54 protein-coding genes and 3 pseudogenes are annotated in these 52,840 nt (G+C 62.3%); 28 read left to right on the top strand and 29 right to left on the bottom strand.

Annotated features, from left to right (window positions below; translation table 11 throughout):
• Window positions 1-18: 18 nt before the first annotated feature.
• The 3 genes and pseudogenes from GS429_RS17745 to GS429_RS17735 all read right to left on the bottom strand — a co-directional run.
• Window positions 19-375 (bottom strand): annotated as a pseudogene (locus GS429_RS17745) (transposase); the annotation flags it as partial.
• Window positions 376-884: 509 nt separating this feature from the next.
• Window positions 885-3,137 carry an AAA family ATPase gene (locus GS429_RS17740; RefSeq protein WP_160066679.1) on the bottom strand — a complete coding sequence of 751 codons (2,253 nt, stop codon included), beginning with the start codon at window positions 3,135-3,137 and terminating at the stop codon, window positions 885-887.
• A gap of 84 nt (window positions 3,138-3,221) precedes the next feature.
• Window positions 3,222-3,854: a helix-turn-helix domain-containing protein gene (locus GS429_RS17735; RefSeq protein WP_160066678.1), complete on the bottom strand. Its 633-nt coding sequence runs from the start codon at window positions 3,852-3,854 to the stop codon at window positions 3,222-3,224.
• Window positions 3,855-3,940: 86 nt separating this feature from the next.
• Here GS429_RS17735 and GS429_RS17730 point away from each other — a divergent pair, with 86 nt between their 5' ends.
• Both GS429_RS17730 and GS429_RS22435 read left to right on the top strand, forming a co-directional pair.
• Complete coding sequence (locus GS429_RS17730) at window positions 3,941-4,843, top strand: ribonucleotide-diphosphate reductase subunit beta (protein ID WP_235920851.1); 903 nt, start codon at window positions 3,941-3,943, stop codon at window positions 4,841-4,843.
• Between the two features lie 155 nt (window positions 4,844-4,998).
• Complete coding sequence (locus GS429_RS22435; protein WP_268892311.1) at window positions 4,999-5,133, top strand: DUF7128 family protein; 135 nt, start codon at window positions 4,999-5,001, stop codon at window positions 5,131-5,133.
• A gap of 37 nt (window positions 5,134-5,170) precedes the next feature.
• Here GS429_RS22435 and GS429_RS17725 read toward each other — a convergent pair whose 3' ends face one another.
• Both GS429_RS17725 and GS429_RS17720 read right to left on the bottom strand, forming a co-directional pair.
• The gene (locus GS429_RS17725; RefSeq protein ID WP_160066677.1) at window positions 5,171-5,416 is read right to left on the bottom strand and encodes a DUF7508 domain-containing protein; all 246 of its coding nucleotides are present in this window, start codon (window positions 5,414-5,416) and stop codon (window positions 5,171-5,173) included.
• Window positions 5,417-5,420: 4 nt separating this feature from the next.
• The gene (locus tag GS429_RS17720) at window positions 5,421-5,996 is read right to left on the bottom strand and encodes a DUF5796 family protein (protein WP_160066676.1); all 576 of its coding nucleotides are present in this window, start codon (window positions 5,994-5,996) and stop codon (window positions 5,421-5,423) included.
• A 180-nt stretch (window positions 5,997-6,176) separates the two neighbouring features.
• On the opposite strand from GS429_RS17720, the gene GS429_RS17715 reads away from it, so the two are divergent.
• The 6 genes and pseudogenes from GS429_RS17715 to GS429_RS22720 all read left to right on the top strand — a co-directional run bounded on the left by GS429_RS17715 (window position 6,177) and on the right by GS429_RS22720 (window position 9,035).
• On the top strand, window positions 6,177-7,049 hold the full coding sequence (locus GS429_RS17715; protein ID WP_160066675.1) for a shikimate kinase: 873 nt from the start codon (window positions 6,177-6,179) through the stop codon (window positions 7,047-7,049).
• Window positions 7,046-7,372, top strand: a complete 327-nt coding sequence (locus GS429_RS17710) for a chorismate mutase (RefSeq protein WP_160066674.1) — start codon at window positions 7,046-7,048, stop codon at window positions 7,370-7,372. The genes GS429_RS17715 and GS429_RS17710 overlap by 4 nt, the downstream gene beginning before the upstream one ends.
• A 103-nt stretch (window positions 7,373-7,475) precedes the next feature.
• Window positions 7,476-7,760, top strand: a complete 285-nt coding sequence (locus GS429_RS17705; RefSeq protein ID WP_160066673.1) for a ribbon-helix-helix domain-containing protein — start codon at window positions 7,476-7,478, stop codon at window positions 7,758-7,760.
• The gene (locus tag GS429_RS17700; protein WP_160066672.1) at window positions 7,753-8,037 is read left to right on the top strand and encodes a type II toxin-antitoxin system RelE family toxin; all 285 of its coding nucleotides are present in this window, start codon (window positions 7,753-7,755) and stop codon (window positions 8,035-8,037) included. The genes GS429_RS17705 and GS429_RS17700 overlap by 8 nt, the downstream gene beginning before the upstream one ends.
• A gap of 346 nt (window positions 8,038-8,383) precedes the next feature.
• The gene (locus tag GS429_RS17695; protein WP_160066671.1) at window positions 8,384-8,614 is read left to right on the top strand and encodes a hypothetical protein; all 231 of its coding nucleotides are present in this window, start codon (window positions 8,384-8,386) and stop codon (window positions 8,612-8,614) included.
• Window positions 8,615-8,623: 9 nt separating this feature from the next.
• Window positions 8,624-9,035, top strand: a pseudogene (locus GS429_RS22720) (PIN domain-containing protein).
• A 797-nt stretch (window positions 9,036-9,832) separates the two neighbouring features.
• Here GS429_RS22720 and GS429_RS17685 read toward each other — a convergent pair.
• The 3 genes and pseudogenes from GS429_RS17685 to GS429_RS22715 form a co-directional block, all read right to left on the bottom strand.
• Complete coding sequence (locus GS429_RS17685) at window positions 9,833-10,186, bottom strand: type II toxin-antitoxin system PemK/MazF family toxin (protein WP_160066670.1); 354 nt, start codon at window positions 10,184-10,186, stop codon at window positions 9,833-9,835.
• A complete protein-coding gene (locus GS429_RS17680) occupies window positions 10,183-10,422 on the bottom strand; it encodes a hypothetical protein (RefSeq protein WP_160066669.1) in 240 nt (79 codons plus the stop codon). The genes GS429_RS17685 and GS429_RS17680 overlap by 4 nt, the downstream gene beginning before the upstream one ends.
• Before the next feature lie 116 nt (window positions 10,423-10,538).
• Window positions 10,539-10,616, bottom strand: a pseudogene (locus GS429_RS22715) (type II toxin-antitoxin system PemK/MazF family toxin); the annotation flags it as partial.
• Between the two features lie 83 nt (window positions 10,617-10,699).
• Between GS429_RS22715 and GS429_RS17675 the strand changes: the two are divergent.
• Window positions 10,700-11,182 carry a hypothetical protein gene (locus GS429_RS17675; RefSeq protein ID WP_201294046.1) on the top strand — a complete coding sequence of 161 codons (483 nt, stop codon included), beginning with the start codon at window positions 10,700-10,702 and terminating at the stop codon, window positions 11,180-11,182.
• Window positions 11,183-11,235: 53 nt separating this feature from the next.
• Here GS429_RS17675 and GS429_RS17670 read toward each other — a convergent pair whose 3' ends face one another.
• Window positions 11,236-12,705: an NAD-dependent epimerase/dehydratase family protein gene (locus tag GS429_RS17670; protein WP_201294045.1), complete on the bottom strand. Its 1,470-nt coding sequence runs from the start codon at window positions 12,703-12,705 to the stop codon at window positions 11,236-11,238.
• A 180-nt stretch (window positions 12,706-12,885) separates the two neighbouring features.
• The gene (locus GS429_RS17665; RefSeq protein ID WP_160066668.1) at window positions 12,886-14,061 is read right to left on the bottom strand and encodes a DegT/DnrJ/EryC1/StrS family aminotransferase; all 1,176 of its coding nucleotides are present in this window, start codon (window positions 14,059-14,061) and stop codon (window positions 12,886-12,888) included.
• A gap of 155 nt (window positions 14,062-14,216) precedes the next feature.
• On the opposite strand from GS429_RS17665, the gene GS429_RS17660 reads away from it, so the two are divergent.
• Window positions 14,217-14,618 carry a universal stress protein gene (locus GS429_RS17660; RefSeq protein ID WP_160066667.1) on the top strand — a complete coding sequence of 134 codons (402 nt, stop codon included), beginning with the start codon at window positions 14,217-14,219 and terminating at the stop codon, window positions 14,616-14,618.
• A 132-nt stretch (window positions 14,619-14,750) separates the two neighbouring features.
• Here GS429_RS17660 and GS429_RS17655 read toward each other — a convergent pair whose 3' ends face one another.
• The 4 genes from GS429_RS17655 to GS429_RS17640 all read right to left on the bottom strand — a co-directional run bounded on the left by GS429_RS17655 (window position 14,751) and on the right by GS429_RS17640 (window position 17,516).
• Entirely contained in the window at window positions 14,751-15,137 is a 387-nt protein-coding gene (locus tag GS429_RS17655) for a universal stress protein UspA (protein ID WP_160066666.1), read from the bottom strand.
• A 468-nt stretch (window positions 15,138-15,605) separates the two neighbouring features.
• Window positions 15,606-15,917: a DUF7521 family protein gene (locus GS429_RS17650; protein ID WP_160066665.1), complete on the bottom strand. Its 312-nt coding sequence runs from the start codon at window positions 15,915-15,917 to the stop codon at window positions 15,606-15,608.
• A complete protein-coding gene (locus GS429_RS17645; RefSeq protein WP_328821463.1) occupies window positions 15,914-16,261 on the bottom strand; it encodes a winged helix-turn-helix domain-containing protein in 348 nt (115 codons plus the stop codon). The genes GS429_RS17650 and GS429_RS17645 overlap by 4 nt, the downstream gene beginning before the upstream one ends.
• Before the next feature lie 547 nt (window positions 16,262-16,808).
• The gene (locus GS429_RS17640) at window positions 16,809-17,516 is read right to left on the bottom strand and encodes an alpha/beta hydrolase family protein (protein WP_160066664.1); all 708 of its coding nucleotides are present in this window, start codon (window positions 17,514-17,516) and stop codon (window positions 16,809-16,811) included.
• 97 nt (window positions 17,517-17,613) lie between these two features.
• On the opposite strand from GS429_RS17640, the gene GS429_RS21975 reads away from it, so the two are divergent.
• A complete protein-coding gene (locus GS429_RS21975) occupies window positions 17,614-17,778 on the top strand; it encodes a hypothetical protein (RefSeq protein ID WP_201294044.1) in 165 nt (54 codons plus the stop codon).
• Window positions 17,779-17,872: 94 nt separating this feature from the next.
• Window positions 17,873-18,139, top strand: a complete 267-nt coding sequence (locus GS429_RS17635; RefSeq protein WP_160066663.1) for a hypothetical protein — start codon at window positions 17,873-17,875, stop codon at window positions 18,137-18,139.
• Window positions 18,140-18,197: 58 nt separating this feature from the next.
• On the opposite strand, the gene GS429_RS17630 is transcribed toward GS429_RS17635, so the two are convergent.
• Both GS429_RS17630 and GS429_RS17625 read right to left on the bottom strand, forming a co-directional pair.
• The gene (locus GS429_RS17630) at window positions 18,198-19,364 is read right to left on the bottom strand and encodes a tyrosine-type recombinase/integrase (RefSeq protein ID WP_160066662.1); all 1,167 of its coding nucleotides are present in this window, start codon (window positions 19,362-19,364) and stop codon (window positions 18,198-18,200) included.
• Window positions 19,365-19,657: 293 nt separating this feature from the next.
• Window positions 19,658-20,491, bottom strand: a complete 834-nt coding sequence (locus tag GS429_RS17625; RefSeq protein ID WP_160066661.1) for a DUF4097 family beta strand repeat-containing protein — start codon at window positions 20,489-20,491, stop codon at window positions 19,658-19,660.
• 388 nt (window positions 20,492-20,879) lie between these two features.
• Between GS429_RS17625 and GS429_RS17620 the strand changes: the two genes are divergently transcribed.
• Window positions 20,880-22,034, top strand: a complete 1,155-nt coding sequence (locus GS429_RS17620; RefSeq protein WP_328821462.1) for a tyrosine-type recombinase/integrase — start codon at window positions 20,880-20,882, stop codon at window positions 22,032-22,034.
• 209 nt (window positions 22,035-22,243) lie between these two features.
• Here the strand turns inward: GS429_RS17620 and GS429_RS17615 are convergent, their stop codons facing one another.
• From GS429_RS17615 to GS429_RS17575, 9 genes are all read right to left on the bottom strand, one after another.
• A complete protein-coding gene (locus tag GS429_RS17615) occupies window positions 22,244-24,100 on the bottom strand; it encodes a Na(+)/H(+) antiporter subunit D (RefSeq protein ID WP_160066660.1) in 1,857 nt (618 codons plus the stop codon).
• Window positions 24,097-26,100 carry a proton-conducting transporter transmembrane domain-containing protein gene (locus tag GS429_RS17610; RefSeq protein ID WP_160066659.1) on the bottom strand — a complete coding sequence of 668 codons (2,004 nt, stop codon included), beginning with the start codon at window positions 26,098-26,100 and terminating at the stop codon, window positions 24,097-24,099. Before GS429_RS17610 ends, GS429_RS17615 begins: the two co-directional genes overlap by 4 nt.
• Window positions 26,097-27,695 carry a proton-conducting transporter transmembrane domain-containing protein gene (locus tag GS429_RS17605; RefSeq protein WP_160066658.1) on the bottom strand — a complete coding sequence of 533 codons (1,599 nt, stop codon included), beginning with the start codon at window positions 27,693-27,695 and terminating at the stop codon, window positions 26,097-26,099. The genes GS429_RS17610 and GS429_RS17605 overlap by 4 nt, the downstream gene beginning before the upstream one ends.
• Window positions 27,688-28,071, bottom strand: coding sequence for a cation:proton antiporter subunit C (locus GS429_RS17600; protein ID WP_160066657.1), 384 nt, complete (start codon window positions 28,069-28,071; stop codon window positions 27,688-27,690). Before GS429_RS17600 ends, GS429_RS17605 begins: the two co-directional genes overlap by 8 nt.
• Window positions 28,064-28,567, bottom strand: coding sequence for an MnhB domain-containing protein (locus GS429_RS17595; protein WP_160066656.1), 504 nt, complete (start codon window positions 28,565-28,567; stop codon window positions 28,064-28,066). The genes GS429_RS17600 and GS429_RS17595 overlap by 8 nt, the downstream gene beginning before the upstream one ends.
• The gene (locus tag GS429_RS17590; protein ID WP_160066655.1) at window positions 28,567-29,115 is read right to left on the bottom strand and encodes a DUF4040 domain-containing protein; all 549 of its coding nucleotides are present in this window, start codon (window positions 29,113-29,115) and stop codon (window positions 28,567-28,569) included. The genes GS429_RS17595 and GS429_RS17590 overlap by 1 nt, the downstream gene beginning before the upstream one ends.
• A complete protein-coding gene (gene mnhG, locus GS429_RS17585; protein WP_160066682.1) occupies window positions 29,112-29,447 on the bottom strand; it encodes a monovalent cation/H(+) antiporter subunit G in 336 nt (111 codons plus the stop codon). Before mnhG ends, GS429_RS17590 begins: the two co-directional genes overlap by 4 nt.
• 14 nt (window positions 29,448-29,461) lie before the next feature.
• The gene (locus GS429_RS17580) at window positions 29,462-29,677 is read right to left on the bottom strand and encodes a cation:proton antiporter (protein WP_425438209.1); all 216 of its coding nucleotides are present in this window, start codon (window positions 29,675-29,677) and stop codon (window positions 29,462-29,464) included.
• A gap of 68 nt (window positions 29,678-29,745) precedes the next feature.
• A complete protein-coding gene (locus GS429_RS17575) occupies window positions 29,746-30,783 on the bottom strand; it encodes a monovalent cation/H+ antiporter subunit E (protein WP_328821460.1) in 1,038 nt (345 codons plus the stop codon).
• 245 nt (window positions 30,784-31,028) lie between these two features.
• On the opposite strand from GS429_RS17575, the gene GS429_RS17570 reads away from it, so the two are divergent.
• The 7 genes from GS429_RS17570 to GS429_RS17540 all read left to right on the top strand — a co-directional run bounded on the left by GS429_RS17570 (window position 31,029) and on the right by GS429_RS17540 (window position 37,396).
• Complete coding sequence (locus GS429_RS17570; RefSeq protein ID WP_160066654.1) at window positions 31,029-31,217, top strand: CbtB domain-containing protein; 189 nt, start codon at window positions 31,029-31,031, stop codon at window positions 31,215-31,217.
• 3 nt (window positions 31,218-31,220) lie between these two features.
• On the top strand, window positions 31,221-32,003 hold the full coding sequence (locus tag GS429_RS17565; protein ID WP_160066653.1) for a CbtA family protein: 783 nt from the start codon (window positions 31,221-31,223) through the stop codon (window positions 32,001-32,003).
• 7 nt (window positions 32,004-32,010) lie between these two features.
• The gene (locus GS429_RS17560; protein WP_160066652.1) at window positions 32,011-32,379 is read left to right on the top strand and encodes a (2Fe-2S) ferredoxin domain-containing protein; all 369 of its coding nucleotides are present in this window, start codon (window positions 32,011-32,013) and stop codon (window positions 32,377-32,379) included.
• 47 nt (window positions 32,380-32,426) lie between these two features.
• Complete coding sequence (locus GS429_RS17555; protein WP_160066651.1) at window positions 32,427-33,632, top strand: acyl-CoA dehydrogenase family protein; 1,206 nt, start codon at window positions 32,427-32,429, stop codon at window positions 33,630-33,632.
• A 24-nt stretch (window positions 33,633-33,656) separates the two neighbouring features.
• The gene (locus GS429_RS17550) at window positions 33,657-34,253 is read left to right on the top strand and encodes a MaoC family dehydratase (RefSeq protein ID WP_160066650.1); all 597 of its coding nucleotides are present in this window, start codon (window positions 33,657-33,659) and stop codon (window positions 34,251-34,253) included.
• Window positions 34,254-34,930: 677 nt separating this feature from the next.
• Entirely contained in the window at window positions 34,931-36,112 is a 1,182-nt protein-coding gene (locus GS429_RS17545) for a thiolase family protein (RefSeq protein ID WP_160066649.1), read from the top strand.
• Between the two features lie 210 nt (window positions 36,113-36,322).
• The gene (locus GS429_RS17540) at window positions 36,323-37,396 is read left to right on the top strand and encodes a quinone-dependent dihydroorotate dehydrogenase (protein WP_160066648.1); all 1,074 of its coding nucleotides are present in this window, start codon (window positions 36,323-36,325) and stop codon (window positions 37,394-37,396) included.
• 155 nt (window positions 37,397-37,551) lie between these two features.
• Here the strand turns inward: GS429_RS17540 and GS429_RS17535 are convergent, their stop codons facing one another.
• Window positions 37,552-37,782, bottom strand: coding sequence for a hypothetical protein (locus GS429_RS17535; RefSeq protein ID WP_160066647.1), 231 nt, complete (start codon window positions 37,780-37,782; stop codon window positions 37,552-37,554).
• A 439-nt stretch (window positions 37,783-38,221) separates the two neighbouring features.
• Here GS429_RS17535 and GS429_RS17530 point away from each other — a divergent pair, with 439 nt between their 5' ends.
• Genes GS429_RS17530 through GS429_RS17520 form a run of 3 tightly spaced genes read left to right on the top strand, consistent with a single transcriptional unit; the run spans window position 38,222 to window position 40,250 of the window.
• The gene (locus tag GS429_RS17530) at window positions 38,222-38,827 is read left to right on the top strand and encodes a DUF7344 domain-containing protein (RefSeq protein ID WP_160066646.1); all 606 of its coding nucleotides are present in this window, start codon (window positions 38,222-38,224) and stop codon (window positions 38,825-38,827) included.
• On the top strand, window positions 38,818-39,573 hold the full coding sequence (locus GS429_RS17525; protein ID WP_160066645.1) for a signal peptidase I: 756 nt from the start codon (window positions 38,818-38,820) through the stop codon (window positions 39,571-39,573). Before GS429_RS17530 ends, GS429_RS17525 begins: the two co-directional genes overlap by 10 nt.
• Window positions 39,570-40,250 (top strand): hypothetical protein, encoded by a 681-nt coding sequence (locus GS429_RS17520; RefSeq protein ID WP_160066644.1) that lies wholly within the window; start codon window positions 39,570-39,572, stop codon window positions 40,248-40,250. Before GS429_RS17525 ends, GS429_RS17520 begins: the two co-directional genes overlap by 4 nt.
• Before the next feature lie 369 nt (window positions 40,251-40,619).
• Here the strand turns inward: GS429_RS17520 and GS429_RS17515 are convergent, their stop codons facing one another.
• Together GS429_RS17515 and allB are read right to left on the bottom strand one after the other, a co-directional pair.
• Window positions 40,620-41,987 (bottom strand): TasA family protein, encoded by a 1,368-nt coding sequence (locus GS429_RS17515; protein ID WP_160066643.1) that lies wholly within the window; start codon window positions 41,985-41,987, stop codon window positions 40,620-40,622.
• A 351-nt stretch (window positions 41,988-42,338) separates the two neighbouring features.
• Complete coding sequence (gene allB, locus GS429_RS17510; protein WP_160066642.1) at window positions 42,339-43,712, bottom strand: allantoinase AllB; 1,374 nt, start codon at window positions 43,710-43,712, stop codon at window positions 42,339-42,341.
• 184 nt (window positions 43,713-43,896) lie between these two features.
• On the opposite strand from allB, the gene GS429_RS17505 reads away from it, so the two are divergent.
• A complete protein-coding gene (locus tag GS429_RS17505) occupies window positions 43,897-44,886 on the top strand; it encodes an NAD-dependent epimerase/dehydratase family protein (RefSeq protein ID WP_160066641.1) in 990 nt (329 codons plus the stop codon).
• 316 nt (window positions 44,887-45,202) lie between these two features.
• On the opposite strand, the gene GS429_RS17500 is transcribed toward GS429_RS17505, so the two are convergent.
• Entirely contained in the window at window positions 45,203-46,510 is a 1,308-nt protein-coding gene (locus tag GS429_RS17500; RefSeq protein ID WP_160066640.1) for a hypothetical protein, read from the bottom strand.
• Window positions 46,511-47,023: 513 nt separating this feature from the next.
• On the opposite strand from GS429_RS17500, the gene GS429_RS17495 reads away from it, so the two are divergent.
• The 4 genes from GS429_RS17495 (at window position 47,024) to GS429_RS17480 (ending at window position 52,779) form a co-directional block, all read left to right on the top strand.
• On the top strand, window positions 47,024-48,814 hold the full coding sequence (locus tag GS429_RS17495) for a hypothetical protein (protein WP_160066639.1): 1,791 nt from the start codon (window positions 47,024-47,026) through the stop codon (window positions 48,812-48,814).
• 76 nt (window positions 48,815-48,890) lie between these two features.
• Window positions 48,891-50,150, top strand: a complete 1,260-nt coding sequence (gene mct, locus GS429_RS17490; RefSeq protein ID WP_160066638.1) for a succinyl-CoA:mesaconate CoA-transferase — start codon at window positions 48,891-48,893, stop codon at window positions 50,148-50,150.
• Between the two features lie 123 nt (window positions 50,151-50,273).
• On the top strand, window positions 50,274-51,500 hold the full coding sequence (locus GS429_RS17485) for a GNAT family N-acetyltransferase (RefSeq protein ID WP_160066637.1): 1,227 nt from the start codon (window positions 50,274-50,276) through the stop codon (window positions 51,498-51,500).
• Window positions 51,501-51,834: 334 nt separating this feature from the next.
• Window positions 51,835-52,779, top strand: a complete 945-nt coding sequence (locus tag GS429_RS17480; RefSeq protein ID WP_160066636.1) for a hypothetical protein — start codon at window positions 51,835-51,837, stop codon at window positions 52,777-52,779.
• Window positions 52,780-52,840 lie beyond the last annotated feature (61 nt).

The following is a 52,840-nucleotide window of genomic DNA, read 5'->3' as shown; positions in this document are numbered from 1 at the left end:
ACGGCGTCCATTTCCCGGTTAATCTGACGGAAGATAACCGTGAGAGCGTCTGAGACTGTCGTCATTCGGCGGCAAAACAAGGCACTTCATCATCTGATTTTGTTCACGCCGAAGTTGGAACACTCTGAGATACGGTGCTAGCTTGCCTTTCGAAACACCTCGATGTTGCGAGAGCCACGGACGCACCAGCAACCTGTCGCTCTCGCAGGTATTGACGTGTACATCTCCATCAGCGTACTCACCATCGCCGTGGACAACGTATTTGCGGGCGAATTCGTCGTCCTTCTCAAGTGGGTCGTACGCGCGATATCCGTCGGTATACACCGTTAGTGGCTCCTCTTCGTGATCTGCAGGCAGGAACCGAACCATCGATTCTCCTGATGTTTCGATCCATCACATCCGCTCGCAAACTCTCGTGAAAAGTGGGGGGGGTGAGGAAGATTGTGTTTCGGCAGCTACGACGGCACGCTAAGATCTCGACCTGCCTCAGCAGGACATCAGTTGCCCCACCAGAGAAATATTTCATTCCCATTCATTAACATATAATAAGTAGATTGCGAAGTCAGGTTCTCGCAGCGGTCAGCGGACTCGCTGCCGTTGACGGGTACGTGGCTGGGCGGTTTCACGGCGGTGATCGGCAGGGGGTCCCAGACCACGAACGGCGGGTCGTGCCGGTTGCATACACTGCATGGGCCAGGAAACGCTACTGATAGGGATCAGCAGACTAGTTCATAGTTTCTCTCGTCGTGCGATTTTCCCAGCAGGTTGCTTTTCTCGTGAAGACCTCCGAAGATTCACGCTGATCCCTATGAGATCAGCCCTCAGGTCGACCTCGAACCGCTGGATTAGTCTTCGAGTCGCTCAATCCCTAGCCAGACCCACACTCACCGCGTCGGCTTCCCGTTCTCCCGCGCCGCCTCGAGATGCCGCCGTTCGATCACGACCTCACCGGCCCGCTCGTTGGCCTCCTCGGCGTCGTACTTGCCGGCCAGCTCCCGAATCGCCTTCATCGAAGCCGTTCGCACGAGCGCCTCGAGATCGGCCCCGGTGTATCCCTCCAACTCGCCCGCCAACTCGTCGATATCGATCGCCTCGGACAGCGGCTTCCCGCGCGTGTGAACCTCGAGGATCTTCTCCCGAGCTTTCCGGTCCGGTTCACCAACCAAAACGTGCGTGTCCAGCCGTCCCGGACGGAGCAACGCGGGATCGATCTGGTCTTTCCGGTTCGTCGCCGCGAGGACCACCAGATTCGGATTCTCCCGCATTCCGTCGAGTTCCGTCAGGAGCTGCGAGACGACGCGTTCGGTGACCTCGTGGCTGTCGCCGCGGGCGGCGGTGATCGCGTCGATTTCGTCGAAGAAGACGATCGACGGCGCGGACTGGCGGGCCCGTTCGAACACCTCTCGGATCGCCTTCTCGCTCTCGCCGACGTAGCGGTCGACGATTTCGGGGCCGTCGACGCGGACGAAGTTCACGTCGGTTTCGCCCGCCAGCGCGCGGGCGAGCAGCGTTTTCCCGGTTCCGGGTGGCCCGTGGAGCAAGACCCCGGACGGTGGGCTGGTGTTGGTCTCCTCGAAGAGCCGATCGTAGGTCAGCGGCCACTCGACGGATTCTCGAAGGATCTGTTTGGCGTCCTCGAGGCCGCCGACGTCCGAAAAGTCCGTGTTGGGCGATTCGGCGACGTACTCGCGCATTGCCGAGGGTTCGACGGAGGCGAGGGCCTCGTCGAAGTGTCGCTTGCGGACCGTCGGACTCCGGTTCCACTCCTCGCGATCCTCCGTATCGGTCGGCCGACCGCGAATCGCAGCCATCGCGGCCTCGCTCGTCACGGAGTCGAGGTCCGCGCCAACGAAGCCGTGAGTGCGGCGTGCGATCGCGTCCACGCTGATGTCGTCGTCCAGGGGCATTCCCCGAGTGTGGACCTCGAGGATTTCCTTGCGCCCCTCGGCGTCGGGGACGCCGATCTGTATCTCGCGGTCGAACCGACCGCCGCGTCTGAGGGCGGGATCGATTACATCGACGCGGTTGGTCGCGCCGATGACGATCACTTCGCCGCGGGCGTCGAGGCCGTCCATCAGCGTCAGTAGCTGGCCGACGATCCGATTTTCTGCGTCGCCGTCGTCGTCTCGGGTGCCCGCGATGGAGTCGATTTCGTCGAAGAAGATGATCGTCGGCGCGTTCGCTTCGGCGTTCTCGAACACCTCCCGGAGCCGTTCCTCGGATTCGCCCTTGTACTTCGACATGATCTCCGGCCCCGAAATCGTCTCGAAGTTGGCGTCGACTTCGTTCGCGACCGCGCGGGCGATCAGCGTCTTGCCGGTCCCGGGGGGACCGTACAGCAGGACGCCCGAGGGCGGATCGACCCCGAGGCGGCGGAACAGTTCGGGCTCCGAGAGAGGCAACTCGATCATCTCGCGGACGAGTTCGAGTTCGTCGTCCAACCCGCCGATATCCTCGTAGGTGACGCCGGAGGTCGGCTCCGTGTCGGCATCGACGGACGGACCCGAGTCCGAACTCGAGGTCGAGTTCGGGGCCGCCGATCCGCTCGTCCCACCGCTGCTGGACGTTCCCCCTGTAGCTGTCTTGTTACTCGAGCCACCGGCACTGCCGCTCGTTTGCTCCGACCCGGTGCCGACGACCTGCACCGTCGTCGTACTCGTGATACGAACGTCTCCGTCGGGATCAGTATCGGTGACCTTGAACGGCTCCTGGTCGAGGCCTTCGATCCGAATCTGTTCGCCGGCCCGGACCGGTCGGTTCCGCAGTGTCTTGGTCGCCTCGCGTTCGGCGATCTGCTGGCTCTCGGTGAACCCCGGCGGTGGCGTCAGCGTGACCCGCTCGGCTTCGGCGATGCTCGACGTGTCCTTCGTCCGGACGGTGACCGTATCGCCCACGTGGGCCCCCGCGTTTGCGCGAGTGTCCCCGTCGATCTGGACGACGTTTTCCGGGACCGAGGAATCCGCCGGCCACATCTTCGCGACGGTCGTCTTCGTCCCTTCGATGACGACGGTGTCGCCGCTCAACACACCAAGCTGTCGCCGTGCTAGCTCCGGTATTCGTGCGACACCGCGCCCGGCGTCTCGCTTTTCGGCGGCGCGAACCGACAGCGAAACGCCGTCCGAATCCGACTGGCTCATACCGTTCCTTCCGTCCCGGTGGTCTTGAGAATTGTCCTGTCAGCTGAGCCCGACATCCGAGCGGTCGGACCGATACTCGATCGCTTACAGCGCGTTCTCGAGCAGTCGATCGACGCCTCGGCGCAACCGTTCGGACGCGGAGGGCCCCGAGATGCCCAATCGCTCGCCGATTTCGTCCGTCGAGGTCTCCCGCGGGACCGCAAAGTAGCCCGCCTCACGGGCCGCGATCAACGCCTCGTACTGCTCGTCCGTGAGCTCGAACGGCGGATCGTCCGCCGCCGACTCCCGAGTCAGTTGCTCGAGTTGGAACGCCGCGCCACGGTCCGTACAGAACTCCCTGTACTCCGCGAGCGCTTCCCGGTCGGGGAACCTGGCTCGGCCCCACCAGCCGTCGACGGTAACGATGCCGCCCAGCGGCCTCGTACCCAGCTCGATGTACTTGCGATAGATCGGAACCGGCGGATCGCGGAGTTCGATTCGGTACAGCGCGTTCTCGGCTGACTCGTCCACCGGAACCGCGTTCTCGACCGTCGGATCGGCCGTGAGCGCGTCGCGAAACTCGTCGCCGTCGTCGACGACTCGGCAGAGCACGACCGGCTGCTCGGGATCGACGACGAGAATTCGTTGGATGTAGACCGTCACTTCCGGCACCGCTGTGACGGCGTCCGTTAACGGCAACTCGAGCGACGTCAACCGAAACTCCGCGATGAGCCCCATATCACCGACTCCGTCCGCTCTCACTTAAAGACCCTACTGTATGAGATACAACCTCATCGGACTCCCGCCAGTATGTGTAGATAATAATGGCAAATAAACACCAGCCGGCGATGCAACTCGAGACGGCGTCCCAGCCCCACAACTACTACCGAAACGCGGTCGAGAAGCACTGGGACCCCCACGAGATCGACCTCGAGGACGACCTGGACGGAATCGCCGACCTCGCCGAACCCGCGTTCGAGGGGCTCAAGCAGTCGCTCGCGCTGTTCGGCGCCGGCGAGGAGTCGGTGACGGAGGATCTCGCACCCCTCGCCGTCGTTCTCGAGGATATCGGCGATCAGATGTTCATCACCACCCAGCTCTACGAGGAGTCGAAACACACGGACTTCTTCGACCGGTACTGGCGCGAGGTCGTCCACACCGAAGAGGAGCGTCGCGGCCAGGAGCTCTCCTCGCCGACCGACGACCGCTGGTTCAACGAGCCCTACGACGAACTGTTCGAGCGCAACGAGCGAGCGATGGCTCGGCTCCTCGAGGAGGATACGCCGGAGAACCGCGCGAAGGCGCACTGTCACTACCACCTGACGATCGAGGGGATTCTGGCCCAGACGGGGTACTACGGGCTTACACTCGCTTACGGCGAGAACGAACCCGAGCTTCCGGATCTGCCCGGGCTGGTCGAGGGACTCAAACTGGTCCGAAGCGACGAAGGCCGTCACGTCGGCTTCGGCATGGCACAACTCAAGTCGCTCGTCACCGAGGGTGAGGTGGACCCTGACGTGCTTCACGAGACGGTCGGCGAGCTGGTGCCGCTCGTCCAGAAAAGCCTGGTCAGCGACGACGGTGCCAGTACCGAAGCAGGCCCCGGACCGAGCCCGTCCGACCTGAGCGAGTACGCGTACAACAAACACGAACAGCGAATGACCCAGATCACCACCGCGAGCGAGAAGATTCCGGACGTCGAAGAGCTCACGGAGCTCGACGCCTGAGTGGGGAGGTCGCCGAACACGGCAGACGGCAGACGCCACACGCCGAACCCCGAACGCTGAACGCCAAACGTCGAACTCCGAACACCACATGCCGAACCCCTAACGCGAACAACGCCGGAGAAACGCCTTTTGTCGTTCGCAAAGACGGTATTGGTATGGTAGTCCAGACCGAGCGGGACGACGCCACGTGGTGGGAGTGTGAAACCTGCGGGCTACTGTTCGACGAGAAGTCGGACGCTTCGGAGCACGAAAACCGGTGTGACGATACCGAACCATCCTACATTCAGTAGCTCGAGACGTTCAGGAGTCAGTTACCCGACGGCTCGACTACTCGAGTCGCTCCCGGTGCTCCGTCGCGAGTTCGCGGGCCCGGTCGAGCGTGTGTGCCTCCGTCCAGCGAACGCGGGCGGCGTCGTCGTAGGCGAGCGCCGTCTTGAGTTCGTCCCGGAGAACGCCGTGACCGACCGATCGAACGGTCCCCGATTCGTCGCCGAGTTCGTAGACGCCGGGCTTATCGGGTGCGCTGGCGACCGCGTCTCGATCCAGGTCCTGCCAGGGTTTCTGTAACGGCATCGGACTACTCCCCGTTAGCGCCGTCAGCGTTGTTTTCGTTGCTATCGGTTCCGTTACCGTCGGTATCAGCGCCGTCAGCGTCGCTCTCGTCACTATCGCTGCCCGCTGGAGCCCCGTTCGTATCGGAACGCCCAGCTGAATCGCCCCCGACGTCCGCGTTCTCGACGAGTTCGTAGGCGTGTTCGCTCATCGCGTCTTCGGCGAAGACGAACACCCGTCCGTCGATCAGCGAGAGGTCGGCCTCGACACGGATCGAATAGGCCTCCGTCGAGACGGTGACCCCGGGGTACAGCACCTCTTCGTCGTCACCCTCGAGCATCACGCGGCCGACGCCGGTCGTCTCGAGGATGTCGTCGTGGGTGTTGCGGTCGTTGACGTAAGTCATGACGCCCTCGACGCCGTCGGGGTCGGTGACGAGGACGTGAACCTCCTTGCCCGGCGGGGTCGTTATCGCTCCCTCGACGGGTTCTGGCGGACCGTGATAGAACACGTTCCGGCCGTCGAGATACTCGACGACGACGCCGCCCTCGACGAGGTCGACACCGATCGTACTGGGTGCGACGTTGCTGCGTGCGCTCATTGTCGGCCTCTTCGAACGGATCCGGGAAAAGCGGTCGGTTCCGTCGTCAGCCGCGCCTAGTCCCAAACTCTTCCCGGTAGCCGCTGCTCGAGTTCCGTACCGAACGACGCCGACACGACGCGGGCGGGCAAATTCGTCGGGACCGTCAGCCGTAAGTACGCTGTCTGAGAGAGTGTGAGTATGCACGGCCGCGCCGTCGCTCCCGCTGCCGGAACGGTCCTCAACGCGCTCGCAACCGGGATCGGGTCGGCGTTCGCGATCGACCTCGAGACCACAGCCACCGTCGAACTCACTACCGACGGGACTATCGAGGCCGAAATAGCCGGTCAGCCCGACGCGAATACGACGCTCGTCGAGCGCTGTGCCGAGATGACGATCGCCGACTACGCCGACGCTGCGGGGCTCGACGACTCAGCAGTCGGTGCGAACGTACGGACCGAGAGCGAGGTGCCGATGGCCTCCGGACTGAAAAGCTCCAGCGCCGCAGCGAACGCCACCGTGCTCGCGACCCTCGACGCTCTCGAGATAGCCGACGCGGTCGAGCGAATCGACGCCTGTCGGCTCGGCGTCCGGGCCGCCCGCGATGCGGGCGTAACCGTAACCGGTGCGTTCGACGACGCCAGCGCGAGTATGCTCGGCGGCGTAACGGTGACCGACAACGGAACCGACGAACTTCTCGCCCACGAGCCGATCGACTGGCACGCGCTGGTCTACACGCCGCCCGAGCAGTCGTTCAGCGCCGACGCCGACGTCTCCGCTTGCGAGCGAATCGCACCGATGGCCGAACTCGTCGAAGAACTCGCTCTCGACGGCCGCTACGGCGAGGCTATGACCGTCAACGGATTCGCGTTCTGCGGTGCACTCGAGTTCTCGACCGGCCCGATGATCGACGTCTTGCCCGACGTCGCCGGCGTCTCGCTATCGGGAACGGGACCGAGTTACGTCGCCATCGGTGACCGACCGACGCTCGAGACGGTCCGGAAGCGATGGAACGAACGCGACGGAACGACACGGTTACTGCAGACGCGAACTGACGGGACACAGCTACTATGACTCGAGAACGCGACACAGCCACGAACGGCGGCAACGAGCAGCGAAAACCGGACGAGATGGACCTCGACGAACTGCGCGAGGAGATCCAGTCGATCGATCGCGAGATCGTGGAACTGATCGCCCAGCGGACGTACGTCGCGGACACGATCGCACAGGTCAAAGACGAACAGGGGCTGCCGACGACCGACGAGAAACAGGAACAGCAGGTGATGGATCGGGCCGGGGACAACGCGGAGCAGTTCGATCTCGACGCGAATCTCGTGAAAGCGATGTTTCGGCTACTGATCGAGTTGAACAAAGTAGAGCAGCGTGAGAATCGGTAGCAAACGACACTAATTTCACGGATCTACGACTGTTTCTCCTCGCTAATAGCTTCAGCGTTCGGACGCCGAAACACCTACAGTAACACGCAGGTAATACAAGCGTATGTCCGAAGCGGCCACAAACAACGGCGACGACGAGATCGTCACGGTAAACTTCAAAGTCACACGGTCGTTTCTCAACGAGATCGAAGACACGTGGCAAGGACGAGGATTCAACAGTCGAAGCGAATTTATTCGGTATACCTTACGCGATGCCGTCGAACACCCCACGTTCGACCGCGATGAACTCGTCGCACTCCTTCAAGCGGAGGAGGATTTCCGTGAAGAACGGACGATGAGCGCCGAAAAAGCGCGCGAACGATTCGGCACTGACGACACGAATGAGTGACGACGGGTGGGCGTGGGAACTCGCATCGAAAGCACAGGACGACCTCGATGCACTCAATCCGAACGAGCAGCAACGCATTATCGACAAACTCGACGAAATCGTCGATTCTCCGTGGCGCGACCCACCAGACTATGGCGAACCGCTCCAAAACAGTCCACGCCGTAAGGTACGTATCGGTGAGTTCCGTCTCGCGGTCACTTTCCATCGAGACGAGTACCAATTGGTCGTTGCTCGAATCAAACGTCGTGGAGGCGCGTATACAGCTGACGACGATTGAAAAAATGTACTAGACACCGGCAAAGTAGACGGAATCTGTAACATCAGTCAGAGACCTGAACAAGGTCGAGCAGCGAGAGAATCGGTAAGATTCAAAACACACGCCTTAGACCCTCTATCTTCTAATCAGGGATATAGAATGCGTTTCTGAGGGATTCTTCGCTTTCAGTCGGGGTCGATGAGCAACCGGAAGACCGGATACCCGTCCGCGTCGAATACGTTCCAACAACACCGCATGAGTACCGTACTCAGTCTCGATAAGAGGAACATCGCGAAGCTAGTGGTCAGTTTTTGCTGCTGTGTTTCCACCCAAAGACACAAGATTCTGTGTGTACATAGTTTACTGTATGCCCAGTATCACCGTCAATGTCGATGATGACCTCAAAGACCGAATGGAGCAACATCCGGAGATCAACTGGAGCGAAGTCACCCGCCAGGCCATCCAAGAGAAAATCGAGACACTCGACGTGATGGACGAACTCACGTCCGGAAGCGAACTCACCGAGAGCGACGTCGCGGAAATAGCCAATAAGGTCAACGAGAGCGCACGCGACCGCGTCGAAGAAAAGTCGGAGTAGTCCCGACGAATGAGGCTGGTTATCGACGCCAATGTCATCATCTCCGCGCTCATCGCCGACTCGAAAACCCGCGAACTCATCGTCACGCTCGAACCGGATCTCGTGACACCCGAGTTTGTCCACGAAGAACTCGAGAACTACACGGATCGTCGAGAAGTCAGGGATGACTCCAGATCGAGTCGCACAGTTCATTGATCTCCTCTTCCAGTATATCGAAGCCGTTCCCGCCAGCGAGTTCTATCCGTATATCGAGCAGGCCGATGCAGCGATTGGTGACACCGACCCGGACGACGTGTTGTACATCGCGTGTGCTCTCGCCAGTGATGCCGATATTTGGAGCGATGACTCCGATTTCGAGGAACAGGATGTCGTCGAGGCCTACACAACTAGCGACGTGATCGACTCATTCGACACGCTCTAGCCAATCCAAACAGCTGCCAGTAGAATGATGAGGCACATTCTTTTAAATGTGACAGCAATAGGAGGTCTGCTACGGCCGTAGTCGTTGTCCTGAGTGTGTATCGAGAGACAATTTCACACGAATCTGTTATGGATTTCAGCTACCTGAACAAGGTCGAACAAAGGGATAGTGAAGTACCTCGGGGACAAGCCCCGAGGCTTCACCGTTTTGTCCGTGCCGTCCAGAACCGGACGGATGGACGCAGGCGAATGTAATTCCCCTCGACCTCCCGTGTTCACGGTCGACTGGAATTAACACCCGAACACCCGCGTTGTGTCCGTGAGGGTCGGCGGCTCCACCCCGCCCGACAACACCCGTCTCACCACGCCAAAGACGCGGGTTTTGAGAGGTGCCGCAGTTCCATCATCTAAACGACCGCTTCATATTGAGGTCTTCAATATCCTTCCCGGTCATTACATTCAATTACGAAATATTGTGTAATAAATATTCGTGTCGGCTTCACCCTCGGGGTCAAGTCGTTCGAGAATCGAAGATTCTCGTGACCACGGAAATCTATGATTTCCGGACGACCCCGAGGCACTCGCCTCGATTATCTGTAGATAGCGCTAAGCGGGTTTCTGAGTGTGTGTACCAGCCGAACAGCGCTCAGAGATTTTCCGGTTGCTGTTCAGTTGGTTCACGACGAATGGTTTGAGCAGCGGCCTGATCACCGGAGCCAGCGGACACTATACGTGCAAACTAACCGAACAGTATAGAGCAAATAAGGGTTCGACCCCAGAGAATTTAGAGCAGATACGTCAGTCCAGTCCGAGACTCAGTTTCAACGCTTCGTCCACTGCCTCCATCGACTCTGCGTCGAGGCTTCCAAGCACTGAGTGAATCCGTTTTTCGATGGAGACGACACGAATCTGGTCGAGACGAATCGAGGAATCTTTCTCGAACGGCGACTCCGCTCCTTCGGCGAGAACCTCGAACGGATAGCCTCGATACGTTCCCGTCGCAGGTGCAACGATTGTCGTACTGGCATTTTTGTTCCCAACGTCGTTCTGGACGACTACTGCAGGACGAGTCTTTTTCATCTCGTGCCCTTCCGCAGGATCGAGCCGAACGATAACGACGTCACCGCGACGAACCTCTGTACCCTCGCTCATTTATCGAGTTCGCCCCACGCCTCGTCCGATGCGTCGTCCCACTCGTCCGCAAGTTCTTCCGCACTCGCAGAAGCCTCCCGGTACGCAGCAGCAAGTTCGTCCTCGTCTGGATGGTCAGATTCTACTTCGACGACAGCGACGGTTACTCGCTTGTTCGCGTACTCTGTTCCCAGATAGATTCGGCCTCGGTCGTCAGTCTCGTTGGTCTGGAGGTCCCGGGCATCTACTTTCGTCATGTTCCCAACTAGATTCTACTACTGAATAAGACTTGCCCACTATTACCCACGGCAGATATTTTCTGTGACTCGTACCATGGATTTCATCTCTCTGAACAAATTTGAGCAGCGTGAAAATAGCCCCTGCACGTTCCCGTCGCAGGGGCAGCGATAGTCGTACTGGCATTTTTATTCCCAACGTCGTCGCTGAACACTCGTCCCCTCGTTCGTATCGACTCGAGTGAGACTCATCGACTGACGTGAAATGATTGATTCGTCGCCTCGAGAATGCAACGGTATGGCTGATGAGCGGAGTCCGACCGGGGAGACGGTCGAAGCTGCGGAAGTCGTCGACACAGTCGACGAGGAGCCTGCAATCGCTACCGACCGGAGCGACGACGATGACCGAGCGGCCAGCGACGAACTCGAGACCGACGCTCAAGTTGCGTATCTCGATTGCGAAACGGTCCGGGTCTCAAAACCGGTCGACGACGTGCTCCTCTCGCTGTTCTGGTGGGACGAGCAGGGACAGATCGGTACGATTTCGGAACCGGTTGGGAGCGTCGACGGTGACCGGACGATTTCGGCCACCGAAGCGTTCGGTGAGTTCGCGCACGGACCTGTGATCACCGAGGTCGAACTGTTCGAGGCCGGAACGCCGGTCGTTCCGGGCGGCGGCGACGTTCTGGTGTCGAATCCGGACGCGGACTCCTGTGCCGAGTCGGTTCGGGACGAATACGACGGGCCTGGTGAGCTCGAAGGCGGGGCCGAACGCGCGTAGTACGCTGGCTCAGAACAGAACCGACTGCGACCTCGAGCGGACGGAATACCGGTCTATGCTTCCCCTGAGGGAAGCTTTTCCTGCGGCCGCTCGAGCACGGTCGACTCTCGAGGCCCCAGAACGGCGGCTGTCCGTTCGTAGCTCGGCGCCTGCTCGAGGGTCTCGTAGTTGTTGTACCTGGTCGCGGTGTAGTCACCGAACCTGTCGGACTCGAAGGCATCCTTTAACTCGAGACAGTGGTCGCGGATCGTTCGCTCCGGTTCGTATCCGAGCGCCGTGTGGATCTTTTCGAACTCGACGCGATAGCTCCGTTCGTCGGTCTGTTCATCGTGGTATTCGATCGACGCGTCGGGGAAGCAGTCGGCGACGATCGTCGCGAGTTCGTCGATCCGGTAGTTTTGCTGGTTCGAGCCGACGTTGAAGACGGTGTCGGCAACGTCCTCCATCGGCGCGGTCAGACAGTCGACGTACGCTCGAGCGGCGTCGGCGACGTGAACGTTCGGTCGGTACTGATCGCCGCCGAAGACCGGGATAACACCCTTCGAGTGGGCCTTGGCGGGCAGGATATTACCCACGAGATCGAACCGCATCCGCGGCGAGCAGCCGTAGATCGTGGCCATCCGGAGGATCGTCGGAGAAAACCTGTCGTCAGCGAGGTCCTGAAGCACTCGCTCGGACTGAATCTTCAACCGGGCGTACAGCGACACGGGATTGCGGGGTGCATCCTCCGCAAGTCGTCCAGAATCGGTCTCGGACCGGCCGTAGACGCTACACGTCGAGGCGAAGACGAAGCGATTGATCCCGTGATACTTACAGAGAGACGCCAACAACTGCGTCGAGTGCAGGTTGTACTCGAGAGTCTTCTCCGCGTCGATCTCGGAAGCGGGGTCGCCGACGATGCCGCCGAGATGAACCACGGCGTCGGCGCCGTCGATCGCCTCGAGCACCGCGTCGACCGACCGCGCATCGCCCCGGATCAACGTGAACCGGTCGTCGTCGGTGAGATCGGCGATACCGGCATCGCCGTACAGCAGTGGATCGAGGACCCGAACATCGAACCCGTCGCCGATAAGTTGACGGCAGAGCACCGAGCCGAGGTACCCCGCCCCGCCGACGACGAGAACCGTCTCGCCGCCGGTTGATCCGGGTTCGATCTCTCGAGACGTCCGGTCGGTCAACTCGATCGTCGTGACGTCGACGACCGTTCCGTCGTCGTCGATGACGGGAGCAATGGTCGTCTCCTGGGTCCAGCCGGTGCCGTCGTGAGCGTCTGCCGCACCCTCGACCGTTCGAATGGTACCACCGGCGTCGACGACGATCGGGTCCTCATCCACGACGGTCGAGACTGGCGCATCGGGTGCGATTCCGTCACGCAACGCACGCCTGAGCCGTTCGCCCGTCGCCGTTCCGACAAGCTGATTTCCGTCGTTGACGACAACGATACCCCCTGATTCGGATCGATCGATCCGCGCGACCGCGTCGCGAATCGACATCCGCCCATCGGCTGTGACTGGCCATCTCATACGTACTATCGACTCCAACTGCCGCAACATCGCCGGTCTCGCACCGACGGCGGGCGGCCTATTCTCTCAAACCTGACGGTCCCCCTTTGTTATGGATCGGTTGGGCTGACAGTCAGCCGACTGTTGATACGTCCTGTCGGTCCACAACAACTCACGTAACCAGGAGTCAGTAGTAACGAATCAGTTCGAAACTCGGTTCGAATCGACCGCGTTCGTCGCCCGACTTCGCTCGATTCCCGCCCTGATACCGGCAGTAATTCGGTCGATCTCGCTCTCGCTCAGGTTCGGATGAATCGGAAGCGAGAGTACCCGGTCTGTAACGTCCTCCGTTACGGGAAGCAAACCGGGCTCGTAGCCGTACGCCTCACGGTAGGGGTCGGTGAGGTGAACGGCCGGATCCCAGTAGACTTTCGACGCGATCCCTCGCTGGTCCAGGGTATCGATAACCACGTCCCGGTCGACGGTTTCCCCGAGAGTTACCGTATACAACTGGTAGACGTGGCGTCCGCGACCGGCCGCAGTATGCGGTTCGATACCGTTCATCGAACTGAACGCCTCGGACAGTCGCGACGCCGCGCGACGCCGATTCGCGATGTGTGCGTCGACCTTCTCGAGTTGGGCACAACCGATACTCGCGACGAGATCCGACATCCGAACGTTCGTGCCGAGGCCGACGTATTCGCCGCTGTCGGCCGAATCAAAGTAGTCGGACGAGGCCCGGCCGTGTGATCGGAACTGCTCGAGGCGGCGCGCAACGTCGTCGTCATCGGTAACCACAGCACCCCCTTCACCGGTCGGCAGAACCTTGTTCTGGCAGAAACTGAGCGTCGCGGAGCCGCCGATCGAACCCAGCGTTCGACCGCGGTAGTCGGCGCCGAACGCTTCGGCGACGTCCTCGATCAACGGGACGTCCGCGTCGGCGGCAATCTCCTCGAGTCGGTCGATTTCGCAGGCTGCACCGTACGGGTGAATCGGCAGGATTGCAGCTGTGTCGTCGGTCACCATCGTTTCGGCGTGTTCGGGGTCGAGGCCGTACGTTTCTCGTTCGATATCGGCAAACACTGGCCGGGCACCGACCAGCCGAACCGCGTTCGCGGTCGCGATAAAAGTAAACGAGGGGACGATCACCTCGTCACCCTCGCCGATACCGTGGGCCGTCAGGGCGGCGACGAGTGCCGTCGTGCCCGAGTTGACGGTGATCGCGTGGTCGACGCCGAGATACGATTCGAGGCCGTCCTCGAACTCCTCGATGTACGGCCCGTTTGCCCAGTAGGAGCCCCGCGTAATCGAATCGACGGCGTTCGAGACGTCGGCTTCGTCCCACGGGATTTCGAACAACGGAATCTCGTTACTCATCGACAGCTGATTGTCTAGACGGCCGATTAAGTAGCCGTCTGCTACCCTGTGGAAGGCGGCAGTTTCGTCGCGTCCAGACCGACTCGCTGCACTGCGTGATTACGCTATTGACTGATACGGGGTGTTTTTGGGAGGCGTCCGCAAAACGGTGGACGATGTACGACGCCATTCTGGTCCCGACTGACGGCCGTCCGAACACCGAGCGGGCGATCGAGGACGCAGTCGAACTCGCGAGCGTCCACGGCGCGACCGTGCACGCGCTGTACGTCATCAACTCCGCGGAAATCGCTCCGGGAATCGACTTCGACGACCTCGAGCCGATCGGGAAGGAGGCCGTCGAGTACGTCGCGACCCGCGCGGCGGACGCTGGAATCGACGACGTCCGGACGACGGTCACCCACGGCCTCCGCCATCAGGCGATTCTCGACTACGCCGCCGACCACGACATCGATCTGATCGTCATGGGTCACAATCGCGGCCTCGAGCGATTCTTCCGAAAGAGCGTCTCCGACCAGGTCTCGCGGGAGGCGTCGTCGTCCGTTCTCGTGGTCGAGTAGTGCGGCCGAAGGCTGGCATCGCCTCTCGAACGCGACGCGGTCTCCTCCCCGTTACTTGTCGTTCGCGAGAACGCAGCGGCGACTCGCGAACGGACGGTCCGCGTTCGATCCGCTCGACTCGCACACCGACGACTACCGAACGGGATCCGGAACGACGACAACTGGCAACGAGGCCTCCTCGAGCAGCGATTGGCGGCTCGAGTCACTGGACGTCGACGGACCGACCGGGCTACGGGCCGTAACGAGGAGTTCGTCGGCGTCGACGTCGTCCGCCATCTCGAGGAGCCTGTCCGCAGAACTGCCGTCTTCGTCTCGAAGTTCCGTTCGGACGTCGCCGACGGCGACCAGCCTGACCGGGGCGACGTTCAGCGCCTCCTGGGCGTCGCGACGCGCCGTCGCATCGTCGGTCGGGGCTAGGGCGACGACCGTAACGGTGTCGTCGCCCGTCGCTCGCTCTTCGAGATAATCGCAGATCGCGGCCGTCGTATGAACGGAGTCGGTGCCGACGAGATAGTGCATGGATGGTTCTGGGGTGGCGGCCTCAAAGAGGGTGTGGAACCGGATTCATACAGGGTGAATCGCCGCGCTCCCGTGGGGAATTTTCCGACCCAGAAAACACGCTCCTACCACTATTAGGTGAGGGGCGAAATCGGAGAGTGGGGACACACCCCCGACGTCAGCACGGCGTGCCCGCTGCTCCGTTCACGCCCACATCGCCAACCCGCTGGACGCAGCTACTCACCCGACGACGGCCGCAACCTCCCGCTCAGGCGGCCGTTGGCTGCAGTAGCTGCGTAGTGGTGCCCGCGATTTGCTTCGGCCCTCCAACAGCCGTAGACGGAGACACAGATCCGTCCTTGTCCCAGATGCAACTGCAATCATAACCATAACCAGTAGCTAGTACCACAATTTCTTCCTTCAGAATTATATCTGAAACGTCCGTACAAAACGCAGCCAGTACCGGTGTTCGACGGTCTCAATAATGACCTAATGATGCCCGTACAGCGAGTACATAATCGCGAGCAGTCCGGCCAGTCGACTCACGTTCTCGAAGAACACCGTAACGACCTGTCCCGGACTGACAACCGTCGTGATCGTCACGTTGATCAGGAACGGACAGAGCGTGAGCAAGAGCAGTCCGACGGCGAGATACAACATCGACGTCGCATCGTTGCGACGGTACCCCCGGTAGGCCTGGTAGGCAATGATCGTCCCGATGAGGGCGACCAGGAAGAGACTGGCGACGGTCAGCAGTTCGAACAGGGGCGCTTCGTCGATTCGAACGACGTCCTGGGTCATCGCATCCCCTCCCACATGCGGGTGAACTTGTCAGCGACGTCTTCGTCACGATACGTTACCTCGAGCTCGAATGAACCGTCTTCGAGTGTGAGTTCGAGGTGCTCGAGGTTCGCGCTGTAGACGCTGTAATGGTTTCCGTCGGGTGCAAGCTCCGTATCTTCGGTGACGAGATGACACGCTTTAAGACGGTCAAGTCGTCGATAGATCGTCGGAAGAGATGCGTCACACCGTTCACTCAGGGTACTGGCAGACATGGGTTCGATGCTCGTATGGGTGAGGATGTCACGTGCGTACTCGTCGTCGAGTACCGCGAGCACCGTCGAGAGATCGGTATCCTCACTCACTGGTAGCTGATCGTTCTGGCATGGCTATGAAAAACGGTCCGGTTTTTCTGATCGAGAAAATCCGGTCTCGGACGCCTCGAGACCGGCTGTTACCAGCGCGTTCGCGTCTCCGGTGGCTGGACGGTGCTCGCCCCAGTCGTCGGTGATCGGGCCGCCGCTTCGGCACCGATCGGGATGCCGGGGACAGCACGCACGCAGATCCGACTACTTCCGCTGAGAGCCACCACATACCATCCGAGATTTTCAGTTGGATAAGGGAATATCTATTGATCGATCGCCTCGAGAGTGCGTAATTATCTCACAGAGTGTACCGCGTGTCGCTCCGAGAGGGCCTCGAGCGATCGCCTTTCGACGAAATCGCTAATTATCGCTCGAACTGCAACGATTCGTCACCCTCTGGTGTGCTGGCGAAAAGCTACCCGCGCCAATCGATCGTCCGTGACGTACCTGACTCTGGAGGAGTGAAACGATATATCGTAGTATGGTTTATTGGGGGGAAAGGAGCTCGAACTCCATCAAGACCCCCTGAACCCGAGACGTATGGCCCCTACTGCCCTTCGAGCCAGTGAAACAGCCGCTCGAGCAGCCGTTCTTCAGCCGCCGTCGAAAACAGATGGCCTTCCTCGGCGAAAATTTCGAGGAGTACGTCCGTTTCGAGCCGAGCCGCCGCTTCCACGCTGTCCGTCACGTCGACGGACTCATCTTGACGCCCGTGAACGATCGCCACCGGAACCTCGAGGGACGCTTCGACACCGTCGAAGTCGTACTCGTCGAAATCGTCGAAGAACCGCCGGTCGATTCGGTCGTCTGTCTCGAACTGGTACTCGCCCTCGCGCTCGACGGCGGCTCGATACTCGTCGAACGCGCGGTTGGCCGTCACGGGTGCCCGAGTTGCGACGGCGTCGACTCGAGGATCGCGAGCGGCGGCGTGGAACGCGACCTTGCCGCCGAAACTCGAGCCGAAGAGCGCGTACGACGGCGGGTCGAAGTGATCGACGACGGCACGCAGATCTTCGAGTTTGGAGCTGAGCGTCTGGTCGACGAACGCGCCGTCGGAATCGCCGCAGCCGCGAAAATCGAACCGGACAGCGTTGTAGCCGTGCTCGACCGCCCGCCGACAGCGGTGTTCGTAACTCCCGTGCTTGTCGCTCAGGAAGCCGTGACAGTAGACGAGCCAGTCGTCGCCGGGTGCGTCGTGGTGGACGGCGGCGACGGTTTCCTCGCCGACCGGAATTCGGTGCTTCGTTTCGACCATCGCCTCCGGGTTGGGGCTCGAACCGGTAGTCGCTGGCGGTCTGATCGGTTCGATCGCTTGCACATCGTTTACGGCCGTTGGCCGCCACTGATAGAGTATGACCCGCACGACCTACAGGTGTACCTGCGGCGCTCTCCTCGAGTTCAAACACGATCTCGAGAAGGAGTCCGGGATCGCGACACCGACCTGGAAGTGTACGGACTGCGGGACGCCCGTGCCGGGACAGATCGCCGAGAAGGTGAGACACCAGAACCCGTCCTGAGACGTTTTGCTGAGTTTCCCCGGCCAGCCGGTACGGATCGATCATCGCAAGCATGGCCGATATGCGTCGACGTGGGCAACTGTCCACGAGAACGATGGACTGCAATCGCAGACGAGCGCTCGAGTTGTCCGGACTCGCCGCGGTCGGATCGATCACGCTGCTCGCGGGCTGTGGCGACGAAGGGCCCGGGGTCGACGACGGCGGGGATCCCGGTGCTGAGGAGCAGGAAGATCCGACGGGCGGCCACCCCGAGGAAGATCATGAAGAGGACGAAGACGACGAAGACGGCGAAAACAACGGAGAGAGCGACGAGGGCGAAGACGGCGCCGAAGGCAGCGACGAAAACGGCGAAGACGAGTAACCCCTCCACTCACTAGCGCTAACGGCCCCGCTCGGTCCAACCATTGCGGCGCGCGATTTCACGATGAGTCGTCCTCGAGCACTTCGTCGACCTTCTGGGCCGTCTCTCTGGCCTGAATGTTCTGATAGGATTCGTTGGTCACGTCCATCGAACTGTGTCGGAGCGATTTCTGAGCCACCTCGGAGTGACCCTTCTCGTACAGTTCGTGCCCCAGCCCCCGTCGACCACCGTGAGGTTTCAGATACTCGTTTTCGTCCGGGTCGTACTCGAGTCGGTCGTACGCGGCAGTCAGATCCGACGAGAGGCGTTTCAGGATCGTCCGCGCGCCGTTCGTCGAGAGCGCCGGCGGCGTGACCTCGTGCTCGCGGAGTAGGTCATCGATCGACGCCCGCTGGAGCATCGTCTCGAGCCGGCCTCCGCCAAACTCGGCCTCGAGTGCCGCTCGCTTCGACGGGTAGTGATTCGTCGGGAACACCGGCCAGTCGTCGGTCGGCGGATCGAGGATGCGCTTGTAGGTCTCGAGTACCGACGCCGCCCGCGGCGGGAGTTGTGCCTGCTGGTAGGGGTCTTTCGTCGCGGCCTGAACCTTTCCGAGGACGGTGAGCGTGTTGCCCTCGACGTCGACATCGGTCCAGGTGAGCCCGTCGCGACGGTCGTCACCCGAGACGCTGAAGACCTCCGCGCCCCGGACGCCCGTGAGCCCGAGCACGGCAACGATCGCTCGATCCCGATACCGCTCGAGCGTAATCGATGGCGGTGCTTTCGGCGGGGTGAGCGCGCTGTCAACGCGTTCTCGGCAGAATCGCAGCGCCAGTTTTCGCTCGACGGGCGTCCAAAACTGCCGGTCCGGATCCGCCGTAATCGACGGGAGGAACTCGTCGGCGTCGTTCGTCTTCGCGGGGTTCGTATCGAGATAGCCGTCCCGGACGGCAAACGACAGAAACGCTCGCACGTAGGCGTAGTAGGTGTGTGCCGTCGACGCCGCGAACTGTACGTCGTCGCGCTCGGTCTTGCGTTTTAAGTACAGCCCGTAATCGCGACAGTGGGCCTCGTCGACCTCGTCGAAGGACTCGAGTTCGAACTGGTCGATCCACTCTTCGAGCGCACTGTCGATGACCGTCTTCGAGCGGCCGGAGACCGTCTCGAGGTAGCGGTCGTCTTTGACCGTGCGGACCGTCTGCGGACTCGACGGTGCGTCGTCAACGGCCGGCGTCTCGCTGTCCATCGGTTCGAACGACGGTACGGAAGCGACCCACCTAAAGGTACTTCATCAAACTCGTATTTGACGAAGTGGTTTTGAGGGGGAGAATTCGGGCGACTCGAGCCGTCTCGCTGGAGAAAATCCAGAATGGGCGCATCCATAAATCCTATTACGATATACCGAATGGCGTCGCCGGCTACTCACTCATTACTACCAGCCCGTACGGGCGGGTAACTCATACTGTCCGCTCTCAGTCATTTCCGAGGGGCCGCAGGACGGCTTGCGGCCCCACCGGTACATCGGTACAGCAAACCGTATCACTCGCTGCGGTCGGTTACCGCCACGTCGCCCGTCTCCGTCACGATTTCGAGTCGGTGCGTTCCGTCCCCGACGACGGCCTCGATCAGCGAATCGCCCGTCATCTCCGGGAGTGCATCGACACCAGTAACGGAAATTTCGCCGGTCTCGGTCGTGATCTCGAGTGTCAGATCGAGTTCGTCGGGCACGCGCAGATCGATGCCGCCGGTGGTCGTCCCGATAACCGCGTCGCCGTCGATACCGGGTAGCGAAGCGGTGACGTCGCCGGTAACGGTCGCAAGTCGGTCGATCGACGCCGGATCGTCGACGACGACGCTCCCGGTCTCGGTCGTCGCCGAGACGGTTCCGTCGACGGCCGAGGCGGTCACGTTCCCGGTTTCCGTTTCGATTCGCAGGTCCCCATGGACGTTCGCGACGTCGACATCGCCGGCTCCGGACTCGATCCGGCACACCTCGAGAGCTTCGGGAACGGTCAGCGAGAGGTCGAGAATCGGGTCGGGCCGAAGCCCGAAGAGGGTTCGCGAGTCGTTTCGATCGACCGCCACCTCGAGAACCCCGTCCGCCGTCGACGTCCTGAGTCCGATCGATTCGAGGTCGTCCCGGCTCACGGCGCCCTTTCGACCCTCGATATCGATCGATCCCTGCGACGCCGCGTGTACGTCGACGTCGCTGACGACCGTCGAAACCGCAATCGCACTCAGTTCGTCGGCGGCGTGCGTTTCGGTGATCGTTTCCTCGACGTCTCGGCCCCCCGAAAGACAGCCGGCCAGCCCGCAGACGGCACCGACAGCGCTCCCGGCGAGCACCGATCGCCGCGACGCCACGCGAGTCATACGCTGGAGTACCCGTTCGATCGACATAATGCCGACCGTCACCGAACGCGTACGTCACCGCGAGCGGACAGTTCGGCTCCCGATACCGAATTTTGTTCCGGGAATAGCGCGCCGAAACACAGATTTAGGATGCTGGGCCAGTACTGTACGCATAGATGCTCTGCGGCGCCGATTTCACTGACCGTTCAGCGCACGGTACTGCGGCTCTCGAGCGGACGGGACACACCGGGGGAATGACACGGCACCTGCTGGTGAGTTTTGCAGATGTAGACGGTGGAGCCGAGGTTGAGAGTTGGAATAGGGGTCGGAGAGGTACGAGTACGAATACGCCTGAGAGGAAGGGGAGGGCTAGGATCAGGGCCAGGACCAGAGCCAGGGTGATCGATCCGTGACCGACTCCGAGAGGGACGTCGCCGTAATCGACGCGGTCGACGCCTATCTCCAGCGAAAGTCCGTCGGCGATCCCGACGGATCGGGAGCGGGCACTTACGCGTCGAACGCCAGATCGATCCTGCGGCGCTGGGCCGACTGGCTCGAGTCCGAACACGACATCAGATCGTTGTTCGCACTCGACGTCGAGCACATGCACGCCTACGCCGGCGAGTTGCGAGCGCGGGCCGACCGCGGCGAGTACACCGCCTCGACCGCGGGCACCTACTACGCGGTCGTCCGAGCGTTTCTCTCGTGGTGCGTTCGCGGCGGCATTTTAGAGACGAACCCGGCCGCGACCGACGCCGCCGAATCCGCGCTTCCCTCCGCCGAAGAGCGGCCGGACAGCGAGTTCTGGACGGCCGACCAGCGCCGGCGACTCGAGACCGCCGTCCGCGAGCGCGCACTCGAGGCCGCGACGGGCGAGTACAGCCGCGACGAACGGCGCAACCGACTGCGGGAGTACGCCATGGTCGCGTTGCTCGCTCACTCGGGCGTTCGGGGCTCGGAGCTGTTTCGGGTCCCCGACGACGAGCGACGCACGGGTGCCACCTGGGACGACGTCGACTTCTATACGGGCACGATCCGAGTGTTGGGCAAATCCCAGCGCCTCGAGGACGTTCCGCTGCCGGCCCCGGCCCGGACGCCGCTGCGACGCTATCGCGTCGCCCTCGATCCGCCGTCGAACGACTGGCCGCTGTTCCCGACCCGTCACGCGCCCTCGATCGCCCGGCGAGTGAGAACGGTGCTGGCCGAGCGCGGTCACGACGAGGAAACGATCGAAGCCCTGTTCGAAGACGCGACGGCGAGCGAGCTCGCTCGCGAGCGCTCGATCGCGCCCCCGACGATCACTACTGAAGGCGCTCGATCGGTGCTCAAACGCCTCTGTAAGGAGGCGAACGTCGACGTCGACGGCGACTACCTGACGCCGCGCGGCGTCCGCGGCGATCGCGGCGATGGCGACGGCGACGAACGCTACCGGCGCGAAGCGACGACGTCGAAACCCGCGTTACGCGCCTCGATCTTCGAGCGAACGATCGCCGTACCCGAAACCCACGCTTCGATCATCGACGTCGAGTCGGGCGAGCAAGAGGAGCAGTCGGAGCGTCGCTGAATTCGAAATTCGAGTCCGAATCAGGGCTTAATCCGAGCCGGATCGATCTCGTACCGTTTCTTGCAGTCCGCTCTCGTGGGCTTGAGCGCGTTGGGCCTGACCGACTCGAGTGCGTATGCGAGAACAATCCAAATCAAAAACGGACCGACAAGCGAAAACGAGCGTGAAAGCGGACCTGACAGCTGGAATCGAAACCGGTAGCCGAACGCTCAGTTGATGAGCAGCCAGACGATGATCGTCAGCAGGATCGTCAACAGGAGCACAGTGGTGCCGATACTCGTCCGGAGGTGGATCGTCGACGGGCGACCGCCGTCCGCCGGACGCTGCTCTTCAGCTTCGACCATCGGAAGCCGGCGAGCGGCCGCGTCGACTGCCAGAACGGGGTTGTTCCCGACCCAGTAACAGCGTTTGACGAAGTCGACGACCGCGGCGTCGACCGTGGCGTACGTCCACGTGGTCGCCCGCATCGTTCCGCGACCGACGTGGTAGGTGACGGGGTTGACGATCAGCGCGGGATCGGAGTAGTCCATCTTCGACAGCGGCTTACGGATGAGCTTGAACCCGACTGCGGAGATTGCGATCAGGACGGCCGCATCCATCAGGTGGCCCGTACTGTAGGGAGTGAGCGTCTGGTCCTCGCCGCCCGGTCCGAGCCACTGGGTTCCGTCAATCATCGGGAGCAGGTCGGTGAAGACGGGCCAGCCGACCGCCGGCAGCCCGAGGACCACACAGGCGCCACCGACGGAGAGCATCGCCGTGATCTGACCCGTCTTTGCGTCTCTGACCTCCCGATCGCTCTCGCCGTGGAAAAAGACGTAGAAGCCGAGCTTGATGAACGAGAGGAAGGTCCCGATCGCACCGATAAACAGCAGCCAGTACAGCGCCTGGTACTCCGAGCCGCCGTAGTAGCTCGGATCGGCTGCGTCGAGGACCATCCCCTTGCTGATGAAGCCGCTGAAGCCGGGAACGGCGGTAATCGAGAGCGCGCCGATGAAGAAGGCGATGGCGGTTAAGGGCATCTCCCGCCAGAGCCCGCCGAGTTTGTAGAGGTCGTTCTCCCGCGTGCGGTAGATGACGACCCCGACGGCCATGAACAGCAGGCTCTTGTAGAGGACGTTGTTGAACAGGTGCCCCATCGCGCCGGCGGCACCGATCGTCGTCCCGATACCGATCCCGGCCACCATGTAGCCAAGCTGGGCCTGAATGTGGTAGGACAGCAGCGCGCGCATGTCGTGTTGGAGCAGCGCGAAGACGACGCCGTAGACGGCCATCAGCCCACCCATGTAGGCGAGGTAGATGTTGCCCTCCGGAACCGCACGCAGGAGGACGTAGGCGCTCGTCTTCGTGGTAAAGGCAGCGAGGAACACCGACGCGGCGAAGTGCGGACGTGGGTAGGTGTCCGGCAGCCAGGTGTGGAAGCCGACGAACGCAACGTTGACGCCGATCCCGAGGATCGCAAGCAACATCGGCAGCCCCTCCGCGAACCCGCCAGCGAGCAGGGCGTTCGGATAGTCGACGCCCTCGCCGAAGACGAAGGACCCGACCTGGGCGTAGTGGGCGATCACCGCGAACAGCACGAGACTGCCGCCGATCCCGTGGGCGATCGCGTACCGGTAGCCCGCGCGGACGGCGTCGCCGCCGTAGTGCCACACGAGCAGCGTGCTCGTCAGCGCCATGATCTCCCACATGAACACGAGGACGAGCCAGTCGCCCGCGAAGGCCGCTCCGAGCGCGCTCGCGACGTACGCCAGCGCGAACGCGGCCATCGTCTTCGTCGCCTCGCTCGAGTAGGCGTAGATAACGGCGAACGTGCCGAGGAAACCGAGCGCGATCCCCATCATCCGGGTGAACTCGTCGATGTAGAACGGCTGAATATCGCTAAAGCCGAGGAACGTTCCGGTGAGGTGGGCTCCTTCGGGTGCGAAAGCTGCAATGGCCACCACGGCCGCGAGGCTGAGCGCGCCGAGCGCAAAGCCCAGTATCCGCGGCAGGACGAGCACGAGCAGCGCCGCCGCAAAGACCAGCAGCGGCGGGTAGGCCATCGTCAGCAAGTCAGCATCGATCATTCGCCGATCACCTCCATGGCCTCCGCAAGCGAGAGGCCGTGCAGTTCGTCGAACGAGTCGACGCCGAAGATCCCCTCGACGATGTACATCGCGAGGTCGAGGAAGACCGCGTAATCGGGGATCACGCCGAGCGTGACCGCTCCGACCGCGATGACGCTAATCGGCAGGATCATGAGCCACGTGCTCTCGGTGAACGGCGAGTGGCGTTCCCAGCCGCCGGCCGGCGGCCCGCCGTGGTGGTGATCGCCGTGGTCGTGGTGGTCGTCGGCGTGGTCCTCGTGGGTCTCTGCGTCCTCGGGAACGGTGTGATCGCTCGGGTACTTGTCGACAGCATATTCGGGCTCGTCGTCTGTATCGTCCGCCTCTTCGTCCAGTTCCGTCGGCGTCCCGGCACCTTTGGCCTCGGATTCCTCCGCCTGTTCGTCGGCGGGTTGTGGCTGTCCCGAATCCGGTTTTTCGCCGCCGTCGGCTCGACGATCCGACGAGGACCGCTCGCCTCCGTCCGTGGCGACCGCATCGCTGTCGAAGTACGACTCGAGTTTGCCACCCGGCGGGAACTCGAGGATCGGCTTGGCGTCGTGGCGATCCTCGCTCTCGAAGAAGGCCGTGTAGACGACCGGCCAGAGGTAGGCGATGTTCAGGATACCGGAGACGATCAGCGCGGCCGCGAACAGCCAGTACCCGCCACCGACCGAGCCGGAGCCGATCAGCATGTAGAACTTGCTGACGAAGCCGGCAATCAGCGGCATGCCGGCCATACCCGCCGCGCCGATGGCGAAGGCGGACATCGTCAGCGGCATCCGTTTCCCGATGCCGGCCATCTCGCTGACGTAGTCGGTGTGGGTCTCGACGTGGACCGCCCCCGCACAGAAGAACAGGGTGAGCTTCCCGAACGCGTGAGCGGGGATGTGGAACAGCGCGCCGGCGATCGCGAAGGGGTGGAGCATCGAGAGTCCGAGCACGATGTACGACAGCTGTGCCGTCGTCGAGAACGCCAGCCGGCGCTTGAGGTGGTCCTTGCGCATCGCGATGATACTCGCGGCCGTGAGCGTGAACGCGGCCAGTATCGCGACCGGAACGTTCAGCCCGACCTCGCCCACTGCGGGGACGTTCAACGGCAGATCGTGGATCAGTCCCGGGCCGAAGACCTCGAGAATGACTCGAGCCACGCCGAACGCGCCGGACTTGACGACGGCGACCGCGTGGAGCAGTCCGGAGACGGGCGTCGGCGCGACCATCGCGTCGGCCAGCCAGGAGTGTAAGGGCATCACCGCGGCCTTGACGCCGAAGCCGGCGATCAGCAGGTAAAACGCCGCCTGAGCGATCGCCGGATCCGCCGCAGCGGCCTCGGCCAGCATCTCGATGCCGCCGGATTCGAAGGCGAGGTGGGCCTGACCGGCGGGGTCTGCGCTACTGGTGAGCCAGTAGACCAGCACGGTCCCGCCGAGCAGGAAGACCCCGCCGCCGAAGAACGTGTAGGTGAGATACTTCCGACCCGCGATGCGGGCCTCGTTGTCCTCGTTGTGGGCGACCAGCGGATAGGTAACGAGGCTCAACAGCTCGTAGAAGATGAAGATCGTCACCAGATTGCCGGCGAAGGCGATCCCGATCGCCGTCGAGAGACTCGCGGCGAACGCGGCGAAGAAACGGGTCTGGGCGTGTTCGTCGAGTCCGCGCATGTAGCCCGCGGCGTAGAACGACGTGAAGATCCAGAGGAAGCTCGCGAGCATCGCAAACAGCATCCCGAGCGGATCCGCACGCAACACGAAGTCGATCCCGGCGAGGAACTCGACGCCGAGTGACTCGCTGAGACTCCAGTAGTACGTCGTGCCGTCCATCACGCCGGGCAGCATGCTGGCGACGATTCCGAACTTCACCAGTGCGGCGACGACCGACCAGCCCTCGCGGACGTTCGGATAGCGATACGACGCGATGATCAGCAACATCGCGACCGCCGAAACGAGAACGGCGGCCAACGGCAAGATGGATGTTTCAGTCATTCAGTGAACACCTCCTCGGTAAACGGCTCGAGCCACTCGAAGAACGCACCGCCGGCGAAGCCGAGGAGTACGGCGGCGACGGCGATAGCGACGAGGATCGCGACCATCCCAAACGAAACGGCGTCGGGGGAGCCCCGGCGGATCGAGTCGCCCTCGAGAAGCGACCCACCGTCGCGTGCGGTTTCGACGCCAGCCTCCGGTTCGCCACCGTCCGCTGCAACTCGGCCCGGCGGGTGTGGCGATTCGACGGGCGTCGGCGGCGTGAAGTACATCTTCTCGAGCAGGCGCGCCGCGTACGCCAGCGTGAGCATGGTGCTGAGGAAGATGACGGCGGCGACGGGCCACAGCTCGGCCTCGACCGCGCCGACGGCGATGTACCACTTGCCGATGAAGCCGGCGGACGGCGGAATGCCGATCAGCGCGATCAGTAAAATGCCCGTCGACGCCGCGGCGACGGGTCTGTTCTTGGCGAGTCCGGCGTACTCGTTGACGGTTCGGGCACCGTAGCCCAGCGCGATGACGCCGGCGGCGATGAACAGCCCGGCTTTCATGACGCCGTGGCCGATCAGGTGGATGACCGCGCCGACGAACGCCGTCTGCGTGACGAGGCCATACGCGGCGACGACGAGTCCGAACTGCGAGACCGACGAGTACGCGAACATCCGCTTGACGTCGCGCTGAATCACGGCGAGCGTACTCCCGGCGAGGACGCTGACACAGCCGACCGTGACGACGATTTCGGTCAGATACGGCGTCGCGGTGAGGAACTCGGGGCCGAAGACGTTGTACATCACTCGCCCGAGTGCGTACGCGGAGACGGTCGACACGAGCGCCGCGATCACCGGCGTCACGCCGTCGGGAGCGTGCTGGTAGGCGTCGGGCTGCCAGGTGTGCAGCGGCCACTGGGCGACCTTCAGCGCGAAGCCGACGAAGATGAAGGCGAAAGCCGCACGAAGCAGCGTCAGATCGCTTCCGCCCTCCTCGACGACCGCCGGAATAACCTCGCCGAGGACCTGCATGTTCAACGCCCCGGTCGCCATGAAGAGGAAGCCGACGCCGATCAGATACATCGACGCGCCGACGGTTCCCAGGATGAGATACTTCAGGGCCGCAACGGCGGACTCGGGACCGTCGCCGCTGGCGATCATGGCGTAGGTCGCCAGCCCGACGATCTCGAGGAAGACGAACATGTTGAAGACGTCGCCGGTCAGCGAGAGCCCGAGCAAGCCGCCGATAAGCAGCAGGTAGCCGGCGTAGAATGTGTTCCCGCGCGGGCCGCCGACGCGCATGTACGCGAGCACGCCCGCAGCGGTGAGGGTCACGAGCAGGGCGATCAGGACGGAGAACTCGTCGGCGACGAGTTCGATGCCGATCCCCTGTGGCTCGCCCCAGTTACCGAGGACGTGAACGACGCGGCCGGTTTCGTAGACGGCAGCCGCGAGATACGCCGTCGCGGCGAACAGCGCCGTCGTCGTGACTGCGGCGACGGACCAGCCGGTCCGTTCGAATCGCAGACCGAGGACGATCGGCACGGTGGCCAGCAGGATCGGGGCGGCGACCAGCAGGGCCGGCAGCAGTTCGGCGAGTCTACTCATCGGCACGCACCTCCCGGAGAGTATCCTCGCGGAGCGTTCCGTACTCCGCGTAGATGCGGACGATGAGCGCGAGCCCGACGGCCGTCAGCGCGATTCCGACGACAATCGCGGTCAGCACGATCACGTGTGGAAGCGGACTCGCCATCGCGAGTTCGCCGGGACTCGAATCGGCCGGAACGATCGGCGCCTTCCCGCCCTCGACGTAGGCGACCGCGACGAAAAACAGGAAGATCGCGGTCTGGAAGAGGTTGACCCCGATCAGCTTCTTTACGAGGTTCTCGTTGGCGATCATCATGTACATCCCGATCCCCATCAGGACGAACATCAGCGCGTAGGCGTACCGAGTGGCGAGAATATCGATGGCGCCCTCAATCATCGTCGTTCACCTCCTCGAACCCCTCGTTTCCCCGACTGTGGCGTTCGGGCCTGAAACCCGCGGCCGTCGCGAAGAAGAGGGTGATGACAACGCCGGCGACGATCAGCGCGACCCCGCCGACTTCGATGGCTTCCATCCCCCAGTAGTGAGCGATGCCGAAGGCCTCGGTAAACTGATCGTACTCGAGGAAGTTCCCCCCGAGCGCGATGGTGGCAAGGCCGGTCGCGATGAAGATGGTGACGCCGCCGGTGACGAGGCCGACGACGAAGGAGTTTTTCAGCCATCGACGGGTGGGCTCGATCCCGAAGGCGAACGCGAGCATGAGAACGGTGACGCCGATGATCGCGCCGCCCTGGAAGCTCCCGCCGGGGGTGTCGGCCCCGTGGAGACTCATGAACATGCCGTAGGTCAGCGTAAACGGTGCGATGATCTTGACGGTCGTCATGATCACCTGGCTCTCGGTGTAGGTATCGTCGTAGGAGTCAGCTTGCGACATCAGGTAAACACCTCCCGTTTCAAGACGAGGAGAACGGCGAGTCCGGCCGCGAAGACGACGACCGCCTCGCCGAAGGTATCGAATCCTCGGTAGGATGCGAGGACGGCGCTTACGGCGTTCTGAGCGCCGGTGTCAACGTACGTATTCTGCACGTAGTAGACGGACGGCGTCTCCTGGAGCGCCTCCCAGCCCCAGATCGGTGCGTCGGCGTCGCCGACCGCGTACATGTCCGAAAGCAGACTCGAGAGGACGAGCACGAACGCGCCCACGGCGACGACGGCCGGAACGTGGATTCGTTCGAACAGTTGGTCGGTCGGCGGCCGGGTCGTTCGGGCGATCGTCAACAGGAGCAAGATCGTCGTCACGCCGGCACCGATCGCGGCCTCGGTCATCGCGACGTCGGGTGCGAGCAGGTACGTGTAGAGGATAGCCATCCCGAGGCTGTAGGCCCCGAAGACGACGATCGCCGACAGCACGTCCCGGAACAGCGCCGTCGCGACTGCAGTCAACAGGATGAACACGGCGAGCGTGTAGGCGATGGCGCTCATTTCGACTCACCCTCCTCGGACTCCGAGTCCTTGGTCCACGGCTCGATACCGCTCTCCGCGGCCGAGCGCGCGATCGCGTGTGCCGCCGTCGGGTTCGTGATGAACACGAAAAACAGCAGCAAAACGGTGTAGACCGTCGCCTGCTGCCAGCCGAGCGCGAGCGCGACGGCCGCCAGCGCGAGTCCCGCGCCGAGCGTATCAGTCTGCGAGGCGGTGTGGGCCCGCGAGTAAATGTCCGGCAATCGGAGCACGCCCATCGCCGAAACGAACGTAAAGAACAGTCCGAAGACGATGAGGACGACGATCGCCAGTTCGTAGAGCGTTTCGCCCATCGGGATCGCGTCGATCACAGCACACCACCCCGTTCGACGGTAAACTTCGAGATGGCAACCGCCATCAGGAAGTTCAACAGGGCGTAGATCAGCGCGATATCGAGGAACCACGGCTCGTCGAGCCCCGCTGCGAGGAGCGCGAGGATGACGACCGTGTTCGTCCCGAGAACGTTCACCGCGAGCAGTCGATCCTGGGTCGTCGGCCCCATGACCGCACGGTAGAACATCATGATCGCGAGGACGATGAACAGCGCGGCCGCGCCGAGGAAGAGATCGTTGATCGCGAACTCACCGGGAATCACCGATCGTCACCCCCGAGCACTTCAGTATCGCCGCGCTCGCGCGGCGTCGCGATCGCGGCCGCCTCGCGGCCGTGGAATACGAATCTGACGGCTCGCTCGAGCGCGCCGTCGAAGAGGTCCTCGCGCGCGGACGGAATGAGCGTGTGGACGATCAGTCGCTGGTCGTCCGCCCGGACCGTCAGCGTCCCCGGCGTCAGCGTGATGCTGTTGGCTAACGCGAGCAAGGGGAGCCCGCTCCTGACGCGGGCGTTGACCCGCGCCATCGTCGGATCGATCGGCATGGACGGACGCAGGATGACGATCGAGATCGCGAGGTTGGCCTTGACGATCTCGTAGATGAGATACGGAATGTAAAACGCAAAGCGTACCGTCCGGATCGGCGACTGGACCCGATCGAGCGGGAACGTGAACGTGATGTGGGCGAGCGAGACCGAAACGATGCCGGCGACCGCTGCACCCGTCACGAGATCGAACCAGTAGGTCGGATCGCCGAGAACGAGATAGAAGGCATAAGAGATCCAGAACGTCGCGAACAATCGATCGAAGTGTTCGGTGCCGTCGCCGACCAGTCGCTCGTGACGGGCCGGTCGCTCGACCGGTGCCTCGTCGTACGCTAACCCGACCGCGTCGAGTTCCCGTTCGATCGACTGGAGCATCTGGGCCGTCGCGCCGGGCTGGTACTCCGGATCGAGGATGACGGTATCGATGTCGTGTTCCTTGGCGTAATCGTCGAACGCACCGGCGAAGTCACGCGGGCCAAAGAGGTACTCGTCGGTGCCGAGCAGCGACGTTTCGACCGTTACCGACGCGCTTCCGGCGTCCTCTCTAACCCAGTTTTTCGCCTTCGATAGCAACTCCGCTGCCTCTTCGGTGAGCTGTCGACTCTCCGGAAGGTCAGCCTCGTGGGGGAGTGCGACCACGAGGTGACAGTGGAGCTCCTCGCCGCTCTCGAGACCTGACTGAACCGCGTAGCCGACCGTCTGCCGAACGGTCACCGTGTCCGACAGCGGTACGAGTACTCGTTCAGCCGCCACGGCGCATCCCTCCGGGTGACCGTCGTTGGATATTCATGACTCTCGTTGTTAGTCGAGTCAAGCGGTACCCGTAGGAAAACGATTTCGTTATCCACCAGACAGACCGCCGGACCGGCGAGTTTTTTCGTGGATTCTACGACAATTCGCGGTACTTTTCGCCGGAATGTCAACGATAGTCGGACCGGCGGAAGCGCGTTCGATCGGTAGCTTTACAATCGTATTTGTTCTACCACAATTTGACTTTCATGAGAGCGACGAACGATACCGTTTCCAGTCGTATCGAGATCGCACGCGCCGAGCTGACGCCCATCCAGTTTGCAACCGGGTTGCTGTTTGCCGCAGCGATCGCGTTTGTGCTGGTGTTCCTTCAGGAGCCACTCGCTCACGACGCGATGCACAACTTCCGTCACGCCGCCGGAATCACGTGTCACTGATCGATGATCGTCGACTATCTCCAGCGTGGCATCCTGGCGGGCGTCGTCGCCGGCCTCGCCTACGGGATGTACATGGCGTTCGTAGCGAACCCGTTGAGCGAGTATCTCCACGATACCCAACACGAGCACGGACACGACGAACACGGGCACGACGATCACGGGCACGGGCACGGACACGGTGAGCACGTACACGAACACGCCGAACACGCCGTCTCCGAGACGACGACGGCGCTCGTGAGTATCGGCAGCGGCGCGCTGTGGGCGATCTTCCTCGGCGGACTGTTCGCCCTCGCACTGTACGTCCTCGAGCCGGCCCTTCCGGGTCCCGACGGCATCAAAACGTACGTCCTCGCGGGAGCCGGATTTATTTCGGTCTCGGTGACGCCGTGGCTGGTCCTCCCGCCGGCAGCACCGGGAGCCGAACAACTGTATTCGATCGAGAGCCGACTGGCTATCTACGTCGCCCTCATCGCACTCGGTGCGGTCGTCTCGGCCGCATCGATCGCCGCATACAGGCGAACGGCAACACGGCATCCGGCAATCGGGGTGGCTGCCGGTGCAGTGCCGATCGCCGCGATGCTCGCCGTCGTTCCGTCGATTACGCCAACGGTCGTTACGCATCCCGAACTTTCGAGCGCTCTCGTGTCGGCATATCGGGCGCTGGCCGTACTGAGCCAGGCCGCAATCTGGGTGCTGCTCGCGGGAACGTTCAACTGGCTCCAGCGACGCGCCGACCCGGCTACTGCCGTCGACGGGTCGCACGAAACCCTCACAACGAAACAATAACACCACAATGAAAGACCAAACCGAACGACAACGCGATCGACTCGCCGCCCAGGTGTTCGTCTGTACGAACGACCGCGACTCCGAGTACGCCTGCTGTGCCGACGTCGGCGGGCAGGAAACGCTCGAGGCCATCAAATCGTGGCTTCGCGACCGGAACGCCTTTTGGAGCCCGATCGGCGTGGTCGAAACCGCCTGTCTGGGACTCTGCAGCGAGAACGGGACCGCGATCGCGATTCAGCCGCGCAACGAGTGGTACTCCGAGGTTCGGCCGGACGACGTGCCGGCACTGCTCGAGTCGACGTTCGGACCGGACGCGACCCAGTTCCGCCACGAAGCCGGGAACTCGAGCGAGAACGGACCGACGGCCGGCGACTGACCGCACGCGACACAACGTTTTTGGCTCGACCTGTTGAGACCTACCCGATGGCCCGACTCCTCTCCGATGCGGTCTCGCTCACCGAGAGCCAGCGACTCGTCCGCTCGAGCGTCCGCGACGTCTGTTCGGATTTCGACCGCGAGTACTGGCGTCGACGGGCCGCTGAGGGGGAGTACCCCCACGAGTTCGTCGACGCGCTGGCGGATCACGGCTGGATGGGGATTCTCGTCCCCGAGGAGTACGGCGGTGCGGGGATGGGAACGCAAGAGACCGTCGTGATGATGGAAGAAATCGCGGCCAACGGCGGCGGATTCAGCGCGGCACAGGCGATCCACGGCGGCGTCTACAACACCGTCCCAATCGTCGAGTACGCGAGCGAGGAACTGAAAGACGAGTTGCTCCCGCGGGTCGCCGACGGTGAAACGTCGATCCAGGCGTTCGGGCTGACGGAGCCGAACGCGGGTTCGAACGCGACGGCGATCGAGACTCGCGCGGAACACGACGGCGACGAGTACGTTATCAACGGCCAGAAGGTCTGGACCTCCCGCGTCGACGTGTCGGACTACATCGTCCTCGTCGCCCGCACGACGCCGCTCGAGGACGTCGAGAAGCGAACCCGCGGCATCTCGATGTTCCTCGTCGATCTCGCGGCCGCCCACGAACAGGGAGCCCTCGAGATGGAAGCGATCCCGAAATCGGCGAGCGAGTTCGTCCACTCGTTCGAACTCTGGTTCGACGATCTCCGCGTGCCCGCGGCGAATCTGATCGGCGTCGAAGGCGAGGGGTTCTCCCAGGTGCTGGACGGATTGAACGAGGAACGGCTCGTCATCGCCGCCGAGTGTCTCGGCCTGGGGCGGCTGGCCCTCGATCGGGCGGTCGAGTACGCGAACGATCGGCACGTCTTCGACCGATCGATCGGCTCGAATCAGGCGATTCAGCACCCGCTGGCGGAAGCGTACGCCCGGCTGCAGGCCGCAAAGCAACTGACGTACAACGCCGCGGCTCGAGCCGCGTCGGACGAGGAAGTCGATCTAGGAGCGTACGCGAATGCGGCGAAGTTTCTCGCGGCGGACGCCGCCTACGAAGCCGCCGATGCGGCGGTCCAGACCCACGGCGGGTTCGGCGTCGCGACGGAGTACGATGTTGAACGCTACTTTCGGGAAGCCCGCCTGACGCGGCTGGTTCCGATTACACAGGAGTTGGCGCTGAACTACCTCGGCGAGAACGTACTCGGACTGCCGCGGTCGTACTGACTTCAAGACGTTCCACGACCATCCATGACAGATTCGGATAACACTACTGAGACCAACGCGACCGGCTCCGACGATGAATCGACCAACAAGCGACTCATCGAGGGGTGGCACGGCCGCTACTACGAGGATTTCGAGGTCGGTGACATCTACAAGCATCCGTTCGGACGTACCGTCACCGAAACCGACAACGTGTGGCTGACCAACGTCACGATGAACTGCAACCCGATGCACTTCAACGAGGCCTACGCCAGCGAGACGGAGTTCGGCGAGCGCCTCGTCGACGGCACCTTCGTCATCGCACTCGCCGTCGGTATGAGCGTCATCGACGTTTCCGTCAACGCCACCGCAAACCTCGGCTACGACGATATCCGCCACCACGCACCCGTTTTTCACGGCGATACCATCTTCGCCGAAAGCGAAGTGCTGAGCAAACGGGAACTCGAGTCCCGCGACCACGTCGGCATCGTCGAGACCGAACTCCGAGCGTACAATCAGCACGACGATCTGGTGTTGAGCCTCGAGCGAACGCCGATGGTGTTGAAACGCGAGCACGCCGAGCCCTCGGCGGCGAAGCCGCCGGGGTGGCCGGAGGGGATCGGAACGCAGCCGGAGGATTGCTAACGGTCTCGAAAGACTGTTCCGATAGATAGCAGCCCCACCCCTCGTTTCCGCTCGGCAGCTGCCAGATAGCAACGGATCGTAACTGGCTCGATACGGGATTGACAACGCTTTCTCATACACAGCGGTTTTCCTGAGTTAATTATGCGAATTGCAGAGAGAAGATACTGTGAAGAGAAATATGCTCATTCTCCTGTTCAATACGAGAGACCTATACACCAAAGAGTTGGAAAATAGTGACCAGTTGTTCCTTGAGGTTTTACTTCACTCAGGTTTTATTATAGAATACTTAGTTCATTATAGCTACAAATTTGCCAAAATAGCACTCCTAGATTGAACCCTCCTGTTCGAGTGCTCTCAACGATGCTGTAGACACCCCTATCTATTTGTTCTGAACAGTCCGAACCGTCACGCACACACCCCTATCGATTTGTCTACACCCGCTAACACCAGATGTGCCCGTTGACTGGATGGCTATTCATAGAATCCACTGTTGAAAGGCTCTCTCCATCAGCGTTGTCCGCTTACTTTTACCTTCATCAATTTTGTCATGTTCGACCCACCGGTCACTCAGAGAGTTACACATCGATAACGGGGGGTGACCGGCGATAGGATCATTGCCCGCGTTTTCGAGTCCAGAGGCCAACAACATTCATCCGAACTCGCGTAGTCGACCTACTATGCCCAACGGTACCACAGACATCGTCCTCGTCGACGGCGCACGGACACCACACGGCACGCTGCTGGGATCGCTCGAGGATGTCGAACCGATCGAGTTAGCACGAACGTCGATCGACGGACTGCTCGAGCGAGCCGCCATCGACGAAACCGAAGTCGACTGGGTGGGACTCGGTAACGCCATTCAGGCCGGGATCGGCCAGGTGCCCGGACGGCAGGCCGTCGTCGAGTCGGCGCTGTCCAACGAGACGCAAGTGACGACCGTAAACGAGGCGTCCGGATCGGGGCTTCGCGCGATCACCCTCGCCGCGGACCGGATCGAAGCCGGTCGCGCGAACATCGCGATCGCCGGCGGCTTCGAGTCCATGTCCAACGCGCCGTGGATCCTCCCGGGCTACCGAAAGGGGCGTCGCCACGGTGACGTGGAACTCAAGGATTCGATGCTGCTGGATTCGCTGTGGGACGTCAACCTCGACCTCCACATGGGCGAGATCACCGAGCGGATGGTAGACCGCGAAGATATCTCTCGGAAGGCACAGGACGAGTACGCCCTCGAGAGCCACCGATTGGCTGCCGAGGCGATCGAGTCGGGCGAGTTCGACGACGAAATCGTTCCCGTCGAAACGCGCTCGGGAACCGTCGAAACGGACGAAGGCCCGCGCCCCGAGTCGACGCTGTCGGACCTGGCCGAACTGCCGACGTCGTTCCGCGAGGACGGCACTATCACCCCCGGGAACGCCTCGAAGCTCAGCGACGGCGCGGGGACGGTGCTGCTAGCCGACGGCGAAACGGCCGCCGACCGCGGCCTCAAGCCGATGGCGAAACTGACCGATTACGACCTCGTCTACCGCGACCCCGACGAGTTCAACGAGGCCGTCGGCGACGTCGTCGCGGAACTGCTCGCGGACAACGACCTCGCGGCGGACGACGTCGACGCCTTCTGGATCAACGAAGCGTTCGCCGCCCAGTCGGTGTACGTGATGGAACGGCTCGAGATCCCGCGCGAGCGAATGAACCCCAGTGGCGGTGCGGTCGCCTTCGGTCACCCGATCGGCGGCTCCGGCGGAATGCTCGCGGCCAGCCTGGCCTACCAGCTTCGGGACGATCCGGAGGTGAGCCGCGGACTCGTGGGGATGAGCGTCGGCGGCGGCGGGGCGATCATGGCGCTGCTGGAGGAGTACTGATCGCCGGCCGCTGACCTGACCCTGACCCGGATCCTGGCCTGTCCCTGCCCGTCGAGGCTACGGCCGTCGACCCCGAGACTACGACCGTCAACCTCCACCGTCAAGATCGACACCGAGACGACAGCCCGAACCTGTCCCAGCAGTCTCAGTGAGACGCCCACCTCGAGCGCTTCGAGACGTTTACCTACCGGCCGTCCCGAACACCAGCCAATGACGCTGTACTCTCGGGTCCGCCCCCTCGCGTTCAAACTGCCGGCCGAGACGGCACACGACCTCGGCAAGCGGACGCTCCGGGCGACGCAGTCGACACGGCCGACGCGAACGGCACTCTCCTACGCGTATCAGTACGACCATCCGGCGCTCGAGGTCGACCTGTTCGACACCACGTTTCCGACCCCCGTCGGCGTGGCCGCGGGCTTCGACAAGAACGCTGAGGTGACCCACGCCCTCGAGGCGCTGGGCTTTGGGTTCGTCGAAATCGGGACCGTGACGCCGTATCCACAGCCGGGCAACGACCGGCCGCGGCTGTTCCGGCTGCTGGAAGACGAGGCGATGGTCAACCGGATGGGATTCAACGGGCAGGGAATGGAACGGGTGAAATCGCGACTCGAGGCGGACGGCACCCCCGGCTTTCCGCTCGGCGTGAACGTCGGGAAGATGAACTCCTCGAGCGAGGCGGAAGCGATCGAGGACTACCGACGGGTCTTCGACCGGCTCTCGCCGTTTGCTGACTACGTCGTCGTCAATGTCTCCTGTCCGAACACGCCTGAGGAGTTCGACGAGGGCTCACCCGAGCACCTCCGAACGATTTTCGAGACGCTCGAGGCGGAAAACGACGCGAACGTGCCGATCCTCGTCAAGATCGGCCCCGACGAACCCGAAGACTCGATCCTCGATCTCGTCGATATCGTCCGGGAGTTCGATCTCGACGGGATCGTCGCGACGAACACCACCACGAGTCGCGAGGGCCTCGAGTCGCCGAATCAGGAGGAGTGGGGCGGTCTCAGCGGGAAGCCGGTCGAAGACCGCTCGACCGAGATTATCCGGACGATCGCCGACTACACCGGCGGCGACCTGCCGATCGTCGGCGTCGGCGGCGTCGACTCGCCGGTGAGTGCCTACGAGAAGATTCGGGCCGGTGCCTCGCTCGTGCAACTGTACACCGGATTCGTCTATCAGGGCCCCTCCACGGCCAAACGGATCAACCGCGGGCTCGTGGCGTTGCTCGAGCGCGACGGCTTCGACTCGATCGAAGACGCAGTGGGTGCTGATCTCGAGGAGTGATACGGATTGCTGTAACTATGTACCGCCGATCACCAGGGACGGGGTCGGTGATCGGCGGTAATTGACTACAGTAAACCGGATGAGTGGCGATTGCAGCGGCGGTGTCGGCTGTAGTGGCGGTAACGATCGAACGACGTGACGACTGCAGTGACCACCTAGCCCGCGGGCCCGGGATCGTCGATCGCGTCGTCGAGTCCGTGGTGCTCGGCCGGACCGAGGGCCTCGGCGTCATAGGTCTCGCGGATTTCCCGACTCGGCGACTCTTCCTGCTGGGATTCGACGACGGGTTCGCCGTCGCCGTCCGTCACGGAGAGATATACCGATCGGAGTTGGTCCATCCTATCCGTCTCGCGAGTCTCGTCTGGCTCAGCGTCGGAGTCTGTCATCCTGCGTATTCCTCATCGATCCGATCGGTTGGACGGGCTATATATACCGACTCCTACTTTCACGAAGTGAAAAGTGTCGCGGTGTGGGACCCGTCTGTCAGCCATCGTGTGGTTCCACGATCTGAGGACGGCTCGTCTCGACGGTTTCACACCGATGGTAATGGCCAATTGTCGGTAGTCCGCAGTCGTCACTTCTCGAGGCAAGTGTTTCAGTTGAGATTAATTTCTGCCGAACGGCCCTCGTCAGCGAGCAACCGGGACCTATACTCTGAGGCGATATTCTATCTCGTTCATAACTAACCACATTTGAAAGATCATTCCAGACGATGGGGAGTGAGGCAACAGCGAGCAGGCGGACAGTGACTGAACAGCCCATCCGTGGGCCGGGTCGGGTGCCGGGTCAGGGAAGAGACAACGATCCAATTCGGTGGTCGGGCCTATGACGCCGGAAACCGTTTCTCGAGGCGTCACTGAATCGGCGGAGCAAACGCCGGAACTCTCACAGGACGTCGCGTTCGAGATGTTGAGCTGTCAGCGACGACGATACGTGCTGCACTATCTCAAGCAGAGCGGTGGCGCGGCCGAGTTGCGCGACATCGTCGAGCGAGTCGCGGCCTGGGAGAACGACGTTTCGCCGGCGGAGGTGACCTACGAACAGCGGACGCGGGTGTACACCGCACTGCGGCAGTCGCATCTGCCGAAGCTCGACGACGGCGGCGTTGTTTCGTTCGACGCCGATCGCGGAACGGTCGTCCTCACCGAGACCGCGTCGGAGCTCGAGGTCTATCTCGACGTCGTTCCGCACAACGATATTCCCTGGAGCAAGTACTACGCGGGGCTCGGGATCCTCTGTACCGGCTTCGTCGCGGGGATGTGGATCGGCCTCCTGCCGTTCGCGTTGATTCCACCGCTGGTGGGGACGGCACTCGTTACGATGGCGTTCACGATCTCGGCGGCAGTCCACGTGCAGTACGATAGTCGGATGCGACTCGGGAGGGACGGTCTCCCGCCGAATCAGACGACGGGGAATGGACCATGGGAGTGAACCCGACCGTCAAAACCGGACTCGCCGTCATCGCAGGCGCCGTGGTGCTGGCGCTCCTGTTGCTCGTCGGACTGGTCGCCGTTCCGGGCCTCGTCGGCGGGGACGACGCGTTCGTCGTCACCTCGGGGAGTATGAGTCCGACGATCGAAGCGGGCGACGTCATTATCACGCAGGACGTCGACCCCGAGGAGATCGAGTCCGGGGACATCGTGACCTTCCACGATGGGAGCGAAGCCAACACCGGCTACGTGACCCACAGAGTCGTCGACGTCGTCGAAGAGAACGGCGAGCGATACTTCGAACTGCAAGGCGACGCCAACGACGAACCCGACGAGGGGCTCGTCCCCGCCGAGTACGCACAGGGTGATCTCCACCTGCACGTGCCGTACTTCGGGTATCTGTTACTGTTCGCCCGCTCGAGTCTGGGGCTGTTCGTGCTGGTGATCGGACCAGGACTCGTCCTCGTCGGCTCGGGGAGCTGGCAGTTACTTCGCGAGTTCGGGTACGCGCCCGCAAGCGGGAGCCTCGTGGAGGCGATTCTCGGGCCGGGGTACGCCGAGGACGGTGGCGATTCTGAGCCGCCAGCGCTCGAGGGGCAGGTTGAACCGCCAGCGCTCGAGCCGGCCGAGGACGCGGGCCTCGAAGGAGACGGTGGCACGGACGCGGACGCGGGAGCAAAACTGGAATACGAGGACGCAGATGAGGTCCCAGACGGTTCCACGACTGGGACGGAGGTGGACGAATGACTCGAGTCCACGTCGTTCGGCTCGCGGTCGCGCTCGTCCTCCTCGCGACGGTCGCCGGTGCGGTATCGGTCGCGACGACGACCAGTCAGTTCTCGGATTCGGAATCGCTCGAGGATAATCAGATCGGTGCGGCTGAGTGGGGGTATACGCTCGTCGTCGAAGACGATAGCGATGACTTCGATACGGCTGGGAACAGTAGCAACGACCTCGAGGTTATAGCGACGGTTACGAACGAAAACAGAGGGACCGAAGCGGTGAACGTTTCTCTCGAGATCGGAAACAAATCCGAGACCGAAGCGATGACTCTCGAGCGGAATGAGTCTGACACCGTTACGTTCGTGCTCGAGGTCGACGAGATGGATGTCGGTGAGCACGAGTACGTGGTTACTGCCGCAGAGGAGGAAATCCACGGAAAAGTGACCGTCTCCGATGGCGACGAAGAAGTTGACGATTCCGCAGAAGATGCGTCCGAGGACGATGCACTCGACAGTGGTGATGGCAATGAATCGGAGACAGATGGTGAAATCGAGAGTAGCGATGACGAGGCGGAGACGTCCGGAGACGACAAAGACACTGACGGCGGTGATTCCGTCGAAGAAAATGACAAGGAGAACGAAGGAGGAGATCCGGACTCCGAGGACACAGACGCTTCCGAGAACGACGAAACCGATGACTAGGACAAGAGTTGAATCGCTGGTCGGTCTCCGAACCAAGTGAACGGCTTCTCTCCGGTTTCCAGACCGTGTAGGCTCCCGCCGTTTCTCGGTTCGTGTCCGAGCGTATCTATCCTCAAGCCATTTTTCTCTCAGTTTGACAGGATTTTCGTTTCAACCCATCGACGGGGAGCCTGCTTCTCGAAACCCTCGACGGACTGGTCTCACCGACATCGACATCGCTGAGTGCGTCTGGTCGCTTCGCATTGATTATGGGAGTTAAAGGGTGAAGATCATGATATCCTCCGAGAAAATTGATCCGGTATATTCGATTATTCACTTCTTCACCGAAGCACAAATCAATATAGAGAAATCGCTCTCGACGAGATCAGTTCAGTTGTTTTCTCCTTCCTCTTCCATCCAGTACGGGGTGGGGTCATCGTTGTGACGGCACTGCTCGGTGTAGAACCCGAAGTCGAAATCGAGTTCATCGTTTTGGACTTCGTTGCCGATACCTTCGGGGAGACACCACTCGAAGCCGATGTAGTGCGTGTTCGACGCTTCGAAGCACTCGGGTTCTTTTGGCTCGTCCACACCTTTGCAGTACCAGAACTGAAAGTTACTGACGCCGTAGCGTTTCCTTCCTTGTGCGGCACCGAACGGAGCAACGGATGCCCCCTCGAAAGCACAGTCCTCGACGGTAAATTCACCACCGTCGGGTTCGCCGGGACCACCTTTCACTCTCGTCTGACAGATTCCGTAATTGCTCGCCCAGTCGAACCCGACGACTTCAGAACTCTCATCGCCCACGTCTTGGTACACGAGGCCAGTGATCCAAATCTTGATCGTATCCCCTTCTTCGCCCTCGAGTTCGATGTGATCACCGTCCTCCCCGTCCGCTTGGTAAGATGCGAAGAGGTCACGGAGGTAATCCTGTATAGCTTCGTCCCCAGTGTACTTTTCAGGGATCGTGTCGTCGTCAATCTTCTCGAGTTCGACACAGTCGTCGGTTTTGTTCTCATTATTAGTATCAGGATCGACTAGAGGGTCGGGATCAAGCAACACGCCACCATTGCTCTCGTTTAGTTCCTCGAGGACATCACGCAGGGATCCCTTGGCGATCACCGGTTCTTTCTCCTCTTGGTGCTCATTGTCTCCCTGTTCGATACCTTCGTTCTCGTTTTCGTATACGTCGTACCACACCTTCGCCTCGATCGCGTCGACAAGATGCGGCTCCTCACCTGGTTCAGGGTAATCCTTGTTTTTTGTCCGGAACCAGATCCACCCGTCGTTATCACAGAGGTGGTAACTAAAGGTAATCTCACCACAATCTCCTGGTTTGATGTCGTCGAGTTCTATCAGCGACTCCTGATTCTCGCCAAAGTAGAAATCTTGATCGAGATCTGTACAGTAGTCAATTTCATCGTCGCCAATGTTTCGGCTGAGTTCACTGTACCGGTACTTCTCGCCGTTCACCTCGATCGATTGTTCGCCATCCTTGTTGTCGTCGGGGTGTGCGTTGACATACGGCCGTCCCGCGTTACCGTAGTCCTGTGGTCGCGTCTCCTGTGACGCACCGTAGTAGAACTGTTGCCAGTCGAGTTTGAGCTCAAGTTCGCCTGCGGCGAGTTCGTTTGGAAGTTGCTGTTCATCACTGAAATACGCACTCGTACCTGCACCCACGAGCGCACCACCGACACCGATGGTTCCCAGTCCTGCGAGCACGTTTCGCCTCGAGATCGAATTGTGTTCCTCTGTCATGGTCATCCACCCCGTCTCGAAGGAGCGCACGGCACACGGGCACAACGCGGTGAGACCGCGTGTCACCCGTCGACGAGCCGAGACTGCCACTCCGAATGGGACAGCAGAAGCAACCAGACAAAGGGGGGTATATATACACAGGCAGGGAAATCGCTAGACGAAGCCTCGTAGTACCTAGACGGACCCTCGAGAGACGACAGAGAGCCCCTACCGAGCGGGAAAACCCGACCGGCACCGTTCCGGACGAATAGCCCTCGAGAGAACCGACAACACCAGACCAGACGACGAACAGGCCGTCAATCGTGAAAATCAGGCGTTCCTATCGGAGCGCACAACCCACCACGGAGCCCATTAGTCGTCGTCTACGCGCACCCGCGTCCCGTACCCGGACTCACCAACCACGTCGCCGTCGTCGTACACTACTTCACCACGAACCACCGTCGTCACCGCCTTGCCGGTAAAGGACTCGCCGAGAAACGGCGTCACGGAGTTCTTCGAGTGCAGTTCCGAACTGTCCTCGAGCGTCCACTCCAGGTCGGGATCGACGAGCGTGAAGTCGGCGTCGGTGCCGACCTGAAGCGACCCCTTCTGCGGGTACATGCCCCAGATCTGGGCCGGTCGCGTCGAGTGGCGGCGGACCCACTCCTCGAGCGTGAGCCGACCCTGATCGACGAGCGTGAGCATGACCGGAATTTCGGTCTCGAGGCCGACGAAGCCCGAAATCGCCTCCCAGGTGTTGCCGAAGGGGTCGTCGACCATCTTCTCCTCGGGGGTGTGCGGTGCGTGGTCGGTGGCGATGCTATCGATAGCGCCCTGCTCCATGCCGACCGTCCACAGTTTCTCGCGTTCCTCGGCGTCTCGAATCGGCGGCTGAATCCGCGCCGGATTCCCTTTCTCGCGCATGACGTCCTCGGTGAACCAGAGGTAGTGGGGCGTCGTCTCCGCCGTCACGTCGACGCCGCGGTCCTTCCCGCGGGCGACGGCTTCGGCCGCCGATCCCGAGGAGACGTGGTACATGTGGATCTTCGCGCCGGTCTCCTCGGCGAAGGTGATCATCCGCTCGACGGCCTCCCGCTCGGCGATCACGGGCCGGGAGTGAGAGTGATCGATGGGGTCGTTTTTCCCTTCGGCCTGGAACCGCTCGGTGTAGTGGTCGATAATCTCGCCGTTTTCCTCGTGAAAGCCCAGTCGCTTCCCCGTCTCGCGGATCGACTCCATCGCCTCGAGGATCTCGCCGTCGTTCGGCGGCGGCACGTCGCCCACCGTCGAACCGAGGAAGATCTTGTAGCCGAGCGCGCCGGCCTCGTCGAGGTCCGGGATCAGGTCGAGGTTTTCGGACGTGACGACGACGAAACTCTGGAAGTCGACGTGAGCCGACGCCTCGCCGCGGTCGAACTTCAACGCGAGGTGGTCGGGACGGTCGATGACCGGGTCCGTGTTGGGCATCCCGACGACGGTCGTCACGCCGCCGGCGGCGGCCGCCCGCGTCGCGGACTCCCAATCTTCCTTGTACTCGAGGCCGGGTTCGCGGTTGTGGATGTGGGCATCGACGATGCCGGGGACCAGCACCGACCCGTCGCCGTCGACGACGCGGTCCGCGTCGGGGAGCCGGTCGCTTCGGCCGACGGCGACGATGGTTCCGTCCTCGACGGCGACACCCGCATCGGACGTCCGCCCGGCGGGGGTGACGACGGTACAGTTGCGAACGACGAGGTCGACGCTCATTGCCGGACGTTGCCGAGCGTGGCGCATATAGCTTCTGTTGGCCGCTCGAAGCCGGATGGCGCGAAGTCGACGACCCGTCGGTGACCGGAAACCGGTCACTAGCGCTCAGTCGGCGGCCGTAGGCTCGAGATACAGCGGGGTACGAGTGGTATACTAAACGGCGAGGAGGTGCCAGAGCGAGACAATGGACTCGCCAGCGCTTCGTGACAAGACGGTACTCGTGACCGGCGGTGCGGGCTTTATTGGGAGCCACCTCGTAGAAGCCCTGACCCCACACAACGAGGTCCGAGTGCTCGATAACTTCTCGTCGGGCGACCGGGCACACCTCCCCGAAGACGTGACGGTAATTGAAGGCAGTATCAGCGATCCGATCGCCGTCCAGGAGGCCGCTCGCGGCGTCGACATTATCTTCCACCACGCCGCAGTCGTCAGCGTCTCCCGGAGCGTCGATGCACCGCGGCAAAGCAACGACACGAACCTCGACGCCAGCCTCCTCCTCCTCGAGCAGGCCCGCCAGGAGGACGCTCGGGTCGTCGTCGCCTCGAGTGCGGCCGTCTACGGCCATCCAGCCGAACTGCCGGTCCAGGAGACCGCGCCGGCCGAACCGACGTCACCCTACGGCGTTCAGAAGCTAGCCCTCGACCAGTACACCCGACTCTACGAGGAGTTGTACGATCTGGAGACGGTCGCACTGCGCTACTTCAACGCCTACGGGCCGCGCCAGCAGGGGCCCTACAGCGGCGTCATCTCGACGTTTCTCGAGCAAGCACGCGCAAACGAACCGATCACGATCGAGGGCGACGGCGAACAGACCCGGGATTTCGTCCACGTGAGCGACCTCGTTCGGGCGAACCTGCGGGCGGCGACGACCGAGGCGACCGGCGAAGCGTACAATATCGGGACGGGGAGCCGGACCTCGATCAGGGAGTTGGCGGAGACGATCAAGGACGCGACCGGTTCGTCGTCGCCGATCGTCCACCGCGATCCCCGACCCGGCGACATCAGACACAGCGGTGCGGACGTCTCCAAGGCTGAGCGAACGCTCGGCTTCGAGTCGCAGGTGGGCCTCGAGTCGGGGATTCGATCGCTCGTCGACGGCGTTCGGCTGTCGCCGACGGGCGAGGACCTCGACTCCGTCGGCGACTCGAGGCGGGAAGAGCAGACCTATAGCTGAGGACGAGACGAGGGCGGCGCGCAGACGGGTACGAGTACGGGCACGGGCACGGGTACGGGGACGGGGACCGGGGACGAGTGTTCGATCCCCCCCGACAATGAACTCCTGTTGGATTTTGTAAGTTAGAGGGCGAAGAGTGATCGATCGCTCTCGAGAACGGCGGCTGAACGCCGACACCGCTGACGGAGCAATGGTGCGACGGATCGCCTGAGTGACGTATGCAACGGAAGGAGCGACGTAGGCGACGAAGGAGTGACCTAACCTAATCGAGAACGACAGGGCCGACGCACGGGACCACCGTAAAATCCTGCGCTGCTTACCGGCCGCTCCGAACGCGACGAAGACCCGACTTCGCTGACGCCCAGGCCGGGTAGACGGTGTTGTAGACGCGAGTCGGTGTGTTACGCGCGCCCGCGCGAAGAAGTCGGTGGGAAAGCGGCGGCGCGGACTCGGAGACGAGCTCGTCGAGATCGGCCTGATCGATCCATTCGAAGAAGGCTGCCTCCTCGGGCGTGGAGGGCTCGGTTTCGCGCGCCCGTTCGCGGATGTCCTCCCACATGAACTTCTCGTCCTGCCCGAGGATCCACCGACCCTCCTCGAGGGCCGTTCGGATCTCGCGGTAGTCCTCGTCGGCGAACGGGTAACCGTGATTCGTGGGCTCGAGTCCGGACAACCGCAGGCCGACGGCGGTCCGATAACACTTCTCGCACTCGCCGCAGTTGCCGTCCATTCGGTCGTTACAGGTCTGGAGCTGGAGGTCCGGCTCCTCCTCTCGAACGTAGTCGGCGATGGCGTCGAGTCGCTCCTGGCGGGTCAGGTCGTAGGAGTCGTGGTGACACTGCGTCCCGGCCCAGCGGACGTGGTCGTCGATGTCGGGTCGCGAGCCCCACTCGAGATCGATCCCGTCCCAGTGGGTGGCGGCGACGTAGAGGTCGTCCATCCCCCGGGCGTAGGCCATCGGTGCACAGAGTCCGAGCAGGCCGAGCCCGTGGCCGACGGAGCTGTACCAGGCCCCGTCGACGTGGCGCTTGTAGTGGGCCAACAGCATCGGGTGGGCGAGAAACGAGAGCATGTTCGACTCGACGAAGGCGGTGTCGAGGCCGTGTGCGTCGGCGAAGGATGAGACCCGCGATCTGAGGTGATTCCAGTTCTCGTCGTCGGCCGAATCGGGCGTAATCGTCCAGCCGCGAATGCTGACGAGCGTCGGCTCCTCCTCGCGGTGACGAACGTACGAACAGGTCGAGTCGACGCCGCCGGTAAAGAGCAGGCCGCTCTCGCCGCCCGATTCGGGATCGGCGTCGATCGTCTCTTTGGCGTACAGCGTTCCGCCTTCGAGGAAGTCGTACATCGAGAGCAGCGACGCCTTCACGTCCTCTAAGGCGCGAGCGAACGTGGCGTCGACCTCGTCGACGTAGACGTCGGCCCCGTTTGCCCACGCGACCGGACAGACCTGCGCGAGGACGGGGATGACGAGGACCCCCTCGGGAACGTCCTCGATCGGGACGTCGTAAGTAGTTCGAAACGATTCGTCCGAAAAGAACCGCTCGAGGTCTGCAGACGTGGAAACGTCACACTCGAGGGTCGTGTCGTCGGCATCGACGCGGTCGATAACGATGGATGACATAGTGATTCTGTATCTGGGTAGTGATCGGCGACGACTGCGCGCTGATCGCTGTGGGTGCGACCGAGGACGAACGGATACAAAAACCATCAGAACCGTTGATCGTTCGGAAATCGAGAAAGCAATCCATAGCGACTGGTTCCCCGCCGATAGGGAGTGCATACTTGCCGCTGACCGGTGTGAACGAGTCGTTCGCTCGTCCGCGGACGACGGGTGATGAAGAGGGACGGGGAGCGAACAACGATCGCTGGCGGTCGAGTCGAACGCTGACGAAGGGCCGGTCGAACGGGGTTCGCTCGAGTGACGGCGGATATCCGTTCGGGGTAAGACCGGCGTGAGACCGACCAGAATCGTCAACCGACGCTCGAGTGGGGACCGAAACTACTGTGCCGACGAAAGTTCGAATTTCGTTATTGTACGCAGATAGGACCCGTATAACAAACGTTGGTTCCGATGATTCTTCGACCAACACATGCGTATCGACACTGGACCGGACAGCCTTCCTTCTGAGAAAGCATGAAACGGTCAACATTCAACGTTACGTTCGCCATCGGGTTCCTGGCGACTGCGATCGGCCTTTTCGTTGCGAGAGCGAACCCCGCGACGAGTTACGAGGCGTCGGTATTTACGGGCACACCGACGGCAACGTGGATCGCGTTCGCAATCGCATTGGCGATCGGTGTCAGTACGGCACTGGCCTGTCGCGGCCGCGAGCAAGCGCTGGGAATCGCACTCGGCGGGACGACGGTCACCGGAATCGTCAGTCTACCGGTGATCCGAAACTACAATTTCTCCGGGATGGGTGACGCGCTCACGCATCTGGGGTGGGTTCGGGATATCACGACCGGCCAAATGGCGCCACACGAACTGTTCTACCCCGGCGTCCACGCGATCGGCGCGGTCTTTCACTACCTCGGCGGTATCCCGATCGAACGCGGTCTCCTGTTTGTCATCGTCATTCTGTTCGTGCCGTTCCTTATCTTTACCCCGTTAGTCGTTCGAGAGATCGCCGGAACCGGCACGGCGGTCGGCCTCGCGGCGATCGTCTCCTGGATGGTGTTACCGATCAATAACATCGCGACGCACATGGGCGTCCACACGAATTCGAACGCGCTCTTTCTGGTTCCCGTCGTCATCTTCGCGTTCGTCGCGTACCTTCGTCGGCGGGCGACGATCGAACGGTTCCCGCTGGGACTCTCGCCGTTTAGCCTCCTCATCGTCTTCACGAGTATCGCGCTCTTGCTGGTCCACCCCCAGCAGATGGTCAACGTGGTCATCCTCATCGGTGCGATCAGCGTCGTTCAGTTCCTCGCCCGACGACGCTTCGACGATCATCCGATCCTCGATCATCCGACCACGTACGCACACACGGTCGTTCTCGGCTCCATCTTTACCATCTGGGCGGTGAGCAACGAACGGTTCAGGGACGCGTTTGCGGGCCTCGTCACCGGCATCTTCACCGCGGATATCGGCGGCGATGCAGAGGTCGAACAGCGGGAGTCCTCGCTCACGGAGATCGGCGGCAGCCTCGGCGAACTGTTCGTCACGATGTTCCTGGACCTCGCAGTGATCTCGCTCGTCGTCGGGCTGTTCATCCTGCTCGTGTGGCTCGGACGGACCAATCTCGATCCCGAAACGAGAACGTTCGTCAACTATCTCTCTATCGCGCTGATCCCGCTCACCGGGCTGTTCGCCGTCTACTTCGTCGGAACCCCGACGATGGCGTTCCGTCAGATCGGCTTTATCGCCGTCGTGTTGACGATTCTGGCGGGGGTCGCCCTGGCACGAGCGTTCGGTAGCCTCTCCGGTGTGATCACGAGGCCGGGAGGTAACGCCGTTGCCGCGCTCGTTCTGGGGGCCTGTCTCGTCCTCGGGTTGATGACGGTGTTCGCTTCGCCGATCATCTACAACCCCGGACAACACGTCACCGAGGAGAAATTCAGCGGCTACCAGACGACGATGGACGACGGTGCTGAGGACGTCCCCATGGCCGGAATGGGGTACGATCCGTTCCGATACGATCACGGAATCAACGGGGCCGAAGGTGATGAGACGCTGAGTGCGGCGACGACCGCCAGCGGTGTCGTTGAACCGGAGGAATTCGAGAACGGCAACTACAGCGGGGCCTATCATGGGAGCGACTACCAGTTCATCGTCACCAGCTTCGACACCACCCGAGAAATCGAGGTCTACCAGGAACTTCACCACAGCGAAGCGGCACTCGAGGGGCTGGAAACCTACTCCGGGGCGAATAAGGTGATTTCGAACGATGAGTTCCGGATGTACTCCGTTTCCGGAGAGGAGTGAGCGATCCCGTTGACTCGGAGATTCGGAAAGAGCTCCATAACAAAACGGGTGACACTCATGGTCGTTGATACGATACATGACTGCCCTCGACGACGTACGTGTACTGGACCTGACGAGGGTCCTCGGTGGCCCCTACTGTACGATGTTACTCGCCGACATGGGTGCCGACGTCGTGAAAGTCGAGCCGCCGGGTGGAGACTTCGTACGCGAGACACCGCCGTTTCACGAGGCCGATGAGAACTTCGGCGGCTACTTTCAGAGCGTCAATCGGGGCAAGCGAAGCCTCGAACTCGATTTCAACGACGAAGACGATCGGGCAGCATTTCGCTCGCTCGTCGGGAAAGCGGACGTCGTCGTCGAGAACTACCGAGTCGGGACGATGGAGAAGTTCGGCCTCGAGTACGAACGACTCGCCGAGATCAACCCGCAACTCGTCTACGCGGCGATGCGTGGCTTCGGCGATCCGCGGACCGGCTCGAGTCCGAAACAGGACGAGCCGGCGTTCGATCTCATCGCCCAGGCGCTCGGCGGCGTGATGGATCAGACGGGCCACGAAGACGGGCCGCCGACGAAGGTCGGCTTCGGCGTCGGCGACATCTTTACCGGCGTCTTGCACGCGGTCAACATCCTCGCCGCGTTGCACCACCGAGACCGGACCGGCGTCGGGCAGTTCGTCGATACGGCGATGTACGACGCGATGGTCAGTCTGTCCGAGCGGTCGGTGTACCAGTACTCCTATACCGGCGACGTGCCGGACCGACGCGGGAACGCCCATCCGACGCTGTTTCCCTACAACGCCTTCGAGGCGGCGGACGGCTCCGTCGTTATCGCGGCGCTCACCGACAGCCACTGGCAGGGCCTCTGTGCGGAGCTGGGACGGCCGGACTGGGTCGTCGACTACGCGAGCGGGCCCGAACGGCTCGAGGCACGCGAGGAACTCCGGCCGGCGATCGCCGAGTGGGTGGGCAAGCGGTCGGTCGAGGAAGTCATCGCCGCGCTGCGGGGAACGGTGCCGTGTGCGCCCGTCCAGGACGTTCGCGACATCTACGACTGCGACCACGTCTCCGAGCGGGAGATGTTAGTCGAGGCGGAGCTCCCCGACGCGGACGAGACCGTCACCATCGCCGGCACGCCGCTCAAGATGGCCGAGACGCCCCCTGAACCGGGCGATCGAGCCCCGCTACTCGACGAACACCGGGCCGAACTGCTCGGGGACGCGTCCGGTGGTAACCCCGAGACCGGGACCGGGACCGAGACCGAGACACCGCCTGATCCGAAGCCGCGAGACGGCGAAACGGGACGGCTCGAGGTGACGGAGGGGATGGACGACGACTGAGGTACAGGACCAACACGCGCGGCAATCCAATTTGAGATTCAGGACCAACACGCGCGACTGACCGTCCCGAATCGACGCGCGACCGATCACACACGCGACCGATCACTATCCGAGGGAAACACCATGGCAACGCAACATTCGCAAACGGAAACCGATTCGACACTCGACGATGGCGACGAGGGCACCGACGGGGAAGCCGAGACGACCGCCCCGGACGCGAGCGACCCGGACGAAACGAATCCGGCGGCCGAGGACGAGGCTGACCCCTACGTGATTCGACCGTACGAACCGGGCGACCGCGAGGACTTCCTCGACCTCTACGAGCAGGTGCTCGGCTCGCGCGACGAGGAGTGGTTCAGTTGGAAGTACGAGGACAACCCCTACACCGACCACGTACCGATGATCGTCGCGACCCATGACGGGACGGTCGTCGGAACGAAACCCTGTTTCGCCCTCGAGTTACGGGCGGAGTCGACGACGTTCCTGGGGCTCCAGCCGGCCGACGTCATGGTCCACCCGGACCATCGCCGGCGCGGGCTCTACTCCCGCACGACCGAACAGTTGAAAGACCGCTACCGAGACCGGGAAGCCGGACTGTTCTTCAACTTCCCCAATCCGGCGACACTCTCGGGGAGTCTCAAGCACGGCTGGCAGATCGTCGAGGAGGTCCCGACGTACTACCGTATCCAGCGACCGGACGCGATGCTCGACGCCGACGACGACCGGCTGGCCGCGCTCTCGAAAACGGCGCGACCGTTCGCGACTGCGTATCATCGCGCACGCGAGGCGCTCGCCGGAACCGCCGCGGACGTCACGGTCAACCGGTTCGACGACGTCCCCGTCGAGCAGTTCGTCGGTCTCTACGAGCAGGCCGTGCCGGGGACGATCCACGCCCACCGCGACGAAACCTTCTACGAGTGGCGCTTCGAGAACCCGCGCTGGGAGTACGACGCCTACGTAGCGACCCGCCACGGCAAGCCTCTCGCCGGCGTCGTTACCGGAACGAAAACGGAGAATGGCTCGAAGACCACCAGTCTCACCGACGTCGTTCCACTGGGAGCAACCCCCCACCGACGGGACGGACTCCACGGTATCCTCGAGCGAGTGATCGCGGACCACCGCGACGCGGATATCGTCGCCGCGAGCGGGCGATCGATCCCGCCGGAACTGCTCGCGCGGTTCGGGTTCCGGTCGGATCAGTCACTTCCGCTCTCCGAACTCGCCCAGGGGACGACGCAGGTCACCTATCCGCTCGCGGACGACGGCGGCCACGAGTGGACCGTCGCCGGCCGGGCCGTCGCCGATCCGGCCAACTGGTCGATCACCTTCGCTGAGCAAGACACCTGGTGATAGTCATGTCAGGTGGTATCGTTGCGCATATTCCTCCGGTAAGCGACGACTGTTCGCGTTAGTTCGTGATCGGGAACCGACGATCAGCTACTCCCGACCGCTGAATCAGCGTTCGCAGATCAGCCGGTACACGGGTTCTCGACCGAGGTAATGGACTATTTACCCGAAAAAGTCGAATTACTCGAGGGGGAAACGAGCCGATTTTCGTTCATAGATTCGTGGCGAAACTCTCACAATTTCTGTTGTGTTATGCAGCGTTAGAAATATATTCTGTAAATTTAAGCTATCTTAGCACGGAAAAGTTTATGAGTGTAAGCCCAGGTTACGCAAGTGTATGGCGCAGAACCCCCGTACGTCCGAAACGGACACTACGCCGACCGCAGCTCCTAATAGTGGATTAAGCCGTCGCAGCTACGTGCGCTCGCTCGCCGCAGCCGCGACCGCGGTAACCACCCTCGGTGCGGCCGGCACGGCAGCCGCCCAGGACGACTACGAGGTTATCGAAGCCGAAAACCAGGCGATCACCATCGGCGACGGTGAGACCTGGGAGAACAAACTCATCGACATGACCACCGGTCAGGATATCACCATCACTGCCGAGGGGAGTAACTGGACGATCCGAAACGTCGGATTCAAAGGCGAAAACACCTCCGGCACCGGCTCCGCAACGTTCGGTGTGATGGACACCGGTGGCTCGAGTACCATCGAAAACGTCTACCTCGGTGACGGCTCCGACGAGCGCAACGGTAGCTCGAGCGGCCACGGCCAGACCGCATTCTGGGTCAACCCCGACCACGCCGGCCACATCGACTTCCGGAACGTCAACATCCAGGGCTTCGCGGACAACGCGATCTACGGCTCCGCGCCCGGAAACGGCGCCGGCGGAACGGTCCACATCGACCGCTGTTACGCCGCGAACTGTTACGTCTCGCACTTCCGTCTCGCGACGGAAGGCAGCAAAGTGACGAACTCGAGCGTCTACGTCGACAATCAGGACTACGTCGGCCGCGGCATCTGGGCCTGGTCGCCCGGGACGGTCGAAGTCGAGAACTGCCAGATCGAGATGAACGGCCACAACACCGCCATCGACGCCGGTGCCAACGGCCAGGGAACGACCGTCGTCGTCAGCGATACCGACTACGACGAGCAGGCCGGAATCGCCGAACACGCCGGATCGAACGTTCGACTCGAGGGCGACTCCGGAACCAACCCCGAAGCGTTCATCCCGAGCGGAACGCCGACCAGCCCCGAAGAAGCGGCGGCCGGCAGTAACGAATAATCGACGGGCAGTTCCTCCGTTCCCCTCCACCCCTCCCGTACCCCCCCCCCCCCCCCCCCCG

The sequence above is a fragment of the Natronorubrum halalkaliphilum genome, from assembly GCF_009834785.1.
Classification (GTDB): domain Archaea; phylum Halobacteriota; class Halobacteria; order Halobacteriales; family Natrialbaceae; genus Natronorubrum; species Natronorubrum halalkaliphilum.
This window is presented reverse-complemented; position numbering and strand designations above follow the sequence as displayed.

Coding starts and splice junctions, on each gene's coding strand:
- GS429_RS17600 (WP_160066657.1), bottom strand. CDS start 28,071: ATGATTGAGGGCGCCATCGATATTCTCGCCACTCGGTACGCCTACGCG.
- GS429_RS17685 (WP_160066670.1), bottom strand. CDS start 10,186: ATGAGCGAGGGTACAGAGGTTCGTCGCGGTGACGTCGTTATCGTTCGG.
- GS429_RS17485 (WP_160066637.1), top strand. CDS start 50,274: ATGGCAACGCAACATTCGCAAACGGAAACCGATTCGACACTCGACGAT.
- GS429_RS17740 (WP_160066679.1), bottom strand. CDS start 3,137: ATGAGCCAGTCGGATTCGGACGGCGTTTCGCTGTCGGTTCGCGCCGCC.
- GS429_RS17570 (WP_160066654.1), top strand. CDS start 31,029: ATGAGAGCGACGAACGATACCGTTTCCAGTCGTATCGAGATCGCACGC.
- GS429_RS17540 (WP_160066648.1), top strand. CDS start 36,323: ATGACGCTGTACTCTCGGGTCCGCCCCCTCGCGTTCAAACTGCCGGCC.
- GS429_RS21975 (WP_201294044.1), top strand. CDS start 17,614: ATGACCCGCACGACCTACAGGTGTACCTGCGGCGCTCTCCTCGAGTTC.
- GS429_RS17535 (WP_160066647.1), bottom strand. CDS start 37,782: ATGACAGACTCCGACGCTGAGCCAGACGAGACTCGCGAGACGGATAGG.
- allB (WP_160066642.1), bottom strand. CDS start 43,712: ATGAGCGTCGACCTCGTCGTTCGCAACTGTACCGTCGTCACCCCCGCC.
- GS429_RS17545 (WP_160066649.1), top strand. CDS start 34,931: ATGCCCAACGGTACCACAGACATCGTCCTCGTCGACGGCGCACGGACA.
- GS429_RS17530 (WP_160066646.1), top strand. CDS start 38,222: ATGACGCCGGAAACCGTTTCTCGAGGCGTCACTGAATCGGCGGAGCAA.
- GS429_RS17505 (WP_160066641.1), top strand. CDS start 43,897: ATGGACTCGCCAGCGCTTCGTGACAAGACGGTACTCGTGACCGGCGGT.
- GS429_RS17630 (WP_160066662.1), bottom strand. CDS start 19,364: ATGGACAGCGAGACGCCGGCCGTTGACGACGCACCGTCGAGTCCGCAG.
- GS429_RS17730 (WP_235920851.1), top strand. CDS start 3,941: ATGGCAAATAAACACCAGCCGGCGATGCAACTCGAGACGGCGTCCCAG.
- GS429_RS17560 (WP_160066652.1), top strand. CDS start 32,011: ATGAAAGACCAAACCGAACGACAACGCGATCGACTCGCCGCCCAGGTG.
- GS429_RS17705 (WP_160066673.1), top strand. CDS start 7,476: ATGTCCGAAGCGGCCACAAACAACGGCGACGACGAGATCGTCACGGTA.
- GS429_RS17680 (WP_160066669.1), bottom strand. CDS start 10,422: ATGACGAAAGTAGATGCCCGGGACCTCCAGACCAACGAGACTGACGAC.
- GS429_RS17665 (WP_160066668.1), bottom strand. CDS start 14,061: ATGAGTAACGAGATTCCGTTGTTCGAAATCCCGTGGGACGAAGCCGAC.
- GS429_RS17610 (WP_160066659.1), bottom strand. CDS start 26,100: ATGACTGAAACATCCATCTTGCCGTTGGCCGCCGTTCTCGTTTCGGCG.
- GS429_RS17635 (WP_160066663.1), top strand. CDS start 17,873: ATGGACTGCAATCGCAGACGAGCGCTCGAGTTGTCCGGACTCGCCGCG.
- GS429_RS17480 (WP_160066636.1), top strand. CDS start 51,835: ATGGCGCAGAACCCCCGTACGTCCGAAACGGACACTACGCCGACCGCA.
- GS429_RS17550 (WP_160066650.1), top strand. CDS start 33,657: ATGACAGATTCGGATAACACTACTGAGACCAACGCGACCGGCTCCGAC.
- GS429_RS17525 (WP_160066645.1), top strand. CDS start 38,818: ATGGGAGTGAACCCGACCGTCAAAACCGGACTCGCCGTCATCGCAGGC.
- GS429_RS17710 (WP_160066674.1), top strand. CDS start 7,046: ATGACTCGAGAACGCGACACAGCCACGAACGGCGGCAACGAGCAGCGA.
- GS429_RS17495 (WP_160066639.1), top strand. CDS start 47,024: ATGAAACGGTCAACATTCAACGTTACGTTCGCCATCGGGTTCCTGGCG.
- GS429_RS17720 (WP_160066676.1), bottom strand. CDS start 5,996: ATGAGCGCACGCAGCAACGTCGCACCCAGTACGATCGGTGTCGACCTC.
- GS429_RS17725 (WP_160066677.1), bottom strand. CDS start 5,416: ATGCCGTTACAGAAACCCTGGCAGGACCTGGATCGAGACGCGGTCGCC.
- GS429_RS17670 (WP_201294045.1), bottom strand. CDS start 12,705: ATGAGATGGCCAGTCACAGCCGATGGGCGGATGTCGATTCGCGACGCG.
- GS429_RS17590 (WP_160066655.1), bottom strand. CDS start 29,115: ATGAGCGCCATCGCCTACACGCTCGCCGTGTTCATCCTGTTGACTGCA.
- GS429_RS17605 (WP_160066658.1), bottom strand. CDS start 27,695: ATGAGTAGACTCGCCGAACTGCTGCCGGCCCTGCTGGTCGCCGCCCCG.
- GS429_RS17640 (WP_160066664.1), bottom strand. CDS start 17,516: ATGGTCGAAACGAAGCACCGAATTCCGGTCGGCGAGGAAACCGTCGCC.
- GS429_RS17500 (WP_160066640.1), bottom strand. CDS start 46,510: ATGTCATCCATCGTTATCGACCGCGTCGATGCCGACGACACGACCCTC.
- GS429_RS22435 (WP_268892311.1), top strand. CDS start 4,999: ATGGTAGTCCAGACCGAGCGGGACGACGCCACGTGGTGGGAGTGTGAA.
- GS429_RS17695 (WP_160066671.1), top strand. CDS start 8,384: ATGCCCAGTATCACCGTCAATGTCGATGATGACCTCAAAGACCGAATG.
- GS429_RS17595 (WP_160066656.1), bottom strand. CDS start 28,567: ATGTCGCAAGCTGACTCCTACGACGATACCTACACCGAGAGCCAGGTG.
- GS429_RS17515 (WP_160066643.1), bottom strand. CDS start 41,987: ATGACAGAGGAACACAATTCGATCTCGAGGCGAAACGTGCTCGCAGGA.
- GS429_RS17660 (WP_160066667.1), top strand. CDS start 14,217: ATGTACGACGCCATTCTGGTCCCGACTGACGGCCGTCCGAACACCGAG.
- GS429_RS17650 (WP_160066665.1), bottom strand. CDS start 15,917: ATGACCCAGGACGTCGTTCGAATCGACGAAGCGCCCCTGTTCGAACTG.
- GS429_RS17625 (WP_160066661.1), bottom strand. CDS start 20,491: ATGACTCGCGTGGCGTCGCGGCGATCGGTGCTCGCCGGGAGCGCTGTC.
- GS429_RS17580 (WP_425438209.1), bottom strand. CDS start 29,677: ATGATGTTCTACCGTGCGGTCATGGGGCCGACGACCCAGGATCGACTG.
- GS429_RS17555 (WP_160066651.1), top strand. CDS start 32,427: ATGGCCCGACTCCTCTCCGATGCGGTCTCGCTCACCGAGAGCCAGCGA.
- GS429_RS17655 (WP_160066666.1), bottom strand. CDS start 15,137: ATGCACTATCTCGTCGGCACCGACTCCGTTCATACGACGGCCGCGATC.
- GS429_RS17520 (WP_160066644.1), top strand. CDS start 39,570: ATGACTCGAGTCCACGTCGTTCGGCTCGCGGTCGCGCTCGTCCTCCTC.
- GS429_RS17700 (WP_160066672.1), top strand. CDS start 7,753: ATGAGTGACGACGGGTGGGCGTGGGAACTCGCATCGAAAGCACAGGAC.
- GS429_RS17675 (WP_201294046.1), top strand. CDS start 10,700: ATGGCTGATGAGCGGAGTCCGACCGGGGAGACGGTCGAAGCTGCGGAA.
- GS429_RS17615 (WP_160066660.1), bottom strand. CDS start 24,100: ATGATCGATGCTGACTTGCTGACGATGGCCTACCCGCCGCTGCTGGTC.
- GS429_RS17565 (WP_160066653.1), top strand. CDS start 31,221: ATGATCGTCGACTATCTCCAGCGTGGCATCCTGGCGGGCGTCGTCGCC.
- GS429_RS17735 (WP_160066678.1), bottom strand. CDS start 3,854: ATGGGGCTCATCGCGGAGTTTCGGTTGACGTCGCTCGAGTTGCCGTTA.
- mnhG (WP_160066682.1), bottom strand. CDS start 29,447: ATGGGCGAAACGCTCTACGAACTGGCGATCGTCGTCCTCATCGTCTTC.
- mct (WP_160066638.1), top strand. CDS start 48,891: ATGACTGCCCTCGACGACGTACGTGTACTGGACCTGACGAGGGTCCTC.
- GS429_RS17715 (WP_160066675.1), top strand. CDS start 6,177: ATGCACGGCCGCGCCGTCGCTCCCGCTGCCGGAACGGTCCTCAACGCG.